Below are 53,113 nucleotides of genomic sequence, written 5' to 3'. Positions count from 1 at the left end.
TGAGGTAGGAACTAAACCCAGGACGCTTCACCACGCCAACGAAAACTCAAGACAAAAACAACACCAAATGTCCTATAGCCCGTAACTTTGCTGGCTATCTAGTTAGCTAAACATGCTAGGGGAGCCTTGGCGGGTTCTCGGGCATTAGCCCGGGTTTACGCCAAGGCTCCCCTTTAGTGTGCGTGATTTAGAGCCCAAAGCGCCCTCCGAGGAGAACATTACCCTCGGGCATGGCAATTCTTTTCCGATAGTTTGCCTGAAAGCTTGCTGCCTTTCTCAACCAAATCACCCTCCCGCGACGGAATCTCCCTCCGGGTTCGTCTTTTGGGGCGGGAAAATTATGCTTTTTCCCGGCGTTGGAGGGCACTTTTGTATAGGGAGGGTGCAGGTGATGAAAATAGGAGACGTTGATGGTTCGGATATCTCGCGCCTTAGATATGATGGAAAAAACTAGGTCAGGAGATAGGGTAATGGGCGAAGAACGTCAGGTATTTGCGGTGGTAGTAGCTTATAACCGCGCTAAACTGCTTCGCGAATGTCTGGACGCAATCGCTACGCAGACCAGACCAGTTCAGCGGGTAATCGTGGTTGATAACGCCTCAACCGATGACTCTTCACGTCTTGCCCAGCAGCACCCGGTAGTGGACCGTGTAATCGAGCTTTCAGAAAATACCGGTGGCGCGGGCGGATTTTGCGCCGGGATCGCACACGCTCTGGCTTATAAAGAGCTGGAAAATCACGATTTTATTTGGATTATGGATGACGACACCATTCCTACACCAGATGCGTTAGCGCAGCTGCTCGAGGCCGGTCAGCGTTATCCTGGTTCCCCAGCGCTGCTGGCGTCACAGGCACAGTGGATCGACGGTAGCGAGCATCCCATGAATGCCCATCGGGAAAGGCCGCTAATATCACCCGACCGCAAACAAATCGCCCGACGTCTAGGACTGCGTCAAGTGCGCGCTGCCTCCTTCGTATCAATACTGGTAGAGGTGGCACAGGTGCGCAAGATTGGACTGCCGATTGCGGATTACTTTATCTGGAACGACGACCTGGAATATACCGCCCGGTTACTGAAAAACCGGATTGGATTGTACGTACCTGCCTCGGTGGTGGTGCACAAAACCCGCGCGGCCGCCTCCGCTACTGATGATCCTGGGGATCGCTTTTATTACGAGACTCGCAATAAAATTTGGTTCCTATTGCGTTCACGAGGACTGCTCACCATGGATCGGATCCTTTACGGAGGTTCCATGTTGGTGCGCTGGTTTAGAATGTGGCAGGTCAGTGAGCACAAGAAAAAAATGTTGCGCCTGGGAGTAAAAGGGGTGGCCGACGGGGTGCTATCTGGTCCGCGTCCTAATGAAGAGATATTTTCCGCAGACCCGGAAACCGCGAAACTAGTTGCGGCATGTGAAAATGCTGCCCGGGTGAAAGTGGATAAGCGACATGGCTAAAGTGCTTTTTGCGGGTTCATCCGGGGGACATTTAGCCCAGCTATATACTCTTAAACCCTGGTGGGAGCAGCAGCAAACCCTATGGGTCACTTTTAAAACTCCCGATGCCACCTCGCTGCTAGCCGATCAAAAGGTCGTGTGGGCAGAGCATTCGCCTGACCGCAACTTACGTGACGTATTCCGTTCGCTGCATTTAGCTTGGAAGCTTTTACGTTCGGCTCGCCCCGAATTAGTGGTGTCTGCAGGTGCCTCTTTGGGGACGGTTTTCATTGCCCTAGCGCGTCTAATGAAGATTCCCACTATCTATATTGAGGTTTTCGATCGGATAGAGATCCCCTCTCTATCAGGTAGAATCTGTTACCGCCTGGCAGATCGCTTCGCAGTGCAATAGCCTGAACAGCTGAAACTTTATCCGCGTGCCACGGTGATCGGACCGCTACTATGAGTGAAACCACCAGTATGAGCGAAAACAGTAAGCGCGAACTGCAGGCCGACTACCTGTTCATGGTGGGCACCCACCATATGTCTTTTGACCGTTTAATCCAGATGGCGGATCGTTTTGCTCGCGAAAATCCGGACGCTTCGGTTCTGGTGCAATATGGAACTTCTCGACCTCCGAAGGAAGCGACCGGGCGCGAGAATCTCAGCCACCAAGAAATGGCTGCCCTCGCCGGGAAACTTAAAGGTGTGGTTTTACCAGGCGGACCTTCCCTAATGATGGAATGGCTACGGCGCGGTTTCCAGCCGGTGATCGTTCCACGCGACCCAGAACTGGGCGAACACATCGACGTTCATCAAATCCGGTTCTCTAACTTCATGCACGATCGCTCCCTAATCGTCCTTGCCAACGATTATGAGCAGGTCAAAGCAGCTCTTACAGATCCTCAACTGGTATCTGCAGCCCAATTAGACAAGATTGACAGTGCCGGTGCAGTTAGAGCCTTCGCAAAATTGGCTTCGTCGCTGCTGGCAGATTAATTTATAGGGGTTAACACGGTGGAGTTCAAATTTAACGTGTAACGCGGAGCGTTAATGACGTTTCGCGTTATTGGGGGGTAGGTTGAAGAGCGCTGTCTCTATCTCCGGTTTTCGTTCGGCCTCGGTTCATTCCGCTACCTCGAGTGCAGAATCTGCAAGCGGTATCGGGCCGTTGAACTATTAGGTTCACCCACAGTTCCCGTGCCTGCACGCATCGAGAAAGACCAGGTGGTGAACTCGAATGACTCGCCTGGTCCAACGTGTGTGCGCTCGGCGCGTGGTTTAACTCTTATAAGACTTGCCGGTCACAGCCTCAGCGTTTCGCTCGTGCAGCCCGCAGGCCGTTCAAGATCACGATGACTTCGGCGACTTCGTGAACCAACACGACGGCGGCCAGGCCCAGCACACCGCTGATCGCCAGTGGCATCAACACGATAATGATAGCCAGAGACAGCACGATGTTTTGGTTGATGATCCTGCTGCCTCGGCGGGCGTGCTGCAGCGCCTGCGGGATCAGCCGGAGGTCGTGGCCAGTGAAGGCGACGTCAGCGGACTCGATCGCGGCGTCAGAGCCGGTTGCTCCCATCGCAATGCCCACCGTTGCGCCCGCCAGTGCCGGCGCGTCGTTGATGCCGTCGCCGATCATCGCCGTCGGCGTCTTGGAGGAGAGTTCGGCTACGATGCTTGCCTTGTCCTCCGGGCGCAGCTCGGCGCGCACGTCGTCGATTCCGGCGATTTCAGCCAGCGCCCGGGCGGTACGAGTGTTGTCGCCGGTGAGCATGCTCACTTCCACATCGTTGGCGCGCAGGGTCTGCACGGCTTCGGGCACCTCGGGCCGCAGCTCGTCGCGGACGCCGATCGCTCCGGCGAGGGTGTCATCGACGGTGACCAGGACGCAGGTCTGGCCTTCGGATTCCATGCGCTCAACGTCTCCCTTCAGTGGCCCGGCGTCGATCCACCGGGGGCTGCCGACCAGCAGGCGTCGGCCTTCGACGGTGCCGCCGATGCCATGTCCGGCTTCCTCGCTGATGTCCAGGGCGGCGGGTGCTTCGGGCTCCGCTGCCGCGATCGCCGCGGCGAGGGGGTGCGTCGATTGCTGCTCAACTGCCGCAGCGAAAGCAAGCACCTGAGCCCGATCGAATCCCTCTGCCGGGACCACTCCGTTAACCTCGGGCTGGTTGCGGGTAAGGGTTCCGGTCTTGTCCACCGCTAGGTGACGGATGCCGCCGAGTCGCTCGAACGCCGCGCCGGACTTGATGACCACGCCGAACTGGCTGGCCGCGCCGATCGCGGCCACGACCGTCAGCGGCACGGAGATTGCCAGCGCGCACGGCGACGCTGCGACCAGGACCACCAGCGCACGGGTGATCCAAGTCTCTGGGTCACCCAGCAGCGAGCCGATCACGCCGACCAGCACCGCCAGGATCATCACCCCGGGCACTAGGGGTTGGGCAATTCGGTCGGCGATCCGGGCGCGGTCACCCTTCTCCGCCTGCGCCTGCTCGACGAGGTCGACGAGTGTGGTCAGCGAGTTGTCCGTTCCAGCTGCGGTCGTCTCTACTTCCAGCACACCGGCGGAGTTGATCGCACCCGCGGGCGCCTCGTCGCCGGGTGCAACCTCCTCCGGAATGGATTCTCCGGTGATCGCTGAGGTGTCAAGGCTGGAACGTCCAGACCGAATGATGCCGTCCGTGGCGATCCGCTCTCCGGGGCGCACGAGCATCAGTTCGCCAGCCACGAGGTCCTTCGCTGCGACCTTGACCGACGTGCCGTCGCGCAGCACCGTCGCGGTCTGAGGTACCAACTTCAACAGTGCCCGCAGTCCGCCCTGTGCCCGGTCCATTGCCTTGTCTTCCAGCGCCTCGGCGATCGAGTACAGGAACGCTAGCGCCGCGGCCTCTCCGACGTAACCGAGGATTACCGCGCCGACCGCGCTGATCGTCATCAGCAAACCAATGCCGAGCTTGCGCTTCGTGACAAGGTTTCGGATCGCGCCGGGCGCGAACGTATACGCCCCTAGCAGCAGGCCGACCCAGAACAGTACTGTCGCGGGTGTCTCTATCCCGGACCAGTCCAGCGCCAGGCCTATGCCGAGGGCTACGCCGGAGAAGATCGGCAGTAGCAACTCGGGGTCCTTCCACCATGGCCGATCGAGTTCTTCGATCTCTTTGGCGGGTTCGTGTGCGCATCCACACGCCGAGCTCATGCGTCCGCTCCCTTCTCGCCGCAGCCGGGCACCGAGCATTCAGGGTCGATGCACGGGGCGTTTTCGTCGACAGCCAACGTCGCGTTCACCAGCGCGTTGAGCGCTGCCGCGAGGTGCGGATCGGCGATTTCGTAGCGTGTCTTGCGGCCCTCCGGCTCGGCGACGACGATGCCGCAGTCGCGCAGGCAGGTCAGGTGGTTCGAGACGTTCGAGCGGGTCAGGTCCAGGTCGCGCGAAAGCACGGCCGGGTAGCTCGGGCCGTCGAGTAGTGTCATCAGGATTCTGGAGCGCGTCGGATCCGCCATGGCCCGGCCGAGCCGGTTCATGACGTCGAGGCGTGAAGCAATGGTCAGCATGTGCTTAACAATACATCGTGTGCTGAACTATTCAAAATGCGCTGAACTGACAGTTACGCGAAGGTCCTGCGACCTGCAAGAATTAGTCGATGGGATAGCAGATGACTGATCCTTTGTGGTTCGGCTGCCGCCCAACGCGGGAGCGACGTGGGCGGCGAGGTTCTCGAGAAAGTAACTTTGCAACTACATACCGTGGAGTTTATGTTCAACGTGTAGATCCGCCTGGGGCCGTAGCTCCTGCATATAACGACTGGCGTTATTAACGCGGAGCGTTATGCGCTTGGCTTGTGATCATTTCTTTCGCTGACCGGGATACCGAGGCGCTCTACCTGCGACAGCCGGTAAGGTGGCTCGATTTCCGGTTGAACCGGCAAGCGCTGCAAAAACTGCGCTTACTCGATTCGGTGGTGGATCTCAACGAATTGAAGATTCCGCCCGGAAATCGGCTCGAGGCCCTCAAGGGGGACCGGGCTGGCCAGTTCAGCATAAGAATCAACAATCAGTGGCAAATCTGCTTCGTTTGGACTTTCATGGGTCCGAGTGAACTGGAGATCGTCGATTATCACTAGGAGGGGTGAATGATGGGGAAGAAGATTTCGCCGATCTCGCCCGGTGAAGTCCTCTTGGAAGAGTTCATTGGGCCGATGGGGATCACACAGAACAAGCTAGCCGTGGAGATCGGGGTTCCTCCGCGCCGGATCAACGAGATTGTTCACGGCAAGCGGCGCATTACTGCCGATACGGCCTTGCGCCTGGGACGGTATTTCGGAATGAGTGCACAGTTCTGGATCAATCTGCAGTCGCATTACGATTTGGAGATCGAGATGGATGCGCTCGCGGACGAGTTGGATAAGATCACGCCCATCACCCGCGGGACATAACGACCATGTCTGTATGGCTGCCGAGGGACTAACGGGAAAGAACTGGAAAGTACTGGAACAATTACTGCAACAAATGTTCCAGTTGGAGGAGTGCAAGCGCGGGGTGAGTCGCCGCCGTCGTCACGAGCTCCTCTAACGTGGTGTGTCAGCCTCGGTTTGGCGGACGGCCCAGGCTTTACTGCTCCTTTGGCATCCAGAAGCTCGTCACGTTTTTCTTCGTCTCAAGCTGGTACTCGATGAACATGCCGCGCAGCTCGTAGTCGAATGGTTCGGCCCAGGGTTGGCGGGCGAACATCTTGCCGAAGTCCATGGCGCGGGCTTTCACCTCGTCTTCGAAGTGGATCATGGTGTGGCGCTCCGGGGCCATGGCCATGTGCTTGGTGGGCGCGGGCAGGCTCGCAGCCCGTCAAACGTCAGGACTCTGAGCCCAAAAAGGGCCAAAATGCGAACGAAAAGCTACAGGGTCCTGATCTTTGTCGGCGCTTCCCGCGCTAGTTCGGGTCTGACGCCGCCAAACCGCCGCCCGTGGAGTGCCAGAAGAGTCGGTTCTAGCAGGGGCCCACCCATGGGGTGTTAACTGGTGACCATGAGTAGTGTTCCTTGGCTCGCCACGCGTGATCAGCCCCTTCCCGAAGACGTCGCCCGGATTCTCGCCACCGTCCCCGAATGGTTCGGGATAGAGGCGGCCAATGCCGAGTACATCGCGGCGGCTCGCTCGAAGGAGACTTGGTCCGTCCGCGACTTAGCGGGGCGGGTCGTGGGCATCACGCTCGTCGATCGTCATTTCCCCCATGTCGCGGAGATCCACCTCTTGGTCGTCGACCGGGAGGTGCATGGTACCGGCGTTGGGACGGCGATGCTGGCGGCCATCGAGGCCGACGCGATTGGCTGTGGCGTCCGCCTCCTCGAGGTCAAAACGCTCGGTGCTTCCCACGCCGATGCCGGCTACGCCCGAACGCGCCACTTCTACGAGAAGTTCGGCTTCCTTGCGCTCGAGGAGACGGATCTGTGGGGCGAGGACTCGCCTTGTCTGATCATGGTCAAGCCGCTCTAGGCCACGCCGCGTGGCTTGTTCCGGGTCCCGACCGACAGAACTGGTGAATATACCGGCTACCGATTGCTGTAGGTGCTAGGCCGTCTTCAGGTTCACGAGTTGTGACGGGCGTAGCCGGTACCGGGCAGAGATTTCGCCGGCGGCGCGAATTATCGGCGCCAGGCGCGGCGAGCCCTAACCGAACGCCCTTAACTGCGAAGAGCTGTATATGTGCAGATGAGGACCGATCCGACCCGCGACTCACGCCCGCGCGTCCGCGTCGCCGGTCCTGTCGCGACCCCGGCAAGGCGACAATGCCGCCGGCGATCAGCGGCAAGCGAAATCCGGGCGGATGCAACCGTGGGGGCGGGTGTGGTTGTATGAGACCACCCGCCGATGGAGGAAAGATGAAGAAGATTGCACTCGCATGCGCCCTGGTGCTCGGCCTGGCCGCGTGCGGAAACAGCGAGCCGGAGACCGTGGAGACCGAATCGGCGAGCCCGAAGGTGGAGCAGAGCACCGAGGCCACGTCGGAGCCGACCGAGGAGGAAACGGAGACCGAGGAGCCCACGGCGGCCGCCACCCCTGAGGTTGATTCGCAGGGCAATCCGAAGGCCTCGAAGGAGGAGTTCGAGCAGCTGCTGCTCGCGGGCGCGACCGCCGCGCTTGAGGAGCAGGGTGGCGCGGATGACCCCGAGGTGCAGGCGCAGATCGAGGAGTCGGTGCAGTGCGTGGCCGACTACGCGTATGACAAGCTGTCGGCCGATGCTCTCAACGCGATCATCAACGACCCGCAGGCAACCCCGGACGAAGCGGACCTCGAGATCTTGCTCGCAGGTGCGGCCAAGTGCCGGCCGGTCGGCTGAGTTTTCGCCGCCAGCTAATGCGCCTACTGGTACCCACCAGCCACTACGTAGACTCGCCAGACGTGTCTACCTTTGGAGTTCGCCATGAAGTTCCTCGATGATCCTGTCTTGGACGCGATCGCCCACCGCCGCTCTGTGTCGAAGGTTGGGCCGAACACGCCGTCGGACGAGGAGATCGCCACGTTGCTCGCGGCGGTCACGCACGTGGCCGACCACAAGGCGTTGCGCCCGTGGCGGCTCATCCTCCTGCGCGGGGAGGACCGACTGACGCTGGCCCGCGCGCTTGACGCGGCGCAGGGGATCGAGCGCGAGCCGGGCGAGGTCAACCCCAAGCCGTTCCGCGCCGAACTGCTCATCGCGCTGGTGGCCAGCCCGGTCGAGCATGAAAAGGTGCCCACCTGGGAGCAGCACGCCACGGCGGCCGGGGTCGGCCACCTGCTTGAGCTCGCACTGTGGCAGGCAGGCTGGGGTGTCATGTGGCGCACGGGCACGTTCGCGAACGCGCAACAGGTGCGCGAGGCGCACGGTCTGGCCGATAGCGAGCTGCTCATGGGCTGGCTGTACGTGGGCGACATCGATTCCGCGCACCGCCAGCGCCTCGGCGAATCCAACCGCCCGCCCCTCGACCCGATCCGGTTCATCGGGCGCATGCCCCGCGAGGGCCGGTTTACCTCATGATTGAATTCGACTCCGTCACCAAAACCTACGGCGATACCCGAGCGGTGAACGACGTCAGCTTCACCGTTCCCGCCCGCTCGACCACGGTGCTGGTCGGCTCCTCGGGATCGGGCAAGACCACGCTGTTGGGCATGGTCAACCGCATGATCGAGCCCACCGCCGGCCGCATCCTCATCGACGGCGAAGACGTGGCCGGCGTCAATCCCGTCAAGCTTCGCCGCTCGATTGGCTACGTCATGCAGTCCGGCGGCCTGCTCCCGCATCGCACGATCCTTGACAACATATGCGTAGTCCCGCTCTTGAACGGCACGACCAAGGCCGACGCGCGGCGTCGTGGGATGGAGCTCATGGAGATTATGGGCCTGGACGCGAGCCTGGCCCGGCGCTACCCGGCCCAGCTCTCGGGCGGGCAGCGCCAGCGCGTGGGCGTGGCCCGCGCCCTCGCTTCTGACCCGAGCGTCCTCCTCATGGACGAGCCCTTCAGCGCGGTCGACCCGATCGTGCGGCGCGAGCTGCAGGGGGAGGTGCGCCGGTTGCAACGCGAGCTGGGCAAGACGATCCTGTTCGTCACGCACGACATCGACGAGGCGCTCGCGCTTGCCGACGACGTCGTCATCCTTCACGGCGGCTCCATCGCCCAGCGTGGGGCGCCCGCCGAGCTGCTCACTAACCCCGCATCCGACTTCGTGGCCTCCTTCATCGGCATCACCGACGGCTCGCGGCGGCTGTGTCTCGACGACGACGGGCGGCTGGTCCGCGACGGCACCGGGCGCCTGCTAGGGACCCTGGAATGAGCTGGATTTCGGCCAATCTTTCGTGGATCGGGCACCTGACGCTCGTCCACCTGTGGCTGGCGGTGGCCGCGCTCGCGCTCAGCCTGGTGATTTCGGTGCCGGTGGGCTGGGCGGCGAACCGGTGGCGCCTGGGCCGGGAGGCGATCGTCGCCCTCATCGGCATCCTGTATGCGATCCCGTCCCTGCCCATGTTCATCATCATCCCCGTCATCACGGGCGCGCCGATTCGCTCCTCGCTCACGGTGGTGATCGTGCTCAGCGTGTATGCGGTGGCGTTGCTCGTGCGCACGGTGGCGGACGCCTTCGCCGCCGTCCCCGCTGACACGATGCGCGCCTGCACCGCGATGGGCTATTCGACCTGGCAGCGGTTCTGGGCGGTCGAGCTCCCGCTCGCCGGACCGGTGATCGTGGCAGGGCTGCGCGTCGTTGTCGTGAACACGGTCAGCCTGGTGACGGTGGGCGCGGTGGTGGGCAGCCAGAGTCTGGGCACGCTCTTCACCGACGGTTTCCAGCGCGGGATCATCCCCGAGGTGTTGACGGGCCTGGTGCTGACCGTAGCACTGGCGCTCGCGCTCGACGCGGCGACCGTGCTCGGCGGGCGCGTGATCTTCCCGTGGACCAGGATTCGTGCGAAGGAGGTGGCGCGTGGATCTGCTATTTGATTCGCTGGCCTGGCTCGCCGACCCCGCCTCCTGGGCCGGGCCGTCCGGTATCCTGCACCGCCTCGGCCAGCATGTGGGCCTGGCGGCCGTCGTCGTGCTGATTGCAGCCGCGCTCGCCCTTCCCGCGGGCGTCGCCATTGGGCACACGCGTCGCGGGCAAAACGTCGTGGCCGCGATCGCCGGCTCCGCGCGCGCCATCCCCACCCTCGGCTTGCTCACGTTGCTCGGGCTCATGCTGGGCATCGGGCTGGCCGCGCCCACGATCGTGCTCGTGGTCCTCGCTATCCCGCCGTTGCTCGCTGGCGCGTATTCGGGGGTTGCGAACGTCGACCCGATGACAGTGCGGGCAGCTCACGCGCTCGGTATGTCGGGCTGGCAGGTGGTGCGCGACGTCGAACTTCCGCTCGCCGCACCGATCATCATGGGTGGTGTCCGCTCGGCGATCGTCCAGGTGGTCGCCACCGCCACGCTCGCCGCCTACGTCGCCGACGCCGGCCTCGGCCGCTTCATCTTCTCCGGGCTGGCCACCCGCCGCTACGAGGAGGTGCTGGGCGCCGCGATCGTAGTCATCGTGCTCGCGCTCATCCTCGACCTCGGGGTGGGATTCGCCGTCAAGCGCGCCGAGCGTAGGGTCGGGATCGCCTAGGACCAGGGAGGAATACTGATGTACCATCGTAAGGACGCCGGCCGCGCCGGGACGGCAGGAAGCCGCGCGTGGGGACGGAGGGGCGCAGGCGTTGTCGCGCTAGCGCTCACCCTCGCCGGGTGTGGGGGAGCCGAGGCACTTGGGGGAGGAGACGGGCCGGGGGACGCGATCGTCATCGGGTCGGCCGACTATTATTCGAACGCGATCATCGCCGAGGTCTACGCCCAGGCGCTCGAAAATGCCGGTTTCACCGTGGCCCGCGAGTTCAAGATCGGGGCGCGGGAGGTGTACCTGGGCGAGGTCGAGAGCGGGAGCATTGACCTGTTCCCCGAGTACTCCGGCCCGTTGCTGCAGTACTGGAACCCCAACAACACGGTGACCGACGCCGAGGGGATCTACGCCGAGCTCACCGAGCGCGTGCCACATGGCCTGCAGATCCTGGACCAGGCTGGCGCCACCGACCAGGATTCCTACGTGGTTTCGCGCACATTTTCCGAGAAGACCGGCATCACCTCGCTCGCCGATCTTGCGAGCTACGATGGGCCGCTCACGGTCGGCTCCAACTCCGAGTTCGAGAACCGGCCCAACGGGCCGAAGGGGCTAAAGAAGCATTACGGGGTCGACGTCGGCTTCACCCCCATAGAAGACAAGGGCGGCCCGCTCACCGTCAAGGCCCTGCTCGACGGGCAGATCGAGCTCGCCAACGTCTTCTCCGCGAGCCCCGCGATCCAGATCAACGACCTCGTGGTACTGAGCGACCCGCAAGGCATGTTCCTCGCCTCGCACGTCGTGCCTCTCGCCTCCACCCGGCTCGACCCCGACGCCGCCCGCGTCATCAACGCCATCCAGGCCCGCCTCACGCCCGAGGCCCTCATCGACATGAATGTCCGCTCCGTGGAAGGCGAAGAGATGGCATCGGTCATCGCACGTGACTGGTTGTCTCAAAACGGTTGGGAATCCACAGATTGATTGCGTCCGATCCGCACCTGAGGTAGAAACGAGGCGCAGGTATCCACGCTAGAACCTGTGAATGGAGTTTGATATGACGCAACAAGACACAGCCTCGCTCGACACGAAGGGCCTCGGGATTGAGGTCGTCGGCATCGAAATTGTGAAGGAATCCGAGCGCACCGCCAAACCGCACAACCTCTTCATGCCGTGGTTCGCCTCCAACGTCTCCGTGTTTGGCATGTCATACGGCGCGTGGATCTTCGACTTCGGGATCTCCTTTTGGCAGGCCACCGCGATCACCACCATTGGAGTCATCCTCTCCTTCATCTTCTGCGGCATCATCGCCATCGGCGGCAAGCGAGGATCCGTGCCCACCATGGTCATGTCCCGCTCCGCCTTCGGGGTGAAGGGCGCGAAGGCCCCCGGCGTCGTGTCATGGCTGACCTCCATCGGCTGGGAGACCATGCTCGCGATCACCGCCGTGCTCGCCACCTCCACCATCTTCACCCGGCTCGGCTGGGCCGAAGAAGGTTCGGTGGGCGTGCGGGTGGGGGCGTCCGTCGTCGTCGCCGTCCTCATTGTGCTTGGCGCCGTGGCCGGATACCACATCATCATGAAGGTCCAGTCCGTGCTCACCTGGCTCACCGGGCTGACCACGATGGTCTACATTTTCCTCGTCATCCCGCACATCGACTTTGGCGCCGTCATGCAGATCCCCAGCGGCTCGCCGGCGCAAATGATCGGCGCGATGACCATGGTCATGACCGGCACCGGGCTGGGCTGGATCAACATTGCCGCTGACTGGTCGCGCTACCAGTCGCGCGACGCCAGCGGCGGCAAGATCATCTTCTGGAACACCTTCGGGGCCTCGCTCGGCCCAGTCGTGCTCATCACCTTCGGTCTGCTCTTCGCCGGGTCCAACCCCGAGGCTGCCGTCAACGTCAGCAACGACCCGATCGGCGCGCTCGCCAGCGTGTTGCCCACCTGGTTCCTCATCCCGTTCCTTATCACCGCGATCCTCACCCTGCTCTCCGGCGCGATCAACGGCATCTACTCCTCCGGCCTGACCCTGCTCACGCTCGGCATCCACATCCCCAGGCCGCTCGCCGCTCTCATCGACGGCGTCATCCTCACCCTCGGCACCGTGTTCGTGGTGTTCTTCTCACCCAACTTCATCGGGCCCTTCCAGTCCTTCCTCATTACCCTGGGCGTGCCGCTCGCCGCTTGGGCCGGCATCATGATGGCCGACATCATCCTGCGCAAGCGTGACTACGATGAAGCTGCCCTCTTCGACCCCGCCGGCCGTTACGGCGCCTACAACTGGGCCTCGCTCGGCCTCATGGTGGTGGCGTGCGTGATCGGCTGGGGGCTCGTGGTCAACGGGTTCGCCGAGGATGCAGCTTGGAACAACTGGCAGGGCTACCTGCTCGGCCTGGTCGGCGGCCGGGATTCGGTGTGGGCGTACGGCAACATCGGCGTGATCGCCTCCCTCCTGCTCGGGTTCTTCGGCTACCTCGGCCTTAGCCGGGGCAAGGTCCGCACCCAAGAGGGGTAAGGCCCGGTTCGGCACATGCGAAAGGGGGCGGCTGCCCGATCGGACAGCTGCCCCCTTGTGCCAGCCGGGATGAGTTCCGGCGTCGACGTCTTAGTTCTGGCGGGCGAGGAGATCGCGGATCTCTTCGAGAAGCACGGCCTCGTCGGTCTTGACCGGGGTCTCCTCGGCCGGTGCCTCGGGTGCCTTCAGCTTGTTGATCGGCACGATGACGAAGAAGTAGATCGCGGCGGCCACGATGAGGAAGTTCACCGTGGCGGTGATGAGGGTGCCGGGGAGGATGGTGGCACCGTTGATTTTGATGGTCCAGATGTGGTCAAAGTTCGGCTTGCCGAAGATCGCGGCGATGAGCGGCATGAGGATCTGCTCGTTGAGAGCGGTGACGATGGCGGAGAAAGCGCCAGCGATGATGACGCCGACTGCGAGGTCGAGCACGTTACCGCGCGAGATGAAATCCTTGAAGCCCTTAAGCATGATGTTCCTTCTAACGTGTGTGAGAAGGGGGCCAGCATATGCAAAGGGTGCACTGCAGGCACCCTTGCTGTCGTGACCATCGTAACTATAACCACCACGGCATTGGAATGTTTTACAGTTCTGTCAGTGAATTCACATGGGAATAATTCCAATAACTGTGGCGGGTCGGTCTGCCGGTGTTGCCGCCTCCGGATGCCCGGCTTTCGCGCCGGAGCCCGTGCGTTGGCGACGCTTCTGTGACATCGGCGACGGCAAGTTGCTCGCGCGTCTGTCAGAAAGGCGTCGCGGATGAGTGGACGCCTGCGGGGATGGCGTAACCTAGTCCCATGATTCATCCCATTCACGTTTATGGTTCCCCCGTGCTCCACAAGGCCTCCGAACCGGTCACCGTGTTCGACGACGACCTCGCCCAGCTCGTGGAGGACATGTACGAAACCACCGTCAAGGCCCCGGGGGTGGGGCTCGCCGCCCCGCAGATCGGCCTGGACAAGGCGATGTTCGTGTGGGTCTACGACGAGCACGACGGCCCCGCTCGCGGCGTGGCAATCAATCCCACGCTGCTCATCGAGCCGATCGACACCGTCGAGCCCGACAAGTACGCCGACTCCGAAGGGTGCCTATCCTTCCCCGGCTACTCCTTCCCGATCCGGCGCTCGCCGTACGCGCTCCTTCGGGCGCAGAACGAGAAGGGGGAGTGGTACGAGCTCGAGGCGCGCGGCTGGTTCGCCCGCATCCTCCAGCACGAGTACGACCACCTGCAGGGCCGCATCTACGTAGACCGCCTCCAGGGTAAGCTCGCCAAACGCGTGCAGCAGGTGATGAAGGCGGAGAAGTGGAACGTGCCGGGCGTCGAGTGGATGCCGGGCCCGGGTTCACCCTACGAGCCCGAGGAGTAGTCCCGGACCCGGGCGTTCACGGGACGATTTCGGCCGCTTCTTCACATGTACGAAGATGCGGCCGAAATCGTCCCGCGTAGGGTCGCGGGTGGCGGGTGCCAAGGGCTACCGGCGACCGAAGCCAAGGTCATGTCCGGACCTACGGCCTCCGCCAGCGGCCTAGTTGAGAATCTTGATCTGGTACGGGTAGTGGTAGGACTGGTTGTTCGACGCCGCGATTGTGGCCCGGATGTGGTGCCACAGGGTGAGCAGGAAGCTGGCGATCACGAGGATGACGCCCACGGGCAGGAGCAGGAGCGTGATGATGAGGATCCAGCCGACGATCGACATCACCCACATGCCGAGGTTGAAGTTGAAGGACTGGGCGGCCGCGCGGCGCACGTACGGCCGGTCGCTCTTGAGGAACCAGATGACAATCGGGCCAATGAAGGAGACCCAACCGGCGGAGACCACCCACGCGATGATGGCCGACAGGTGGGCGATCATCGCCCAGGAGCGGTCGGTGGGATCGACCGGGGATTCGGAGTAGTCCGGGTTGGAGTACTGATAGGGCTCGTATTCTGTCATGCCTCCATTCTTCTACATGTGCGGCCGCGCGCATAGTGCCAGGGCCCGCAATATCGCCGCGGGCCAACTTCCCGGTCATGTGCGCGTCACCCTGGTTTAGGCTGGAACCGTGACTTTTTCGTACGATGAACGACGCCGACTCGCCGACCTCCTCATCAAGCAGGGCCCGAACGCCCCCACGCTGTGCGAGGGGTGGACCACCCGCGATTTGGCGGCTCACCTGTGGGTTCGTGAGAACCGCCCGGATGCGGCGGCAGGCATGTTCGTCTCGGCCGCGCAGGGCCACCTGGATGCGGTCACGGCCCAGGTGCTCGCCCGCCCGTATGAGGAGCTGGTGGAGGCGTGGGCGGAGAGCCCGGGCCGGTTCAGCCCTGTGCGTATCGTGGATCGGTGGATGAATCTGGCGGAGCATTTCGTGCATCACGAGGACGTGCGCCGCGGCCAGTGGATGGTGGACGGCACGCTGGTTCCCGCGCGGAAGATGAGTGAGCACGAGCAGGCGACGCTGACGAAGGCGGCGATGATTGCGGGGCGGATGATGCTCCGCGGCGCCTCTCGTCCGGTGCAGCTGCGGATCCCGGGCCGCCTCACGCTTGACGTCCACCCGAGGTCGGCCTCTGGCGGTGTGGTGACCGTGACGGGCGAACCCGGCGAGGTGCTGCTGTGGGTGTACGGGCGCGACGCCGCCCACGTCACCCTTTCCCCGGAGGGCGTGGAGCCGCGCGCGGCCGCGCTGTAGGGCGCACGATCCGGGAGGAGTAAGGGGGATGGCATGAAGAAGTTGATCGTGGCGCTGGTGGTTTTCGTGCTCGCCGGCCTGGTCACGGTCGCGATCGGGCGCCACGGTGATTCTTCTCCGACGACGCCGACTGCCACCCCTCCAGCGCCCCAGCCGGTGGCGGTGGCCCAGCCGCTCGAGCGCGTGGTCTTGAATCCCGAGTCGCTGGCCGCGTCGATCGAGGCATCCCAGGCCGGGTTTGCCTCGGCACAGGTGGCGATCGTGACGGCGGAGGACTCATGGGCGGCCGCCTCCTATGCCGCGGCGCTCGGCGTCCCCGCCCTGACGCTTGGCGGCGGTGAGCCCACCGAGCCCGTGCTCGGCGAGCTCGACCGCCTGGGCGTCCAGGTGGTGCTCACGGACGGCGTCGTGGACAGCGCAACGTGGGGCGAGCGCACGCAACTGCCGCTTGGGCCCGGCGCGAAGGCGGCGGCGGACGCGCTCGGCATCCGGCTCACGTACGTGGGCGACCTCACGGGCGGCGAGAGCGTGGAGGAGGCACTCACCACCCTCGGCACCGTCATTTATGACGAGGATCCGGGAGCGGCGTCGGACCTGCCGCTCGACGTCGAGGCGGCCACCCGCGCCCCCGGCTCGGTGGTGCTGACCGACGGGGTGAACCTGGCGGCGGTCGGCACGTCGGTGGCGGCGGGAGGCAAGGCGCTCCTGTCGGAGGGCGACCCGCGCGGGACCGCCAAGACTGTCCAGGCGCTGGGCAAGGCCAAGGGCGTGGTGGCCAGCTTCGCCGCCGCAAACCCGGATCTGGACTGGCAGATCGCAGCCGCCTCGACCGGTGCGCAGCTCCCCGGCGGCGGGCAGTTGATCTTCGGCGGCAAGCGCTACGTGGCACTCTACGGTTCCCCGTACACCACCACCCTGGGGGTGCTCGGCGAGCAGAGCGTGGAGGAGACGGTGGCCCGCGCGGAGGAAACCGCGGCACCCTACCGCGCCCTCACCGACGACCAGGTGATCGGCGCGCTCGAAGTCATCGTGACCGTGGCCTCGGGCGGCCCGGGCGACGACGGCAACTACTCCAACGAATGGGACCCCGAGGGCTTCAAGCCGCTCATCGAGGCGGCGCAGGCCGCCGGCCAGTACGTGGTGCTCGACTTCCAGCCGGGCCGTGCCGACTTTCTCAGCCAGGTCCAGGCCTACGAGGAGTTACTGACCTACCCGAACGTGGGCGTGGCACTCGACCCGGAGTGGCGCCTTGCGCCCGACGAGCTGCCCCTCACTCGGATCGGGCACGTGGACATGGCCGAGGTCAACGCGGTGGCCACCTACCTGGCGGACTTCGTGCGCGAGAACGCCCTGCCGCAAAAGCTCCTGATCCTGCACCAGTTCCAGGTGCAGATGCTGCGCAATATCGACCAGCTCGACCAGTCCCGCGCCGAGCTGGCCTACCTCATCCACGTGGACGGGCAAGGCGCGCAGGAGGCCAAGGCCGCCACGTGGACAACCCTCCTCGACAATGCGCCGAACGTCACCCACTGGGGCTGGAAGAACTTCTACGACGAGGACGCGCCCATGCTCACCCCCGAGCAGACCTACCAGGTCGAGCCGCGGCCAGACTTCGTTTCCTACCAATAACAGCGCGCCCCGTCACAACTCGTGAATGAGAGAGCTGCCAGGTCCCTATGGCAATCGGTAGCCGGTATTTTCACGACTTCTGTCGGGCTGGCGCCGGACAGGTAGCCACACCTGGGCATGCGGCGGGGTCCTACGCCTGCGTAGGGTATGGTGAAGCAGTTTGCCGAACGAAAGGTCACCATGTCCACGCTTTCCCGCACTGCCGACGAAACCGCCGCCTACCTGGCCGAGCAGATGTACCACAAGGCCACAGCCCCGGCGCGGAAGTCGTTCGCGCTCGCGGTCATGGCCGGCTTCCTCATCGGCCTCGGCTTCGTCTTCTACACGACCACCCAGATGGGTGCCGTCCATGCCGAGTGGTACGGGCTGACGAAGCTGGTGGGCGGGGTGTCGTTCTCGGTGGGCCTCATCCTGGTGATCCTCACGGGTGCGGACTTGTTCACCTCCACCACAATGACTCTCATCCCGCTCACCGAGCACCGGATCAGGGCGGGGCAGTGGGCTAAGCACTGGGGGATCGTGTACCTGGGCAACTTCACGGGCGCCCTGGTGCTGGCCGCCCTCATTGTGGCCTCGGGCACCTACATGCAGGGCGAGGGTGCGTGGGGCGCGGTGGCGATGAGTGCCGCAATGGGTAAGCTTTCCCACTCGTGGGGCCAGGCCTTCGTGCTCGGCATCCTGTGCAACATGCTCGTGTGCCTGGCGATCTGGGCCTCGTACACGGGCAAGACCACGGCTGACAAGATCCTGGCCGCCTTCGCTCCGATCACGCTGTTCGTGGCCACGGGTTTCGAGCACTCGGTGGCGAACATGTTCCTCATCCCGATGGCGATCGCCACCAGCCGCATGGTCGGCCCGGAGTTTTGGACGTCAGAAGGGCCGGTGGCGCTCGGCCTGGACCCGAGCGCCACCGGCACCCTCACCGTTCAGTCATTCCTCCTCGATAACCTCATCCCCGTCACGCTCGGTAACATCGTGGGCGGCGGGCTGATGATTGGAATGTTCTTCTGGTGGACGCACGCGAAGGCGGGGGCTACTTCCGCATCGCGTCGATGATGGCATTCAGCGTGGCCGAGGGCCGCATCGCGGCCTCAACCTGCGCCTTGTCCGGGTGGTAGTAGCCCTCGATCCCGGAGTGCTGACCCTGCGAGGCGAGCAGCTCGGCCTCGATTGTCTCCGCGTTTTCGGCCAGCTGGCGGGCGAAGGGCGCGAAGGTGGCGGCGACGTCGTCGTCGGCCTTGGCGAGCTCGTCAGCCCAGTAGATGGCGAGCCAGGCGTGCGAGGAGCGTGTGTCCGGCGTGCCGGTCTTGTACTGCGGCGAGCGGCCCTCATTGAGCAGGGTTTCGGTGGCGCGGTCGAGCGCGTCGGCGAGCACGGCGGCCCGCGGGTTGTTGGCGAAGCGGGAGAGCTGGCGTAGCGACTCGGCCAGGGCCAGGAACTCGCCGAGCGAATCCCAGCGCAGGTGCATCTCGTTGATGAGCTGCTCCACGTGCTTCGGCGCCGAACCGCCCGCGCCTGTCTCGAACAGGCCACCGCCGGCCATGAGCGGCACCACCGACAGCATCTTGGCCGACGTGCCAAGCTCCATGATGGGGAAGAGGTCGGTGAGGTAGTCGCGTAGCACGTTGCCGGTCACCGAAATCGTGTCCTCGCCCTTGCGGATGCGCTCGAGCGTGAAGCGCGTGGCCTCGATGGGCGACAGGACGCGGATGTCGAGCCCGGTGGTGTCCTCCTCGAGCAGGTAGGCATCCACCTTGGCGCGGATCGTGCGGTCGTGGGCGCGCTCCGGGTCGAGCCAGAACACGGCCGGCATCCCAGACAGGCGGGCACGACGCACGGCGAGCGAGACCCAGTCGCGGATCGGAGCGTCCTTCGTCTGGCACGAGCGGTAGATGTCGCCCGCGCCCACCTCAACGCGCAGGAGCACCTCACCATCCTTGCGCACCTCCACGTGGCCCGCCTCGGCGATCTCGAACGTCTTGTCGTGCGAGCCGTACTCCTCGGCCTTCTGCGCCATGAGGCCCACGTTTGGCACGGTGCCCATGGTGGCCGGGTCGAAAGCGCCGTTGGCCTTGCAGTCCTCGATCACAGCCTCGTAGACCCCGGCGTAGCTGGAGTCAGGGATGACGGCCAGGGTGTCGGCCGTGTTGCCATCCTTGTCCCACGCCTTGCCGCCGTTGCGGATCATGGCCGGCATCGAGGCGTCTACGATCACGTCGGAGGGGACGTGGAGGTTGGTAATGCCACGGTCGGAGTTAACCATGGACAGGCCCGGGCCCTCGGCCATCTCGCGTTCGAAGGAGGCGCGGATCTCGGAGCCGTTCTTCAGCGCGTCGAGCCCGGCAAGCACCGAACCGAGGCCGTCGTTCGGCGACAGGCCGGCGTCGGCAAGCGCCTTTCCGTAGGCGGCGAAGGTCTGGGGGAAGAAGGCGGCGACGGCGTGGCCGAAGATGATTGGGTCGGAGACCTTCATCATGGTGGCCTTCATGTGCAAGGAGTACAGCACGCCGGTGTCCTTCGCCTCGGCCACGGTCCCGGCCAAGAACTCCTGGAGCGCCGCGGCGTCCATCTTCGTGGCGTCAAAAACCTCGCCGTCCGTCACGGGCACCTCGCGCAGCACGCGCTCCCCGCCCGCGCCCACGAACACGATCTGCACGGCGCCGTCGCCGGAAATGACCGTGCTGACCTCGTTGGCGCGGAAGTCGCCGGCGTCCATCGTGGCCACCCGCGTGCGGGAGTCGGCCGACCATGGCTTCATCGAGTGCGGGTGGGCCTTGGCGAAGTTCTTCACGGCCTGGGGTGCGCGGCGGTCGGAGTTGCCCTCGCGCAACACGGGGTTGACGGCCGAGCCCTTGACGGCGTCGTAACGGGCGCGGATCTCGCGCTCCTCATCGGTGGCGGGGGGCTCGGGGTAGTCGGGCAGCGCGTAGCCCTCGGCCTGCAGCTCGGCGATCGCGGCCTTGAGCTGGGGGATCGAGGCGGAGATGTTGGGCAGTTTGATGATGTTGGCCTCGGGGGTCTTGGCCAGCTCACCGAGCTCGGCGAGCGCGTCGGACTGGCGCTGGCCCGCGGGCAGGAAGTCGGACAGGGCGGCGATGATGCGGCCGGCCAGGGAGATATCGCGCAGCTCGACGTCGATGCCGGCCTGCGCCGTGAAGCCTTCGATGATGGGCAGCAGGGAGGCGGTGGCGAGCATGGGAGCTTCGTCGGTGTGAGTGTAAATGATCCGTGCCATGAGGTCTCCTTTGCGGGCAAGAATTTCTCTCGATCTCAAGATTATCCGATTCTTGCGCTCCGTGTGAGGCACTACGCAATCTCGTGCCGTCCTCCTGCAACCGAGTGTGATCTTGGGCTAGATGTGCCCTTTTCGCGAGGAAAGCTTTTCGGAATCTACGCCTCGGTTGGTACGGTGAAATCATCAATCAACCGAGGGAGCACGATGATACAAGGGAGCGCAGTCAAGCACTGGGCGATGTCCCACGGCGTCGTGGAATTCCCGTCCGGACGCCGGGTTCGCGGCCGCTCGTGGCGCAAGGCCACCGAGGAGCCGGCTGACCTGTGCGTCATTCTCACCACCGGCGTCGGCTCGCGCTTCGGCCACCCCGGCGTGGTGACGTCGGCAACCGAAACCATTCTCATCGACTGGCCGGACCTCCGCCTGCCGCGCCGCCCCGCCCAGGCGCACGAGGTGCTGCGTGAGGCGTGGGAGCGCGCGGAAAACGAGAAGGTGGAGATCGTGTGCGCTGGAGGTGTGGGCCGCACGGGCACCGCGCTCGCCATCATGGGCGTGCTCGATGGCATGGACCCGCACGCCGCGATCGATTTCGTCAAGACTAACTACGATCCCCACGCGGTGGAGACGCCCGCCCAGCGCGCCTTCGTCAACGACATGGGTGCCGAAAGCAACTAGTCGATGGATGTTCAACCACCCGGGCTCTCCCTCGGGGAAGAGCGGGCCGTGCAATGGCTTCGAACCTTGCCGATCCGACCTGACCGTGTGGAGTCCTACGGGGAGGCGCCGAACCAGGTCATCGAGTGGTATGGCGATCCGGCAGGCCGGCCCGTCTGCCTCGTCCACGGCGCCCTGTTCCACCACGCCCTTGCCGCCACCCGCCCGGCCGCCCGCGCGCTCGCCCGCGCCGGCTACTGTGTGGGCCTGGTCGACTATCGCCGCGTGGACGCCCGCCCCGAACTCGCCGCGGCCGACTACACCACGCTCGGCATGCATCCGGTGCTCGGCCAGGCGATCTGGGTGGGTCACGACGTCGGTGGCACCTTTGCGATGAACGTGGCACTCGCGCCGGAAACGGCCGTGTGCTCCGCCGTCCTCCTCGCCCCGATCCTCGACCTGGCGCGCGATGTGCACGAAGCCGATGACGGCGGCACCACGGCTCGCTGGATCGGCGGACTGCCAGAGGAGGTCCCGGATCGCTACGCCGTCTACGACCCGCTCTTTACCTATTACCAGGTGGGCCCGGCGCGCTTCCGCGCCCGCGAACTCTCGGTGGACATCATTCACGGGGTCGACGACGCGCTGGTGCCGGTGGACCGCTCGCGCGAGTTGCGCGCCGAGCCATTCAACCTGGCCGTGGTGGAGGGAGCCGACCACCTGGACCTCATCCGCCCCGACCGCGACGCCTGGGTCTTCCTCCTCGGCGCGCTCGCCGCCCAGGAGCGCTAGGTAGCCCGCGTTCTTCATTCCGTGGCGGAAAAACTCGGGGCGGTGGCCTGCCACCACGTACAATGGCGGCATGTCTACGTTGATCCAGGATTATGCAGCTTTCATTAGTGCGTCCCCGAGCTCGTTCCACGCCGCGGCTGAGATCGCCCGGCGCCTGGGGGAGGCCGGGTATGCCCGCCAGGATGAACAGGCGGCGTGGGTGGGGGAGCGCAAGGGCTTCCTCGTGCGCGGCGGGGCCGTCATCGCGTGGTGCGTGGGAAAGGTCGGCCCGGATTCGGGCTTCCGGATCGTCGGTTCCCACACCGACTCCCCGAGTTTCAAGGTCAAGCCTGCCCCCTCCAGCCAGGCCCACGGGTTTGGGCAGGTCAACGTGGAGGTCTACGGCGGCGGGCTGCTCAACTCCTGGCTGAATCGGGACCTGGGCCTGGCCGGCGTTGTGACCGAACTGGACGGCACCGTGCACCTGGTGCGCACGCCCGCCATCATGACCATCCCGCAGCTGGCCCCGCACCTGGACCGCTCGGTCAACGATAACCTCAAGCTCTCCCGCCAGGTCGATTACAAGCCAATCTGGGCAATCGGGGAGGCGGAGCTGCTGCCCTACATCTGCGAGCTGGCCGGGGTGGACCCAGAGCGCGCCGCGGCCTTTGACCTCTTCGCCTACGACGTGCAGGAGCCCGCGGTCTACGGCGGGCCGAGCGGGGATGCCTTCTTCTCCGCTGGCCGCCAGGACAACCTTTCCTCGGTCTTCACCTCGCTCTCGGCCTTCCTCGATCCCGGCGTGCAGGCCGCGGTGGCGGAGGGCGAGGACGTGGCGATCTTCGTGGCCTTCGACCACGAGGAGGTCGGCTCGTCCACCTACACCGGCGCGGCCGGGCCCTTCCTCGAAAATACGCTCCGCCGCATTGCCGCCAGCCTCGAGCTCGACGCCGTGGGGGACGAGCGTTTTGCCCGGATGATCGCCAACTCCACGTGCATCTCCGCCGACGCCGGCCACTCCATCAGCCCGAACAAGGCGGGCCTGCACGACCCGGACCACCACCCCGTGCTCGGGGGCGGCCCGCTGCTCAAGGTCAACGCCAACCAACGCTACGCAACCGAGGCCGAGGGCACCGCGCTGTGGCTACGCGCGGCCGCCGCCGAAGGGGTGGCCACCCAGCAGTTCGTCTCCAACAACGACGTGCCCTGCGGCTCCACGATCGGCCCGCTCACCGCCACCCGGTTGGGAGTGCTCACGGTGGACGTGGGCGTGCCGCTGCTGTCGATGCATTCGGCGCGCGAGATCTCCTCGCCGGCCGACATCGAGGCCATGACCGCGATTTTGCGAGGATACTTCGCCGGTGCTTAAGAAACCGAACTACAACGCCGCCCACGCCCTCGACCGCGCGGCCCGCGCCCACCCCCAGCGCACCTCCATCGTTTACGGGAGTGCGGAGATAACGGTGGTCGAGGCTGCCGTCCGCACCCGCCAGCTCGCGCAAATGCTCGCCGCCGCCGGTGTCTCCGAGGGTGACCGGGTCATGCTCATCTCCCGCAACTCGCCCTACCACCTGCTCCTGCATGTGGCGTGCGCGCGGCTGGGCGCCATCTTCGTGCCCGTCTCCGCGCGCCTCACCCGCGCCGACCACCAGGCAATCGTGGACTTTTGCGGCCCGCGTGTGGTGGTGCTCGAAGCGGCGCTCGCGGACCTGGGCATCTTCACGTCCACCGGCACGCTGCTCCACCTGGTGGTCGACGATGACGCCGCCTCCGTCTCCACCGCCATCTCCAACGGCTTCATCGGGATCGGCGCGGCGATGGAGGCCCAGAACGGCAAGTTCATCACCACTATCAAGGACGGCTCCACGGCGCTGAACTCCCGCCAGTACCCGGAGGGGCCGGCCGCGATGCTCTTTACCTCGGCCTCGGCGGGCATGCCCAAGGCGGTGGAACTCACCCATGAACAGCTGTGGTGGGCCAGTCGCAACTTCCGCGAGGGCTTCGAGTACTCCAACCTGGACTCGGTGCTGACTGTCGCGCCGATGACCCACATCGGCGGCTTCAATGGCACCACCCTCGATCTGTTCTCGCACGGCGGGAAGGTGGTGCTGGTGCGCGACTTCAACCCCGGCGTCGTGCTCGACCTGCTCGAAGAACACCAGGTGACGATGATGTTCGGCGTGCCGACCATCTACGCCGCCCTCCTCGACCACCCGAGCTTCCCCGTGCGCGACCTCAGCCACTGGCGCCTGCCACTCATCGGCGGGGGCATGGTGCCGCCGGCGTTACTGGCCCGCCTCATGGACGCCGGCCTCAAACCGCTTAACGTGTGGGGGATGACCGAGATGGGAGCCTCCGGCGCGTACCTGCCGGCCGAACACCTGGCCGAACGGCCCGGCTCTATCGGGCGGCCCTTCGCGCACGTGGAGGCCCGCATTGTCGACGCCGACGGCAACGACACGACCGAGGGCGAGCTGGTGGTCCGGGGCCCGAGCGTCGTGAACGGCTACTGGCACGACCCGCTTCAAACCGCGCAGTCCTTCCGGTCCGGCTGGCTCCACACCGGAGACCTGGTGCGCCTCGACGAGGACGGCTTCATGTCGGTGACCGGGCGCCTGCACAACGTCATCAACTCCGGCGGAGTCAACATTCAGGCCGAGGAGATCCAGGCGGTGCTGGCCCAGATGGAGGGCATCTCCGACTGTGCGGTCGTGGGCACGCCGGACGAGAAGTGGGGAGAGACGGTGTCGGCCGCGGTGGTCATGCAGGCCGGGCATGCGGCCCCCACCCTCGAGGACGTCCAGCGCCATGTTGGCTCGCGCCTGGCACGCTTCAAGGTGCCGCGCAAGCTCATCGTGGTGGACGCGCTACCGATCAACGGCAACGGCAAGGCCGACCGCAACGCCCTCGTGGCGATGTTCTGACCCGGCGGTTGCGCGGCCGCGCGGTCAGCCGTGGCGGGCGACGACGGCGGCCGCCTCCTGGCGGGCAAACAGCGGCTTGTCGTCCGCGCCGGCGATCGCGCGCAGGTTCTCGGGGATCTCCCAACCCTTGTGCTTCATCGCCCGCGACCACAACGAGCCCGAACGGTAAGAGGAGCGCACGAGCGGACCGGCCATGATCCCGGCAAAGCCCATCTCGTAGCCGATCTTCGACAGCTCCACGAACTCCGCGGGCTTAACCCAGCGGTCGATCGGGTGGTGCAACTTGGAGGGGCGCAGGTATTGGGTGATGGTGAGGATGTCGCAGCCGGCCTCGCGCAGGTCGGCCATGGTCGCCAGCACCTCGTCGTGGGTCTCGCCCATGCCGAGGATGAGGTTCGACTTCGTGATCAGCTCGTTCTCCGAGGCGAACGTGATCAGGTCGAGCGAGCGCTCGTAGTGGAAAGCCGGGCGGATCTTCTTAAAGATGCGCGGCACGGTCTCCAGGTTGTGGGCTAGCACCTCGGGGCGCGAATCGAAGACCCGCTGGAGGGCCGGGGCGCCGCCGCGCATGTCGTCGATCAGGAGCTCCACGCCCGTGTTCGGGCACAGCTCGTGGATCTTGCGGCACGTCTCCGCGTACAGCCAGGAGGCGCCGTCCTCCAGGTCATCGCGGGTGACGCCCGTGATCGTGGCGTAGTTGAGCTGCATCTCGCGCACGCTCTCCGCCACGCGGCGCGGCTCGTCGACGTCGTACTCGGTGGGCCTGCCCGTCTTAATAAAGCAGAAGTCGCAGCGGCGGGTGCAGATGTCACCGCCGATGAGGAAGGAGGCCTCGCGGTCCTCCCAACACTCGTAGATGTTGGGGCAGTTGGCCTCCTTGCACACCGTGTGTAGGCCGGCGCCGTCCACGCGGTTGCGCATGTCGGTGTATTCCTTGCCCACGGTGGCGGTGGTCTTGATCCACTCCGGTTTCGATTCGATCGGTGTCTCGGCGTTGCGCTCTTCGATGCGCAGCAACTTGCGCCCCTCGGGATTTCGCTGGTCGATGCTGAGGCTCACGTGTTCTCCTTTAAACGTACGTCGTCATTGTAAGCCGGGCCGCCTAGTGGCGGGGATGCCAGGCCGAGCCGGTATCCGCGTGCGGGGTGGGGTGGAAGTCGCCCATCTGGGTGATGATCGCCTCCGTGTCCGCGACCTCCAGCTCCTCCGACGGGCGCAGCGCAAACTGCTGGTAGGCCCGCGCGAGGTGAGGCAAGAGGGTGACTGCGGCGTCGTCGAGTGTGGTGGGATGTCCCAGCTCGGCAAGCGAGGTGACCCCGGCGTCGGCAAGGCCGCAGGGGATGACCCGCGTGAAGTCCTCCAGGTTGGTGGTGACGTTGAGGGCGAGGCCGTGCATCGTGGCGTCGTCAGCGAACTTGATGCCGATCGCGCACACCTTCCGATCGATCGCGCCGGGCGCGCAGATCCACACCCCGGACCGGCCCTCCACCTGGACCGAGTCGATGCCGTACTCGGCAAGCGCCCCCATGATCGCCCGCTCCGTGTTGCGCACGAACGCGACTACGTCCTTCGGCGGGCGGACCTTGACGATGGGGTAGACCACAAGCTGGCCCGGGCCGTGATAGGTGACCGATCCGCCCCGATCCATCCGGATCACCGGCACGGACGTGTCCGGGATGTCCTTGTCCTCCGTGCGCCGGCCGGCCGTGTAGGTGGGCTGGGCCTCCCACACAATAAAGGTATCCGGCATCCGCAAAGCCGCCACCTCGCCGTGAATATAGCGCTGGAGACGGTCAACGGTCATGTAATCGACTGGGCCGCGATGAAGTACGTTGACGATCTGCACGGATTCAGCCTAGTTTGGAAGTGGTCAGTTATCGACTCGAGGTCGGCTTTGCCACTCCGAGGGCATTCCCTAGCGTGATTTTGAACTGAATTTGAGGGGCGGGACACCTCTAAACGTGATTAGATCAATGCTTGGGTATAGACTCCCTGACCATAAGTGAAGAATTGACGCCCATCGTCCAAGCGAGGCGGAGGGCGTCACTTACGAGAAGGCCTCGCATGACTAAGTATCTGATCCGACGGTTGCTGAACTACGTAGTTCTACTGTTCGTAGCCGTCACTATCGCCTACTTCTTGGCGGGCACACAGTTGGATCCGCGCTCGATGCTCATCGAGAACGAACTGACCAAGATGGCCAACAGTTCGTACGCGGAGGTCGTGGCGGCAGTTGACACCCGCCTTAACGCGTGGAACATCAACCCGCTCGAGCCGATCTGGAGCCGCTACGTCGACTGGCTCGGAATGGTCTTCGGGCACTGGGACTGGGGCTTCTCCCCGCTGGGCGAATCGGTCAACGACCAGGTCGCCAACCGCATCCTGCTCTCCTTGCAACTGGTCTTCCTCGGCTTCTTCATTGGCATCGTCGGCGGCGTGGCGATCGGCGCATGGGCGGCCGTGCACCAGTACTCGGTGGGTGACCGCATCGTCACCATCATCGCCATGATCATCATCTCCACCCCCGCCATGGTTATCGCCATCGGCCTGCAGATGAGTGCCGTGTGGTTCAACAACACCTTCGATTCAACCTTCTTCCAATTCCTCGGGCCACAGTCAGCCGTGCCACCCGCGGAATTCTGGCCCAACCTGCAAGATCGCCTCACGCATCTGCTGCTGCCCACGATCGCGATCTCGCTGGGCGGCCTCGCCACTTATTCGCGCTACCAGCGCAACCTCATGCTTGACACCCTCGGTGCCGACTACGTGCGCACCGCCCGCGCCAAGGGCCTGCGCTTCGGCACCGCCGTGCGCCGCCACGCCCTGCGCACCTCCCTCATCCCGATTGCTACCTACTTCGCCTTTGGCATCACCGGCCTCGTGCTGGGCGCCGCCATCACCGAGCAGGTCTTCGGCTGGGAGGGCATGGGCATCTACGGTGTGAAGACCATCCAGGCGCAGGACATCAACGGAACCGCGGCCGTGGTCGCCTTCTCCGGTGTTGCCACACTCACCGGCGCTTTCCTGTCCGACGTCCTGATCGCAGCAGTCGATCCACGAGTGAGGGTGAACTAATGGAGCATCTCGATCACACCACTGAAGTAGTGTTGCCCGAACAGATTTCCCCGATGGCGGATGCCGCACAGCTCGGCGCCGTGCGCACCAAGCTCGCCCAGCAGAATGCCGAGCGCCTGGCTTCCACCAAGCGCTACTCGCGCCGGCAGATCGTCCTGCGCCGCTTCTGGCGTAACAAGACGGCCGTCGTCGGCATCATCGGCCTCGTCATCGTCTTGCTCGTGGCCATCATTGGCCCGCACCTGACGGAGTGGAGCTACCTCGAACGCGACCGCGGGCACTACCTCGAGGGCCCGAGCGCGGAGCACCTCTTCGGTACCGACCGCCGCGGGCGCGACATGTTCGCGATGACGCTCGAGGGCCTGCGCAAGTCGATCATCATCGGCTTCGCCGTGGCGCTCATCCAGACCGGATGGGCGGCCCTCTTCGGATCGGCCGCCGCTTACTTCGGCGGCTGGGTGGACAAGGCCGCCACCTGGTTCATTGACCTCATGCTGGTCATCCCGTCCTTCCTCATGATCGCCATCATCTCCAACCGCTTCGGCGCGGAGAACAAGGGCGTGTTCATCTTCATCCTGTTGCTGGCAGGATTCGGCTGGATGCTGACGGCGCGCGTGGTGCGGTCGCTGACGATGTCGGTGAAGAACCTTGACTACGTCCACGCCGCGAAGTTCATGTCCGTGCCCTCCGGCACGATCATCGTGCGCCACATCCTGCCTAACATCTCCTCGCTACTCATCATCGACTTCACGCTCGGCGTGGCCACCGCAGTGCTGTCCGAGACCTCCCTGTCCTACTTCGGCTTCGGCATCAAGGACCCGCAGGTCTCCCTCGGCTCGCTCATCGGCGCCGGCCAGGCGTCGGCGATCACACACCCGTGGCTGTTCCTGCCGCCGGCCGTGGCGCTCGTCGTGATGCTGGCATCGGTGAACTTCATCGGTGACGGTCTGCGCGACGCGCTCGACCCGTCGTCGAAGTCCGGGGGTGGTAAGGCGTGACATCTACGAAAGAGACCAACGTGAGTGAAACTACCGACGATCGTTCGTTGCCCACCCCCACGCCCGGCGTGCCGGTGGTGGAGGTGTCGGGCCTCAACGTCCGCTTCCCTTCCGAGGATGGCGTGGTGCACGCCGTGCGCGGAGTCAACCTCACCGTGAACTCGGGCGAGGTGCTCGGCATCGTGGGCGAATCTGGATCGGGTAAGTCCGTGACCTCCATGTCGATCATGGGTCTGCTCGATCCGGCGGCGGACGTGGAGGGATCGGTCAAGATCCACGGCACCGAGATCCTGGGCAAGTCCGATTCCTACCTGTCGAAGATCCGCGGCAAGAACATCGCCATGGTCTTCCAGGACCCGCTTTCGGCCCTGACCCCGGTCTACACGATCGGCGATCAGATCATCGAGGCACTCCAGTCGCATGACAAGAAGATCTCGGAGAAGGACGCCCAGGCCCGCGCGGTAGAGCTGCTGAGCATCGTGGGCATCCCGAACCCCGAGATCCGGGTCAAGTCCTTCCCGCATGAGTTCTCCGGCGGAATGCGCCAGCGTGCCATGATCGCCATGGCGATCGCCAACAAACCGGACCTCATCATCGCCGACGAACCGACCACGGCACTCGACGTGACCATCCAGGCCCAGATCCTCGACGTTCTGCGCCGCGCCCAGAAGGAGACGGGCGCCGCGGTCATCATGATCACCCACGACCTGGGCGTGGTAGCCGGCATCGCCGACAAGGTGGCGGTCATGTACGCCGGGCGCATCGTGGAGCGTGGCGCGGTGGACGAGATCTTCTACCACTCCGCCATGCCCTACACGATCGGCCTGCTCGGCTCCCTGCCGCGGCTCGATTCGAAGAAGGACAGCCAGCTCGCCGTCGTCGAAGGCAACCCGCCGTCGATGCTGTACGAACAGACCGGCTGCCCTTTTGCCGCCCGCTGCCCGGTGGCCGTGGAAGCCTGCCTGGACGGGGAACCCACGCTCGAGCCGGTCAAGTCTGACACCCCGGACATCCCGCACGACGTGGCCTGCATCCGCCGCGAGGAGATCCGCGACGAATCGAAGCGCTACTCGGATATTTACCCCAAGCCCGCCCCCGTCATTCCGCCGTTCGATGGAACGCCGCGCAACGAGCGCGAAGAGGTGCTGCGCCTGGAGGACATGAAGAAGCACTTCCCGCTCATGAAGGGCTCGGTGTTCCGCCGGCGCGTGGGCACGGTCCACGCGGTGGACGGCATTTCCCTCGACATCCGTGCGGGGGAGACCCTGGGCCTCGTGGGCGAGTCCGGCTCGGGTAAGACGACCACCCTCATGGAGGTCCTCAACCTGGTCAAGCCGATCGAGGGCAAGATCGTGGTGCTCGGGGAGAACACGGCGGACATGACGCGCGCGGACCGCAAGCGCGTGCGCAATGACCTCCAAGTGGTCTTCCAGGACCCGATGGCCTCCCTTGACCCGCGCATGCCGGTCTTCGACATCATTGCTGAACCGCTGAAGTATGCCGGCTGGAATAAGGCCGACATCGAGCCGCGGGTGAAGGAACTGATGGACATGGTGGGCCTCGAGCCCGCGCACGTCAACCGCTACCCGCGCAACTTCTCCGGCGGCCAGCGCCAGCGCATCGGCATCGCCCGCGCGCTTGCGGTCCAGCCCAAGCTGCTGGTGCTGGATGAGCCCGTCTCGGCACTCGACGTGTCGATCCAGGCCGGCGTCATCAACCTGCTGGACGAACTGCGCGCCAAGCTCAACCTGTCCTACCTGTTCGTGGCTCACGACCTGTCGGTCATCCGCCATATCGCCGACCGCGTGGCCGTCATGTATTTGGGCAAGCTCGTGGAGGTTGGCGATGTCGACGCCGTCTTCGAGGCGCCGCGTCATCCCTACACCCAGGCCCTGCTCTCCGCGATCCCGATTCCGGATCCGGCAAAGGAGCGCAGTCGCCACCGCATCCTGCTCAAGGGCGACCTGCCGTCGCCGGCGAACCCGCCCAAGGGGTGCCGCTTCGTCACCCGTTGTCCAGTCTTTGAGACGCTGATGGAGGGGGAGAAGCAGGTCTGCCAGGGGGCTCACCCCGAGTTCTCCACCATGGGTGCAGATCACGACGTGGCGTGCTACTACCCGCGCCAGCTCAATGTTTTCTAACCGTTCCAGGTAGGGGTGGGCCCGCGATCGTCGATCGCGGGCCCACCCTTTTGACCGGCGGCAATAGACATTTCTTGACCGAAAAGTAGATAACGCTTCGGTAACGGATGGGGAGAGGTTTTCACGATGTCGAGATTATGGACTAATCTGGCTCCATGAACTTTCGCACGTCCGGCGAAAGGCGAGTCCTGAAGGAGGACATTTTATGCGAATGAAGAAGGCAGGCATTGCACTGGTTGCCGCTGGCGCGCTCACGCTGAGCGCCTGCTCGTCTGGTGGTTCGAACGGCGGCTCGGGTGGCGACCCGGGCAAGGGTAGCGACGAGAAGGTGCTGCCGGCGTCGGACTACAACAAGGTTGATCCGGCCGAGCTCGCCGACGGCGGTACGCTCCGCCTCGCGATCTCTGACGCCTACCCGGAGCAGTTCAACCCAAGCCACGTTGACGGCAATACCGTTGACGTCTCCTCCACCATCTCCTCGTTCATCGCCCCGGTGAACTGGATTTTCGACGAGAACGGTGGCTTCGACGTCAACCCGGCCTACCTCGAGTCCTATGACGCGAACCTTAAGGGCGACGGCGAGAACGCCATGGTCATCACCCTGAACCTCAACCCGGATTCCAAGTGGAATGACGGCACGCCCATCACCGCCGCCGACTACGAGGCGCTGTGGAAGGCCTGCTCGGGCCAGGTCGAGGGCATCAGCTGCCCGTCCTCTGATGGCTGGACCCAGATCAAGTCGATCGAGGCTGGCGACTCCCCGCAGCAAGTCATCGCCAAGTACTCGGAAGAGTACCCGGACTGGTCGGCGAACTTCTCCACGGTTCAGCCCGCGGCTGGTATCTCCGATCCGGAGACCTTCAACACTGGCTGGGTTGACCCGGTCGAGGCGAACAAGTTCTTCGCCGGCCCGTTCCGCGTGGCGAACTCGAACGCCGCCCAGAAGGTCCTTACCCTTGAGCGCAACCCTGAGTGGTGGGGCTCGACTCCGAAGCTTGAGACTGTGACCTTCTCCTCGCTGAACCAGCAGGCCACGGCCTCCGGCTTCGCGAACGGTGAGATCGACGCGATCAACTTCATTGTTGACGCCGCCTCCTACGAGACGGCACAGAACCGCCCCGACGCTCAGATCACGATGTCGTCCTCGGTTCAGTGGCGTCACTTCACCTTCAACTCCCGCGCGGGTGCGCTCCAGGACAAGGCGGTTCGCCAGGCGATCCAGCTCGGCATTGACACCAAGGACATTGCCGCTTCCGACCTGTCTGGCCTGCCCTCGCAGGATTATGATCTGAACCTGGGCAACCACTTCTTCATGCCGAACCAGGCTGGCTACCAGGACAACTCGGTCGGCTTCGACCCGGAGGCGGCCACCGCCCTCCTCGAGGACGCCGGTTACACCATGAATGAAACCTCGGGCTACTACGAGAAGGACGGCCAGGAGCTTGGCTTCCGTTACCTGCGCATTCCGGGTAACGCCGCGAATGAGAACGAGGGCGCCATGCTCATGGAGATGATGAAGGACATCGGCATCAAGGTGACCTACCAGGATGTTGAGGGGCAGAACTTCTTCAAGCACGTCATTGGTGGCGAGTACGATGCGACCTCCTTCGCGTGGAACGGCACCCCGTACCCGATGGCGAACGTCGGCCAGATCTACGGCAACCCGTTCGATGATGAGGGCAACCTCGTGAACTCGAACTTCGCCGGCCTCAAGGTTGACAAGGTTGACGAGCTGATCCCGCAGATCGCTGCTGAGACCGACGTCGACAAGCGCCGCGAGCTCACCAACGAAGCCGATAAGGTGATCTGGGACGAAGTCATGGTTCTCCCGCTGTACTACCGCGCGAACATCACGGCAATCCCCTCGAACCTGGCGAACTACGGTTCGACCACGTTCGAGACCCTGCTGACCGAGAACATCGGCTACACCAAGTAATCTCTCGGCTATAGCACACGAACACGGAGGGCCGTCCCGGAAGGGGCGGCCCTCCCGCATATTGTCACGTGAGACTGCGTTTGACACTTGACCGATGACGGTGTGGAATTGCGAAAGCTATGGCAAAACACGTTTCTTCTCAGCGCGCCTCCCGCGCAATTAATCAGCGCCGGTTCGAGGTTGGGCCGCAGCCGAAGCGCTGGCCGGCCTCCTTCGAGATGTCCGCGGTTCCGGAGATGGACCCGGGCCGCCTGCTTCGTTCTACCCTTCGCGCGAACTGGCAGGTGTTGGCGCTTGCCACGCTCCTGTCGATGGCGGCGTACGGCGGCGGGGTGTTCATCTCCTGGGCGCTGGGGCGGGCGTTGGACTCCGGCATCGAGCGCGGCCTGACCACGTCCCTACTCCCAGGGGTCGCCCTCATTTTTGCCGCGATGGCGGTCCGGATGATCGGCGCGGCTGCCGAGCCCGTGCTCATGGTGACAGAGTTGCGCGCGCATGTGGGCTGGTCGTTGAAGATGGTGGAGCGGATCGCGGGCGTGCGCGGAGGAGGGCGCGCAGCGATCCCGTCGGGGGAGATGGTCACGGCCGTCACCACCGACGCCCAGAAGCTTGGCGCTTTTTCCTACATGGTTGCCGACGTGACGGCTGCAATCTTCTCCTTTGTGCTGACCGCCGCCCTCATGCTCCGCATTAGCGTGCCACTAGGGCTTGTGGTGGTGATCGGGGTGCCGGTGGCGATCGGGATCATGCTGGTGTTCATCAACCCGCTCCAGCGCCGCCTTGACGCCCAGCGCGAGGAGAGGGGCAAGCTCACCACCCTGGCCTCGGATGCCGTGGTCGGCCTGCGTGTGCTGCGCGGCGTGGGCGGGGAGGATATTTACATCGGGCGTTACACGCGCCAGTCGGAGAAGGTGCGCGAGACGGGGATTCGTGCCGCCGCCCTGCAGTCCTTCCTCAACGCGTTGTCGGCCGCGGTGCCGTACGGCTTCACCGTCCTCATCGTGGGCGGCGGCCTGTGGGAGGTCTATTCGGGCGCGATGACGCACGGCCAGCTCGTATCCTTCTACGGGTATTCGATGTTCATGGGCGCCCCGATCTGGATGGTGCTCGGCTTCCTGCAAACGTACACCGACGCCCGCGTCTGCGCCGGGCGGGTGGCGAAGGTGATGGCGATTGAGCCCCTCACGTCCGACGACGCCGCCCAGCCGGCCCGCGCCGGCGCAGACTGGTCGCGCGCCCACCTGCGGGACGAGGCGACGGGCGTGGAGATCAAGCCCGGCCTCAACACGGCGCTCGTGTGCTCCGCGCCCGAGGTCTCGGCCGAGCTCCTCGAGCGTCTGGCCCGCACCGACGACGCCGCCCCCGTCACCGCCCGCTGGGAGGGCGAGGATTCCATCCCGCTGACGGCCTTCCCGCTGGCCGAGGTCCGTAGCGCGATCGTGCTCTCGGACGCGATCGCCCAACTCTTTCAGGGCCGGCTGCGCTCGAACCTGGAGGCGAACAACGCTGCCTGGCCGCTTCCACGCGAGGTGGGCCGCCAGATGGCCGACACGGGCGACGGCTCGGGGGTTGCCCACCGCGACCACAAGGACAACCCGGTGGCGATCGGGGTGCGCGAGCTCATGCTCGCCATGATCACCGCCGACGCCGCCGAGATCGTTGACAGCCTGGAGGAGGGGCTGGACGGCTACGTGGCCGAGCGCGGCCGCTCGCTCTCGGGAGGCCAACGCCAGCGCGTGGCACTGGCTCGGGCGGTGCTCACTGAGGCGCCCATCCTCCTGCTCGTGGAGCCGACTTCCGCTGTCGACTCCCACACCGAGTCCCGCATCGCCCAGCGCTTGCGCGCCGCGCGGGAGGGCCGCACCACCGCCGTCGTCACCACCTCGCCCATCGTGCTCGGTGAGGCGGACGAGGTCATCTTCCTTGGTGCCGACGGCGCCGAGCTCGCCCGCGGCACGCACGCCGAGCTGCTGGACGATCCGCGCTACTTCGACGTCGTGCACCGGGAGGCCCGATGAAACTACCCATTGCAACAAACCGGACGGTCGGGGCGAAGATGCTCGAACTCTTCGCCGCCTACAAGGACGAATTTCTGCTGGTCATCGCCACGCAGATCGTGGTGGCCGTGGCCGCCGTCATCACTCCATGGATCATCGGGCGCTCCTTCGACGCGCTCGCGGGCGGGGCACAGGCAGCGGTGATCCGCACGTATGTGGTAGCGATCGCGATCTCAATGCTGGCCAACGTGGTCGCCACATGGTTCGCCGACTTCCGTAGCCGCGTGCTGGGGCAGAAGGTGTTCCACGAGTTGCGCGTGCGGCTGGTGGAGGCCGTCATGCACTTGCCGCTGTCCACGGTCGAGGCGGCGGGCACGGGCGACCTGCTGGGGCGCACCACCGCCGACGTCAACCGGGTGGAGTTCATCATTCGCCAAGGGGTATCGCGCATCATGGTGCTGTCCTTCCAGGTGGTCGTCACGGTGGTGGCGGCGTTCCTGGTGGAGTGGCGGGTCGGCTTTGTGGTGCTCCTGAGTTTTGTTCCGATGTACTTCGTGGTAGGCAAGTATTTGCGCCGTACGATCGCCGTGTACCTGGCGGCCTCCGCGCTCAACGCCGAGGTCTCGGGTGACATCACGGAAACCGTGGAGCAGTCCGCCACGGTCGATTCGCTGGCGATGAGTGAGGTGCGCATCCGCCGCACCTCCGTGCTCCTGCGCGAGTACTGGGACAACGAGCGCTACTCGGGGCTCATGCGCTCCTACCTGGTCATCTCCTTGCTTGCGGTGCTTTACGCCCCGATGGTCATCTCGATCCTGTGGGGGGCCTGGCTGGTGGGCCTGGGGTATGTGACGGTGGGTGCGGTCATCGCCGTCACACTGTATGCCCAGCAGCTGCGTGTGCCGCTGGATGAGCTCGCCTGGTGGTTCGACGAGCTACAGTTCGCCGCCGTCGCGCTCGCCCGTATCTTCGGCGTGGCCGAGGTTGAGGCGGACAGGGTTGCCGGCGACGCCGTCCCGGCCAGTTCCGCGGTCAGTGTGGAGGGCGTCTCGTTCAGCTATCGCGACGGCCGGCCCGTGTTGCGCGACGTCAGCCTCGAGGTTGCCCCGGGTGAACGGCTGGCGATCGTCGGCCCGTCGGGCGCGGGCAAGTCGACCCTCGGCCGCCTCATCGCCGCGGTCAACCCGCCGGGGTGTGGCTCGATCCGCGTGGGCGGGGGGGAGGTCACGGCGCTGCCCGAGGCGCTCTTGCATCAGACCATCGCGCTCGTCACCCAGGAAAATCACGTGTTCGTGGGCACGATCGCCGACAACCTGCGCTTTGCCAAGGAGGATGCCACCGACGCCGAGCTGCTCGCGGCGCTCGCCACCGTTGACGCCACGTGGGTGGAGCGCTTGGAGAAGGGCCTTCAGACCCGCGTGGGTTCGGGGGAGAAGGAGCTGGCGCCGTCGCAGGCCCAGCAGCTGGCCCTGGCGCGCATTGTGCTACTCGACCCTGACGTGCTCATCCTCGACGAGGCGACCTCGCTGCTCGACCCTACGGTGGCGCGCTCGGCCGAACAGTCGCTGCTGCGCCTGCTCGAGGGCCGCACGGTGATCTCGATCGCCCACCGCCTTTACACGGCCTACGACGCCGACCGCGTGGCTGTCATGATCGACGGCGAGGTAGCCGAGCTCGGCTCGCACGACGAGCTGGTGGCTAGGGGCGGGGAGTACGCCTCACTGTGGGAAGCCTGGCAGCAGGACTAGCGGGTGCCCGCGATTGCCAGACCCGCTCCGGCGAGCGCCACGCCGAGCACGATGACCGGCAGGGGCTGGAACTTCGTCACCGTCTGATCGGGCCAGTATTGCGCGGGCTTGAGGCTGGCGCGTAGCTGGGCGTTGCGGGTGATGTTGCCGTGGCGGATCATGATGAGGTCCGCGGCGAAGCCGGTGGAGACGGTGCGGGAGAGTGTGCCGGAGTCCTCCCACACAATGTCCGGATCCTCGTAGGCCTTCTTGCGGTCGCGCCAGGAGTTGTTGAACAGGCCCACGTTCGAGGGCACGCCCCACACGCTGATCTTGCGGTCAGCCCGGTTGTAGAGGTAGAGGCCCCAGCGGTTTTCGGCGAGCGCCAGGTCGGACCAGGGGATCAGGTGTTCGCGGATAATGTTGACCACGCGCAGGCCGCCGGGCCCCACCTCGAGGCGTGGGTTGTGGAAGACCACCCAGCCAAAGGCGGCGAGTACGGCGGCGATCGGCACGGCCCACAGCAGCTCGGCCACCCCGCCGTGGACCGCCGAGCCTACCAGGGAGATGGCGGCGAGGGCGTAGAGGAGGTAGGCGTAGATGCGGGTCTTACCGCGCAGGATCACAGTCATGCCGGTATTCTCTCACGCTCCGCTGGGCGCTGCCGGGCGGGCCCGTGTACTTTCGCTCGCATTTGGCCGGCCGCTCTACGCCGGTGCGGCGGGCCGGGTTTAGGATGAGACGTTGGCTTTCTACCTGAAGGATTCCTATGACCCTCACCGTTCGCAACGATCTGCGCAACGTCGCGATCGTGGCCCATGTCGACCACGGCAAGACCACCCTGGTGGACGCCATGCTCTGGCAGGGTGGCGTCTTTGACCCGCATGCCACGGTGGAGTCCACCGGCGAACGCGTGATGGACTCGGGCGACATCGAGCGCGAGAAGGGCATCACGATCCTGGCTAAGAACACGGCCATCTCCTACGTGGGCCCGTCCGCGGCCGAGTTCGGCGCGCCCGAGGGGCTGACCATCAACGTCATCGACACCCCCGGGCACGCGGACTTCTCCGGCGAGGTCGAGCGCGGGCTGTCGATGGTGGACGGCGTGGTGCTCCTCGTCGATTCGTCCGAGGGCCCGCTGCCGCAGACCCGCTTCGTGCTGCGCAAGGCGCTCGAGGCCGGCCTGCCCGTCATCCCGGTCATCAACAAGGTCGACCGCCCCGACGCCCGCATATCCGAGGTGGTCCAGGAAACCCAGGAGCTGCTGCTCAACCTCGCCGCCGACGTCGAAAGTGAGGGCACTGCACTCGACCTCGAGGCGATCCTGGAGATCCCCGTGGTTTACGCCGCCGCGAAGGCCGGCCGCGCGTCGCTGACCCAGCCCGACGACGGCGCCCTGCCGGACTCGCCCAACCTCGAGCCGCTCTTCCGCGCCATTTTGCAGCACGTGCCCGCGCCCACGTATGACCCGGCGGCCCCGCTCGTTGCGCAGGTGACCAACCTGGACGCCTCGCCGTTCCTCGGCCGTTTGGCGCTCGTGCGCGTGTTTTCCGGCGAGCTGAAGAAGGGCGCCTGGGTGGGCTTGGCCGACGGCCCGGATTCGCCGATCGAGCGCGTCCACATCACTGAGCTCCTGCGCACGAAGGGCCTCGAGCGCCAGCCGGCCCCGAGCGCCGGCCCGGGTGACATCGTGGCCATCGCGGGGATTGCCAGCATCACGATCGGTGAGACGCTGGTGGACATGGAGGACCCGCGCCCGCGCCCGCCGATCCACATTGATGATCCGGCGATTTCCATGACGATCGGCACGAACACCTCCCCGCTGGCCGGCCGCGTGGCTGGCCACAAGCTGACGGCCCGCCAGATCCGCGACCGCCTCACCCAGGAGCTCGTGGGCAACGTGTCGATCCGCGTGCTACCCACCGACCGCCCTGACACGTGGGAGGTCCAGGACCGCGGCGAGCTGGCGTTGGCCGTGCTCGTGGAGACGATGCGCCGCGAGGGCTTCGAACTGACCGTGGGCAAGCCGCAGGTGGTGCGCAAGGTGATCGACGGCGTCGTGAACGAGCCGTGGGAGCGCGCGCAGGTGGACGTGCCCGAGGAGTACCTGGGCGCGGTCACCCAGCTCATGGCGCTGCGCAAGGGCCACCTGGAGACGATGGCGAACCGCGGCTCGGGGTGGGTGCGCATGGAGTTCATCGTGCCGGCACGCGGGCTTATCGGCTTCCGCACGCAGTTTCTCACGCTCACGCGCGGCACGGGTATCTACACCTCGATCTCGGAGGGCTACAAGCCGTGGGCGGGGGAGATCGTCTCGCGCCAGACCGGCTCGCTCGTGTCGGACCGTCAGGGCCAGGTGACAGCGTTCTCCCTGCAGCGCCTCGAGGACCGCGGCACGTTCTTCGTGGACCCGGGCGACGAGGTCTACGAGGGCCAGGTAGTGGGCGAGAACCCGCGTAACGAGGACATGGATGTGAACGTGGTGCGCGCAAAGGAGATGACGAACATGCGCTCTTCCACCGCCGACGTCTTCGAAACGCTCCAGGCCCGGCGCTACCTCACGCTCGAGGAGGCGATCGAGTTCGCCGCCGCCGACGAGTGCATCGAGGTCACGCCCGAGACGGCGCGCATCCGCAAGGTCGAGCTGTCCGCGACGCTGCGCGGGCGGGAGGCCGGGCGGAAGAAGGCCGCGGCGAAGGCGGGCAAGTGAAGAGCGTCGTCGGCGCGGTGGTCGGCTTCGTCACGGGGATGCTGACCGTGGTGGTGTCGGCCGGACCCTTGGATATGCCGTGGGTGGGCGTTGGGCTGGCCGCGGGGATCGTGGCCGCCGGCGCGTGGTTCATGTGGGAGTGGGGCTCGTTTGGGGCCTGGGTGGCCTACGTCATCGGCACATTCGCCGCGACGGGGTGGCTGGTCTACTTCCCGCCCGCCGATGACACGCTCGCCGTGGTCGGCGCCGGCGTTTCGTCCACCTGGGTCCTCGTCGCGGCCGTATCGGCGGTCTTTCCTGTGCCGCTCGTGATCCGTTACGGGGCGCGCCGTGGCCTGGGGGACGAGGGCGCCGACGACGTCGACGACGCCGATGCGGGCCTGTAGCGGCCGCGCGGGTGACGTTGGCGGCCTTTTCAGCAACACCCGGAGGGGTCTTAGTAAGATCGGTGTGAACAAGGGAGAAAACGTGGCTGATAACCAGGACGACAACCTCGTCGACGCGTGGCGCAGGCGCCTCGGCGATGAGTCCACCGACGAGGCGAACGGCGCCGACTCGGCGGGCGCGACCGCGGCAGAGACCCCGGCCGGTGAGCCGGCAGGCGAGCAGGCGGGCGCCGAGCAGGAGACCCAGGCGATGGAGGCCGCGCAGCGGCCAACCGAGGCGATGGGCGCGGCAGATCCGGCCCAGACTCAGGCGATGGGCGCTACAGAGGCCGGGCAGTTTGCGGCCACTGAGCAGTTTGCGCAGACCGAGCACTTCGCCGGCCCCGCGGGCGCGGAAGAAACCGCTCGCTTTGACACCAACCCGGCTCCGGCCTTCGTGCCGGCGGGTGAACCGGCGAGCGTGCCTGCGGAAAGTGAGGGGGAGGCCGTGAAGAAGAAGCGGCGCAAGTGGCCCTGGGTGGCGGCGGCCGTGGTGTTGCTTGGTGGCGCCTATACGGGCGCGGCCTACGCCTATCAAGACAAGATCCCGTCCAACACGTCGATCTCGGGCGTGCAGGTGGGCGGCATGAATGAGGCCCAGGCACGCGAAACCCTCGCCTCCGGCCTCCAGGACGTCCTCGCCACGCCACGCCAGGTGGGCGTGGCGGGCGATGACAAGTCCGACGCGGTCAATCCCGGCAACATCGCCCTCGAGATCGACTACGACAAGACGTTCCATGGGCTCACCGGCTTCTCGCTCGACCCGCGCCGGCTCTGGGCTCACATCTCCGGCGCCGCGAACGTCGACGCCGTCCTCACGGCCGACCAGGCCTCCCTCGATTCCGAGGTGGCACGCCTGGGCGAGGTATTCAAGCAGGACCCGGCCAACGCCGAGCTGGCGATCGTGGACGCGGCCACCCAGGTGACCGACGCGAAGGAGGGCCGCTCGCTGGACACCAGCGCGGCGGGGGAGACGATCCTGGGCAACTGGCTGGCGGGTGACGCTCCGATCGAGCTGCCCACCACCACGGTGGACCCCGAGGTCTCCACGCAGGACATGCAGGACTTCGCCACCTCCTCGGTGGACCCGTTGCTGAGCGACAAGATTTCGATCACGGTCAAGGATTCGCTGGTCGAACTTCAGCCGGCCCAGACAGCCGACCTGATGAGTGTCACGACGGCGGAGGGTAAGGCGTCGCTCGTCGTCGATAAGGACAAGCTCAACGCCGTGATCCAAGAGGCCGTGGGCGACGTGCTCGGGACGCCGAAGGACGCCACGATCGCGATCATGGATGGCGCGCCGAAGATCACCCCGTCGGAGAGCGGGGAGTCGGTGGATGCGGAGCAGATCGCCACGGCGCTGCTCGCGCTGCCACAGGGAACGGACCGGACGGTCGTCGCCGAGGTCACGGTCCAGGAGCCGAAGTTCACCACCGAGGCGGCTGAGAAGATGGGGATCAAGGAAGTCGTCTCCGAAATCTCCACGCCGCTCACCAACGACTCGGTGCGCACCACCAACCTGGTGGTCGGCACGCGTATGGTCAACAACACGCTCGTCAAGCCCGGCGAGGAGTTCAATCTTGAGGAAGCGCTCGGCCCGATCGACGAGGCCCACGGCTTCGTCTCCTCCGGCGTGGTCTCCAACGGCTTTAACTCCACGGCGCTGGGCGGCGGCCTGTCCCAGCTGTCCACCAACACCTTCAACATCGGCTACCGGGCCGGCATGGTGGACGTGGCCCACAAGCCGCACTCGAAGTACTTCAGCCGCTACCCGATGGGCCTGGAGTCCACCCTGTGGAGCGGGCAGATCGAGATGATCTGGAAGAACAACACCCCCTACGGCGCACTGGTGGAGGCCTGGGTGGCGGACGGCCGGGTCTACACGCGCCTGTGGTCCACCCACTACTGGGACGTGGAGGTGTGGCAGGGCCAGCCGTACAACTACGTTCAGCCTGAGACGAAGACGAACCCGGCCAGGGACTGCGAGGCCTCGCCGGCGGGCGGTCCCGGATTTACGGTGACGGTGGGCCGCGTGGTCAAGCTCAACGGCGAGGTCCACGAGGATTCCCAGTACACGTGGACCTACCAGCCGGTACACGCAGTCAAGTGCGGGTGAGTCCGTCTTTCGTACTAGGATTGAGAGCAGTAAGAGGAAGAGAAAGAGGATAGCGTGACGTACATTATCGCTTTGCCCTGCGTGGACGTGAAGGATCGCGCCTGCGTCGACGAATGCCCTGTGGACTGCATCTACGAGGGCGAGCGCATGCTCTACATTCACCCTGACGAGTGCGTGGATTGTGGCGCCTGCGAGCCGGTGTGCCCGGTGGAGGCCATCTACTATGAGGACGACACCCCGGAGGAGTGGTCCGATTATTACAAGGCGAACGTCGAGTTCTTTGATGATCTCGGCTCGCCGGGCGGCGCCTCGAAGATGGGCCCGATCAAGAAGGACCACCCGCTGATCGCCAACCTGCCGCAGGGCATCAACGATTAGCTGTGGTTTTTTTCGCTGATAGCCTGCCCGATTTCCCGTGGGACACGCTTGTCCCCACGCGGAATCGGGCAGCGCAGTATCCGGGGCCGGTGTGTGACCTGACAATCGGCACCCCGGTGGATGACACGCCTGCGCTGGTACAGGCGGCGCTCGCTGAAGCGAGCAACGCCCACGGCTACCCCACGGTGCTCGGAACCGCCGAGCTGCGGGAGGCGATCGGGACGTGGATGGCCCGGCGTGGCATCACCTCCGACGTGGGGGTCCTGCCCACGATCGGCTCGAAGGAGATGGTGGGCCTGTTGCCCTCCCTCCTGGGCCTGGGGGCGGGCGCGCGCGTGGGCTTCCCGGACGTCGCTTACCCCACCTACGACGTCGGGGCGCGGCTTGCGGGGGCAGCCACCGTTCTCATTGACACCGATGCCGACCCGTCCACGTGGCCGGCCGTGGATCTGCTGTGGCTGAACTCGCCGGGAAATCCCAATGGGCACGTGCTCTCCCGGGAACAGTTGCGGGCGATCGTGGCCTGGGCGCGCGAGCGCGGCGCTATCGTGGCCAGTGACGAGTGCTACGCCGAGCTGTGCTGGGACGTGGCCGAGGCGCCCTCCATACTCGACGACTCCGTGTGCGGCGGCGACCCGCGCGGCCTTCTCATGGTTTACTCCCTGTCGAAGCAGTCGAACATGGCCGGCTACCGCGCCGCCTGGATGGCGGGAGATCCGGCCATCATCGCCCCGATCGTGGAGCTGCGTAAGCACCTGGGCTTCATGATGCCCGCCCCCGTCCAGCATGCGATGGCCGTGGCCCTCGGGGACGGCGAACACGTGAGTGCCCAGCGCGAGGTGTACGGGCGGCGTCGTGAAACGCTGCTCGCGGCGCTCGACGCGGCGGGCCTGGTCAACGACCCGGCGTCGGTGGCGGGACTGTACCTGTGGGCGCGAGCCGAGGGGGCGACGTCGTGGGACATCGTGGACGCCTGCGCCCAGCTGGGGATCGTGGTGGCGCCCGGAACGTTCTACGGCGAGGCCGGGGACGGGTGGGTGCGCATGTCGCTCACCGCCACCGATTTCGCAATTAACGAAGCCGCCAAGCGCTTGGAAAGGATTTCTGACCTGCTGAAACGGTCCTAGTGCATTTATCTTGACTTTAAGGGATCACTTTTTCTCCGCAATCGGGTAGTGTGATGAATGTTAACTGCCCGGCAACGTGGTCGGGAAGGATCGCGAAGGAGACTCGATGTCTAACAATGCGCAATTGACGATCGATGGAACGACTCTTGAACTCGAACGCGTCACCGCCACCGAAGGCAATGACGGCTTTAGGATCGGCCAGATGCTCAGCCAGAGCGGCACCACCACCCTCGACCCAGGATTCACCAACACCGCCTCGTGCGAATCGGAGATCACGTACATTGACGGCGGGCAGGGCATCCTGCGCTACCGCGGCTACCCCATCGAGCAGCTGGCCGAGCGTGCCTCCTTCCTCGAGACTGCCTACCTGCTCATCTATGGCGAGCTGCCGGACGCGGCGTCGCTGGCGGCCTTCACGCGCCGCATCAAGAAGCACACCCTCCTGCACGAGGACTTCCGTAGCTTCTTCACGGCGTTCCCGTCGTCAGGCCACCCGATGTCGATCCTGCAGGCCGGCATTGCGGGCCTGGGCACCTACTATGAGAACACGCTCGATCCGAACGACGCCGAACAGCGCGACCTGGCCTCCATCCTCCTGCTGGCGAAGGTGCCCACGATGATCGCGTTTATCTCCAAGCGTGCCACCGGCCTGCCGCTCATCTACCCGGACGCCTCGAAGTCCTACACGGAGGACTTCCTGCGCATGACCTTCGGGCTGCCCTACCAGACGCACGACGTGGATCCCACGATCGTCAACGCGCTGGACAAACTGTTTATCCTGCACGCGGACCACGAGCAGAACTGCTCGACGTCCACCGTGCGGCTGGTCGGCTCTTCGCGCGCCTCGATCTACGCCTCGGTGGCGGCGGGCGTGGGCGCCCTGTCCGGCCCGCTCCACGGCGGCGCGAACGAAGCGGTGCTGCGCATGCTGGACGACATCCGCGAGGCCGGTATCCCGATCAAGGAATTCGTGCAGCAGGTCAAGGACAAGACGAACGACGTCAAGCTCATGGGTTTTGGCCACCGCGTCTACAAGAGCTACGACCCGCGCGCCAAGATTGTCAAGGGCCTGGCCGACGACATCCTCGGCCGCCTCAAGGGCGACACGGAGCTGTTCGACATGGCGATGGAGCTCGAGCAGGCCGCGCTTGAGGACGACTACTTCGTGGAGCGCAACCTCTACCCGAACGTCGACTTCTACACGGGCCTGCTGTACAAGGCGATGGGCTTCCCCACGAAGATGTTTACCCCGCTGTTCGCCCTCGGCCGCCTGCCCGGCTGGATCGCGCAGTACCGCGAGCTCGTGCTCGACCCGGCCCAGAAGATCGGCCGCCCGCGCCAGGTGTACGTGGGTGAGGCCGAGCGGGATTGGGTGAAGATGTCCGATCGCACCAAGCAGGACCGGGCCTTCGACGAGAACCTGGACTACGTGGTCTAGCTTGCCGGCGGCCGGGCCAGGCCTCCTGCGGGCGGGGCACCGGCCAGCGGCGGTCGCGCCACCTGAGGCGTCCCTGCCGCCAGCCGGCCAGGCCGCCCGCGCAAATGCTGCACTAATCCGCAAGATGCTGCACTAAATAACCGTAAAGTAGTGCAGCATCTTGCGGTTTTGTATAGCACCTGTGGGCGGCGCGCGGGTGCCGGCGGCGGGCGACAGCGGCCGGCGGCTAGGCGGGGATGTGGGCCAGCAGCTCGGGCAGGGCGCGCCGGAAGGGCGGCAGGAGGTCTAGAGCCTCGAGTTCGCTCGCCTTCACCCAACGTAGGTCTGCGGATTCGGGGTTGATAACGACGTCCGCGCCCGGGTCTGCCATCTTGGCCACGAACGTGGTGTAGCTCCAGTCGGGGTGGGCCAGCACGTGGCTGCCGGTGGGCGGCTCGAGCTCGCCGATCCCGGTCTCCTCGAAGAACTCCCGTAGAGCGCCTTCCCATGGGCTTTCACCGACGTCGATCGCGCCGCCCGGTACGCCCCACGTGCCGCCGTGGTGTGACCAGCCCGCGCGCAGCTGCACGAGCACTTCCACCGCGCCGGCATGCTCGCTGGTTTCCGGGTGGGCGCGGGCATCGCGGCGTGGGTCGGGGCGGGCGGGGGTGTCAAGCCGGGCGTCGGCGTCGGGGCATGCCACGGCGTCGTCGGCAAAAACAGCACCGGCAGAAACGGCCCCGGCGGAACCGTTAGCGGAAGCAACGGCATTGGCACTGGGCGTGGGCCGCCACGCCAGGATCCCGGCGGCGCCGAGTAGCCCCCAGTGGCGCTGCCCGCAGCGGCACTCGATGAAGCCGTCCCCGCCGCGGGTCATGGCCAGAAGTCCGTGATCGCGTGCCCCAGCTCGGCGAGCAGTTCGCGCAGGAGCGGCAGGGAGATGCCGACCACCCCGTGGTGGTCGCCCTCGATGCGTTCGATGAAGGGGCCGCCGTAGCCGTCGATGGTGAAGGAACCGGCCACCACGAGCGGCTCGCCGGTGGCGACGTAGGCCTCGATCTCGGCGTCGGTGAGGTGGGCGATGTGGACGGTGGCGGTGGATGTCCCCACGGCTACGCGCCCGGTGGCCACGTCGATGACGCAGTGGCCGGTGTGGAGGTCGCCGGCGTTGCCCCGCATGGCGCGCAGTCGCTGGAGGGCCACCTCGGGCGTGTGCGGCTTGCCCACCACCTGCCCGCCCATCTCGAGCATCGAGTCGCAACCGACGATCACCGTGGGTGGCTCGCCGTCCAGGAAGTCCAGCTCGGCGGCGATCTTCTTCGCCTTGGCCTCGGCCAGCAGCTGGACCTGCTCGGCCGCGCTGATCGGCCCGCGGGCCTTCGCTGTGGTGAGCAGCCCGTCCTCGTCCACGTCCGCCACGGCGATGCGCGGCGGGATGTGGGCGGCGAGCAGTGTGGCCTTGCGGGAGGGGGAAGCGGAGGCGAGGAGGAGGGTCTTCATCATTCCGCCAGGCCGTCGCGCAGGATGTCCAGGCCCACTGAGCCCATGGAGAGCGCCCGCATGTGCCAGTCCTTGACCGAGAAAGCCTCGCCGCGGGCGGCGGCCCGGGCCTCGGCGTCGGCGCGCAGCTGCTTCCAGATGCGGTGGCCCACCTTGTACGACGGCGCCTGTCCGGCCCAGCCCAAGTAGCGGTCGAGCTCGAACGCGAGGAAGGCGCGGTCCATTGCCACGTTGTCCTGGAGGAACTGCCAGGCTACCTCGCGCGTCCAGACAGGCGAGATGTGCCCGTATCCCTTCGGGGAGGGCTTGCCCAGGTGGAAGCCGATGTCGAGCGCCACGCGGGTGGCACGCAGTCGCTCCGAATCGAGCACGCCCATGTAGTCGGCCGGGTCGTCATGGTAGCCGAGCTCCGCCATGAGGCCCTCGGCATACAGCGCCCAGCCCTCGCCGTGCCCGGAGTTCCAGCACAGGTGGCGGCGCCAGTCGTTGAGCGAGTCCTTGACGTAGGTGGCCATGCCAATCTGGAGATGGTGGCCCGGCACGCCCTCGTGGTAGACCGTGGTCTTCTCCTGCCACGTGTGGAACACTTCGGTGCCCGCCGGCACCGACCACCACATGCGCCCGCCGCGCGCGAAGTCGTCCGAGGGGCCGGTGTAGTAGATGGCGCCCGTGCCCGAGGGGGCGATCATGCATTCGAGCTTGCGCAGCGGGTCAGGGATGTCGAAGTGGGTGCCGTGCAGGTCGTCCAGCGCGCGGTCGGAGGTCTCCTGCATCCACGCCTTGAGCGCGGCGGTGCCGTGGACCTGGCGGGCCGGGTCGGCGTTCAGTCGCTCGAGTGCCTCGGGGATCGTGACGCCCTTGCCGTACAGGTCTGCCACGATCGCCTCCTGCTCGGCGACGATGCGGGCCAGCTCCTCAAGGCCCCACTCATAGGTCTCGTCCAGATCCAGGGTGGCGCCGGTCGAGCTGCGCAGGCGCGGGGCGTAGCGCTCGCGGCCGAAGGCCTCGCTGGCCGCTCCGTGGGGCAGGATCTCCTCGCGCAGGAAAGTGGCCAGTTCGCCATACGCGCGGCGCGCCGAGTCGGCGGCGTCTTTCACGACGCCGGCCAGGTCTGGGTGCGCCGCACCGCCGCGGGCCGCGAGCTCCGCCAGCGGGGAGGAAGCGCCGGCCTTGTGCTCTGCCTGGGAGATCGCCAGCTCGATCTGCTTGGCGGCAGTGGGCGGGCCGGACTGGGCGCGGCGCAGCAGGGTCTCCTGCCAGCCACGCAGGGCCGAGGAGGTGTTCGCCAGGCGCTGGGCGATCAGCTCCCAGTCCGCGGCGCTCTCCTGCGGCATGTTGTCGTAGATCTCCTGGACCGACTGCAAGGGGGAAGCGATCACGTTGATGTCGCCCACCTCCCCGCGCTCGAAGAAGTCGATCTCCTGCTCCAGCTCGGCGGTGAGGGCAGCCTTGGTGACGCGGTCGACGGAGTCGGCAGGCTCAAGCGCCGACAGCTGGCGGAGGGTGGCAACGTTGAGCTCGTTGAGGTCGGCCAGGCCCTCGGGGGAGTAGTCGGAAAAGGCGCCGTCGTCGTCGCGCCCAAGGCCGAGCGCGGTGACGAGCTCGGGGGTGCGGTCGAGGACCTCGGAGACGTAGCGGTTGCACAGGATGTCGATATCTGAGGTGGGTCGAGAAGTCATGCCTCTACAGTAGTCGGTTGACGTGAGACAGGGCACGTTAAAGAGGGTACGATTGTGCAGGTTGAGGAAGCTGCCAAAGTTGTTGGCAAAGGAGTCGAAGATTGCTAGGCTGGTTCGTGTGACCCATAACACAGAGTTTGCGGGGTCCTCTGACGAGCATCCAACCACAGTCGAGACGCACGTGCGTCGGCTCCTTGACGGGCCCGCAAAGTATCAGCTGCGCGAGGCGGCGGAATTGGCCAACATGGACACCGATTCTGCACGCCGCTTCTGGCGCGCCATGGGTTTCCCCTACATTCAAGACCCAGAATCGCGGCTGTTTACCGAGTACGACGTCGACGTCATGCGCGCCCACCAGGACATGGTGGACCTCGGCCGCACCGATGAGGACACGCAAAACTCCCTGGTCCGCGCCCAAAGCCACCTGGCCGACCGCCTGGTGCTGTGGCAGTATGAGGCGCTCGTGGAGGAGGCCGAGGCCCGCCACGGGCTCGACGAACTCTCGGCCCGCTACTGGGTGCTCGACCACATAGGCGACTACGAAGAATTCCTCATTTACCAAATGAAGTACGCCTGGCGGCGCCACCTGGCCTCCTTCCTGCGCCGCACCGAGGTGGAGCTGGAAAACTTGCGCGCCGGCAATGACGTGATCTTGCTGCCGCGCGCGCTCGGTTTCGTGGACCTCGTGGCCTTCACCGACCGCTCCGGCCAGCTCTCCCCGCACCAGCTGGTGGACTTCATCCAAACCTTCGAGTTCACCTGCCGCGACGTCATCTCCGGCCTCGGCGCCCGCGTAGTGAAGATGGTGGGAGACGCCGTCCTCTATATTGCGGACGACCTGGCCACCGGCGCCGAGGCGGTGGCCGGCATCCGCGAGGCGTTGCGTGCCACCCCATCGATGCCAGAGGTGCGGGCCTCGCTCGTGTGGGGCCGGGTGGTCTCGCGCTTCGGTGACGTGTTCGGGCCGAGCGTCAACCTCGCCTCGCGGCTGTGCGCGATCGCGCCGGAGGGGTCGATCGTCGTGGACCGGGACACGGCCGAGGCCCTGCGCGCCCTCGACGCCCACAAGTACGTGCTCGAGGAGAACATCGGATCGGAGCTGCGCGGGATCGGATACATCGAATCGGCGCGGCTCACTGTGATGCCTGATGAGGAGTAGAACTTGCATCGTTCCACTTTTGCCTTGGCGATTTCTTTACTAGGCTAAATCCCAACGGCGTTCCTTTCACGATTGGACGGAAAATTGACAAAGATTTTGCTAGTCGAAGATGACGCAGCGATTTCGGCGCCTCTGGTGCGTGCTTTTTCTCGCGAGGGATATGACATCGAGGCGGTAGAGACGGGGCGGGACGCCCTGGAGAAGATGGACGGCCACATTGACTTGGTGGTCCTCGATCTTGGTCTGCCGGACATGGACGGCCTCGATGTGGCGCGCACGGCGCGCGCTCGGTCCAAGACCTTCCCGATTCTTATCCTTACCGCCCGTTCTGAAGAGGTGGACATGGTGGTCGGCCTTGACGCGGGCGCGGACGATTACGTGACGAAGCCCTTCCGCCTGGCCGAACTGCTGGCGCGCGTGCGCGCCCTGCTGCGCCGCTCAGTCACAGGCGAGGAGGGCAGTGATCTGCTCAAGGCCCAGGACGTGTCGATGGACGTGGACGCCCACCGTGCCTACGTCGGCTCGCGCGAACTGCAGCTGACGGGCAAGGAGTTCGAGCTGCTGCGCGTGCTGTTGCGCGACGCGGGCAATGTGGTCGAACGCGACAAGCTCATGCTGGACGTGTGGGGATCGGAGCCGGATTCGTCCACGAAGAAGCTTGACATGCATATCTCGTGGCTGCGCCGCAAGCTGGGCGACGACGTGAACGACACGAAGTACATCAGCACCGTGCGCGGGATGGGTTTCCGTTTCGAGGTCTAGGCGATGCGGCGGCGCGCAATTGCGATGACGACGGCGGCCGTGGCGGTCGCCGTCCTCATCTTGGGCCTGCCGGGGATAATGTTCGCGGTCTCGCTCGTTTGGCAGCAGGTGCACACCGAGCTGTCCGACCGGGCCACTGCCGTGTCCACGGTGGTGGAGCGCGTGGCGGCGGATGACCTGTACATTTCGGAGTCGTTGCTGACCCGGCTCGCCACGAACGGCAACCCCGATAACGCCCACATCGTGGTGAACTACCCCGACGGCACGAGGGTGGAGTCCGATACGAAGGAGCCGCCGTACTCACTCGAGCAGTCGGTGGTCAACGCCGCCGGCGTGCTCGTGACCGTGGAGGTGCCGCGCGCGGACATCCTGCAAAAGATCGGGCTCATGGTGGCCGGCGCGGTCGGGCTCATTTTCGTGGCTTTTGTGGCCGGGGTGACGCTGGCGATGAAGCAGTCGCGCAAGATATCGGCACCGCTCATCTACCTGGCGGCCGCCGCCGAGCAACTGGGCGCGGGGCGGGTACGCCCGCAGATCCGCCAGTCGGGGATCGAGGAGATCGACCTGATCAGCGACGAGATCGCCCGCAGCGCCGACCGCATGGCTGGCCGCCTCGCCAAGGAACGCCAGTTCGCCGCCGACGCCGCCCACCAGCTTCGCACCCCGCTCGCGGCCCTGTCGATGCGGATCGAGGAGATCGAATTCCTCACGGACGACGAGGAGATCATCGAAGAGGTCCACAAATCCCTCGAGCAGATCGACCGCCTCACCGGCGTGGTCAGCGAGCTCATGGCCACCTCCCAGTCCGAATCGGGCGGCACCACGGAGGCGATCGCGGTCTCGCGCGCGTTCAACCGGATCCGTGACGAGTGGACAAAGCCGTACCAGCGCGAGGGCCGCCAGCTTGTCTTGGACCAGGACTTCGACGGCGCCGTGCTCGCCACCCCCGGCTCGCTGTCCCAAATCCTTGCGACCCTCGTGGAGAACTCCCTCAAGTACGGCGCGGGCACGACGTCGGTCTCCGCGGCTTCTGCCGGAAAGTCGGTGATCTTCAAGGTGCGCGACGAGGGGCCGGGCGTGTCCGCCGAGGACGCCGAGGATGTCTTCGAGAAGGGCTATTCCACCGGCGGATCCACCGGCATCGGCCTGGCCGTGGCCAAAGAGCTCGCCGAGATCGACGGCGGCCGGCTCGAACTGACAAACAAGGCGCATGCCGAGTTCACCCTCACCCTGTCGGCCCTGCCCAAGTCGCTCGACCCGAACAAGGTGCTGCCCCACGGGGCGATTATGACCGTGGGCGCGCGCCGCGGCCGGCGTTAGGCCGCCAGTCGGCGTTAAGCCGGCGTTCGACGTCGTGAACCCGCGTCCCGAGCCCGGCTCGTGCCCGGGCCCGTACCCGAGCGGCCGTTTGCTTTCTCGGCACCAAAAGTGTTCTCGCGTCACTCAAATCCGCGATTTGAGTGTGCAGAAATAATTTTGCGTGACGAGAAACGGGTGGGGCCTGCGTCAGGCCGGCTCAGCGGGACTCGTCGGCCGCGGGGGCCTTGGTGAAGACGAGGTAGCGGTAGCACACGTAGCGGAAGGCCGTACCGAGCACCAGGCCTACCCCGTTGGCGGAGATGTTGTCGGCCAGCTGGGAGTCCAGGCCCAGGATGTAGCGCGAGAAGCCGAGGCACCCGAGCGCGATGAGCAGGCCGCCGATATTGATCGCGAGGAAGAGCACGAACTCCTGGCCCCGGCTCTTGTCGGACTTGTTGCGGAACGTCCACAACCTGTTGACCACCCAGGAGAAGATGATGGAGACGAAGACGGAGAGGGTTTTGGCCACCATGGGCGCGTCGCCGGGCAGGTGGACTACGCCGGAGTAGGCCAGGAAGTTGAATAGGCCGACGTCCACGACATACGATCCCAAGCCCACCGTGCAGAACTGGATAAACTCTACCAACCACCGCTTGAACGATTGCCCGCGCAGCAACTTGGTGGCGAGGTCGTGCATTTAGAAGCTCGCGAACGAATCGGGGGTGAGGGCGCCGTCGCGCAGGTCGGCCCAGAATTGCTCGGCCTCGTCGGCCAGCAACACGGTGGAGGATCCGCCCGGGCCGGGGTAGTTGAGCGAGGCGATCGGCGGGGCGCCCCTGAGGCCGTCGGGGCCGATCGTGTCGCGCAAGGCCAGGCCGGCGTAGGCGACGTCCATGAGAGAGGAATCGTCGTTGACCGTGAGCGTCTCGGCGACGGAGCCAACCAGGTGCCGCTGGCTCAGCGGGTTGAACAGGGTGGCAGGCGAGGTGGCCTTGTCGATAATCTTGGCCACCACCTGGCGCTGACGTTCGGTGCGGCCGATGTCGCCCAGCGGGTCGGAGTAGCGCATGCGGGAGAAGGCAAGGGCGGTGGTGCCGTCGGTTTCGTGGCAGCCCGCAGTCCACTCGAGGCCGGAGAACTCGTCGGAGACGTCGTAGTCGAGGCAGAGTTCCACGCCGCCAACCGCGTCGGTCAGGTCCTTGACGCCGTCCATGCCGATCTGGATGTAGTGGTCGATCGTCAGGCCGGTCAGCTCCTCCACGGTCTGCACCAGGTATTCGGCCCCGCCGTAGGAGAAGGCGCCGTTGAGCTTGCCGTAGGCGTCGGAGTCAGGGAAGTGAATATAGGTGTCGCGCGGGATGGACACGAGCGCCGCCGGGCCCGATTCGGGCTTGTGCAGCAGCATGATCGTATCCGCGCGGTGGCCTTCCGTGGGGTCGTTGACCGCCTCGCCGCGCTCGTCGGAGCCGACGATGAGGTACGTGGTGCCCGGCGTGTCCGGCGCGCCGGAGAGCGCGGCCGTGTGGGCGAGCTTGTCGTTGCCATAGGAGTACAGGTAATAGACCCAGGCAAACACCGCGATGATGAGGATGAGCACGATCGCCAGGATGCGCTTGCCCCACGAACGCTCCTTGCGCGGACGGGCGGGCCGCTCGGCGGGACCGGCGGCGTCCGGGCGCGTGTCGGGTCGCCCGGCGCCCGGACGGGGGTCGACGACG

General features: G+C 65.6%; 50 protein-coding genes. 36 read left to right on the top strand and 14 right to left on the bottom strand.

Going from position 1 to position 53,113, the window contains the following annotated elements:
• The first annotated feature begins 470 nt into the window (after positions 1-470).
• Genes HMPREF3167_RS09410 through HMPREF3167_RS05270 form a run of 3 tightly spaced genes read left to right on the top strand, consistent with a single transcriptional unit; the run spans position 471 to position 2,435 of the window.
• Positions 471-1,457 (top strand): glycosyltransferase family 2 protein, encoded by a 987-nt coding sequence (locus tag HMPREF3167_RS09410; protein ID WP_083281087.1) that lies wholly within the window; start codon positions 471-473, stop codon positions 1,455-1,457.
• The gene (locus HMPREF3167_RS09405) at positions 1,450-1,848 is read left to right on the top strand and encodes a glycosyltransferase family protein (protein ID WP_082661182.1); all 399 of its coding nucleotides are present in this window, start codon (positions 1,450-1,452) and stop codon (positions 1,846-1,848) included. The genes HMPREF3167_RS09410 and HMPREF3167_RS09405 overlap by 8 nt, the downstream gene beginning before the upstream one ends.
• A 50-nt stretch (positions 1,849-1,898) precedes the next feature.
• Positions 1,899-2,435: a hypothetical protein gene (locus HMPREF3167_RS05270; protein ID WP_148132171.1), complete on the top strand. Its 537-nt coding sequence runs from the start codon at positions 1,899-1,901 to the stop codon at positions 2,433-2,435.
• 313 nt (positions 2,436-2,748) lie between these two features.
• Here the strand turns inward: HMPREF3167_RS05270 and HMPREF3167_RS05265 are convergent, their stop codons facing one another.
• Both HMPREF3167_RS05265 and HMPREF3167_RS05260 read right to left on the bottom strand, forming a co-directional pair.
• A complete protein-coding gene (locus HMPREF3167_RS05265; protein WP_062613691.1) occupies positions 2,749-4,641 on the bottom strand; it encodes a heavy metal translocating P-type ATPase in 1,893 nt (630 codons plus the stop codon).
• Positions 4,638-4,997, bottom strand: a complete 360-nt coding sequence (locus HMPREF3167_RS05260) for a Cd(II)/Pb(II)-sensing metalloregulatory transcriptional regulator CmtR (protein ID WP_034662574.1) — start codon at positions 4,995-4,997, stop codon at positions 4,638-4,640. The genes HMPREF3167_RS05265 and HMPREF3167_RS05260 overlap by 4 nt, the downstream gene beginning before the upstream one ends.
• A 287-nt stretch (positions 4,998-5,284) precedes the next feature.
• Here HMPREF3167_RS05260 and HMPREF3167_RS05255 point away from each other — a divergent pair, with 287 nt between their 5' ends.
• Together HMPREF3167_RS05255 and HMPREF3167_RS05250 are read left to right on the top strand one after the other, a co-directional pair.
• Entirely contained in the window at positions 5,285-5,566 is a 282-nt protein-coding gene (locus HMPREF3167_RS05255) for a type II toxin-antitoxin system RelE/ParE family toxin (RefSeq protein ID WP_062613690.1), read from the top strand.
• Between the two features lie 12 nt (positions 5,567-5,578).
• A complete protein-coding gene (locus tag HMPREF3167_RS05250) occupies positions 5,579-5,878 on the top strand; it encodes a HigA family addiction module antitoxin (RefSeq protein ID WP_101923791.1) in 300 nt (99 codons plus the stop codon).
• Between the two features lie 175 nt (positions 5,879-6,053).
• Here the strand turns inward: HMPREF3167_RS05250 and HMPREF3167_RS05245 are convergent, their stop codons facing one another.
• Positions 6,054-6,251, bottom strand: coding sequence for a hypothetical protein (locus HMPREF3167_RS05245; RefSeq protein WP_179853707.1), 198 nt, complete (start codon positions 6,249-6,251; stop codon positions 6,054-6,056).
• Between the two features lie 213 nt (positions 6,252-6,464).
• Here HMPREF3167_RS05245 and HMPREF3167_RS05240 point away from each other — a divergent pair, with 213 nt between their 5' ends.
• From HMPREF3167_RS05240 to HMPREF3167_RS05205, 8 genes are all read left to right on the top strand, one after another.
• A complete protein-coding gene (locus HMPREF3167_RS05240; protein WP_070445887.1) occupies positions 6,465-6,932 on the top strand; it encodes a GNAT family N-acetyltransferase in 468 nt (155 codons plus the stop codon).
• Between the two features lie 386 nt (positions 6,933-7,318).
• Positions 7,319-7,777, top strand: a complete 459-nt coding sequence (locus tag HMPREF3167_RS05235) for a putative periplasmic lipoprotein (protein ID WP_062613688.1) — start codon at positions 7,319-7,321, stop codon at positions 7,775-7,777.
• Positions 7,778-7,861: 84 nt separating this feature from the next.
• The gene (locus HMPREF3167_RS05230) at positions 7,862-8,455 is read left to right on the top strand and encodes a nitroreductase family protein (protein WP_070445877.1); all 594 of its coding nucleotides are present in this window, start codon (positions 7,862-7,864) and stop codon (positions 8,453-8,455) included.
• Positions 8,452-9,249 (top strand): ABC transporter ATP-binding protein, encoded by a 798-nt coding sequence (locus HMPREF3167_RS05225; protein ID WP_062613686.1) that lies wholly within the window; start codon positions 8,452-8,454, stop codon positions 9,247-9,249. The genes HMPREF3167_RS05230 and HMPREF3167_RS05225 overlap by 4 nt, the downstream gene beginning before the upstream one ends.
• Positions 9,246-9,911, top strand: a complete 666-nt coding sequence (locus HMPREF3167_RS05220; protein WP_062613685.1) for an ABC transporter permease — start codon at positions 9,246-9,248, stop codon at positions 9,909-9,911. The genes HMPREF3167_RS05225 and HMPREF3167_RS05220 overlap by 4 nt, the downstream gene beginning before the upstream one ends.
• Complete coding sequence (locus tag HMPREF3167_RS05215) at positions 9,895-10,557, top strand: ABC transporter permease (RefSeq protein ID WP_068538785.1); 663 nt, start codon at positions 9,895-9,897, stop codon at positions 10,555-10,557. The genes HMPREF3167_RS05220 and HMPREF3167_RS05215 overlap by 17 nt, the downstream gene beginning before the upstream one ends.
• A gap of 18 nt (positions 10,558-10,575) precedes the next feature.
• Positions 10,576-11,526 (top strand): ABC transporter substrate-binding protein, encoded by a 951-nt coding sequence (locus HMPREF3167_RS05210; RefSeq protein ID WP_070445874.1) that lies wholly within the window; start codon positions 10,576-10,578, stop codon positions 11,524-11,526.
• Positions 11,527-11,599: 73 nt separating this feature from the next.
• Positions 11,600-13,063 (top strand): purine-cytosine permease family protein, encoded by a 1,464-nt coding sequence (locus HMPREF3167_RS05205; protein ID WP_062613707.1) that lies wholly within the window; start codon positions 11,600-11,602, stop codon positions 13,061-13,063.
• Positions 13,064-13,153: 90 nt separating this feature from the next.
• On the opposite strand, the gene mscL is transcribed toward HMPREF3167_RS05205, so the two are convergent.
• Positions 13,154-13,534 carry a large conductance mechanosensitive channel protein MscL gene (mscL, locus tag HMPREF3167_RS05200; protein WP_062613682.1) on the bottom strand — a complete coding sequence of 127 codons (381 nt, stop codon included), beginning with the start codon at positions 13,532-13,534 and terminating at the stop codon, positions 13,154-13,156.
• 326 nt (positions 13,535-13,860) lie between these two features.
• Here mscL and def point away from each other — a divergent pair, with 326 nt between their 5' ends.
• Positions 13,861-14,430, top strand: a complete 570-nt coding sequence (gene def / locus HMPREF3167_RS05195; RefSeq protein ID WP_068538787.1) for a peptide deformylase — start codon at positions 13,861-13,863, stop codon at positions 14,428-14,430.
• A 159-nt stretch (positions 14,431-14,589) separates the two neighbouring features.
• Here def and HMPREF3167_RS05190 read toward each other — a convergent pair whose 3' ends face one another.
• Complete coding sequence (locus tag HMPREF3167_RS05190; protein WP_062613680.1) at positions 14,590-14,997, bottom strand: DUF4870 domain-containing protein; 408 nt, start codon at positions 14,995-14,997, stop codon at positions 14,590-14,592.
• 109 nt (positions 14,998-15,106) lie between these two features.
• Between HMPREF3167_RS05190 and HMPREF3167_RS05185 the strand changes: the two genes are divergently transcribed.
• The 3 genes from HMPREF3167_RS05185 (at position 15,107) to focA (ending at position 18,421) form a co-directional block, all read left to right on the top strand.
• Positions 15,107-15,736, top strand: a complete 630-nt coding sequence (locus HMPREF3167_RS05185; protein WP_062613679.1) for a TIGR03085 family metal-binding protein — start codon at positions 15,107-15,109, stop codon at positions 15,734-15,736.
• 33 nt (positions 15,737-15,769) lie between these two features.
• Positions 15,770-17,365, top strand: a complete 1,596-nt coding sequence (locus tag HMPREF3167_RS05180) for a hypothetical protein (protein ID WP_070445871.1) — start codon at positions 15,770-15,772, stop codon at positions 17,363-17,365.
• A gap of 147 nt (positions 17,366-17,512) precedes the next feature.
• Positions 17,513-18,421 carry a formate transporter FocA gene (gene focA / locus HMPREF3167_RS05175; RefSeq protein WP_210382968.1) on the top strand — a complete coding sequence of 303 codons (909 nt, stop codon included), beginning with the start codon at positions 17,513-17,515 and terminating at the stop codon, positions 18,419-18,421.
• Here the strand turns inward: focA and HMPREF3167_RS05170 are convergent.
• Positions 18,399-20,600, bottom strand: a complete 2,202-nt coding sequence (locus HMPREF3167_RS05170) for an NADP-dependent isocitrate dehydrogenase (RefSeq protein WP_068538789.1) — start codon at positions 20,598-20,600, stop codon at positions 18,399-18,401. The genes focA and HMPREF3167_RS05170 overlap by 23 nt on opposite strands.
• Before the next feature lie 204 nt (positions 20,601-20,804).
• On the opposite strand from HMPREF3167_RS05170, the gene HMPREF3167_RS05165 reads away from it, so the two are divergent.
• From HMPREF3167_RS05165 to HMPREF3167_RS05150, 4 genes are all read left to right on the top strand, one after another.
• Positions 20,805-21,275, top strand: a complete 471-nt coding sequence (locus HMPREF3167_RS05165) for a protein-tyrosine phosphatase family protein (protein WP_210382925.1) — start codon at positions 20,805-20,807, stop codon at positions 21,273-21,275.
• Between the two features lie 48 nt (positions 21,276-21,323).
• Positions 21,324-22,046: an alpha/beta hydrolase family protein gene (locus HMPREF3167_RS05160; RefSeq protein WP_143602034.1), complete on the top strand. Its 723-nt coding sequence runs from the start codon at positions 21,324-21,326 to the stop codon at positions 22,044-22,046.
• 70 nt (positions 22,047-22,116) lie between these two features.
• Positions 22,117-23,394, top strand: a complete 1,278-nt coding sequence (locus HMPREF3167_RS05155; protein ID WP_062613674.1) for a M18 family aminopeptidase — start codon at positions 22,117-22,119, stop codon at positions 23,392-23,394.
• Positions 23,387-24,949, top strand: a complete 1,563-nt coding sequence (locus HMPREF3167_RS05150) for a class I adenylate-forming enzyme family protein (protein ID WP_062613673.1) — start codon at positions 23,387-23,389, stop codon at positions 24,947-24,949. Before HMPREF3167_RS05155 ends, HMPREF3167_RS05150 begins: the two co-directional genes overlap by 8 nt.
• A 24-nt stretch (positions 24,950-24,973) precedes the next feature.
• On the opposite strand, the gene lipA is transcribed toward HMPREF3167_RS05150, so the two are convergent.
• Together lipA and lipB are read right to left on the bottom strand one after the other, a co-directional pair.
• Positions 24,974-26,008, bottom strand: coding sequence for a lipoyl synthase (lipA, locus tag HMPREF3167_RS05145; RefSeq protein ID WP_068538793.1), 1,035 nt, complete (start codon positions 26,006-26,008; stop codon positions 24,974-24,976).
• A 43-nt stretch (positions 26,009-26,051) separates the two neighbouring features.
• The gene (lipB, locus tag HMPREF3167_RS05140) at positions 26,052-26,795 is read right to left on the bottom strand and encodes a lipoyl(octanoyl) transferase LipB (RefSeq protein ID WP_062613671.1); all 744 of its coding nucleotides are present in this window, start codon (positions 26,793-26,795) and stop codon (positions 26,052-26,054) included.
• A gap of 218 nt (positions 26,796-27,013) precedes the next feature.
• Between lipB and HMPREF3167_RS05135 the strand changes: the two genes are divergently transcribed.
• The 6 genes from HMPREF3167_RS05135 (at position 27,014) to HMPREF3167_RS05110 (ending at position 36,844) form a co-directional block, all read left to right on the top strand.
• The gene (locus HMPREF3167_RS05135; protein ID WP_062613670.1) at positions 27,014-28,024 is read left to right on the top strand and encodes an ABC transporter permease; all 1,011 of its coding nucleotides are present in this window, start codon (positions 27,014-27,016) and stop codon (positions 28,022-28,024) included.
• The gene (locus HMPREF3167_RS05130) at positions 28,024-29,022 is read left to right on the top strand and encodes an ABC transporter permease (RefSeq protein WP_082661181.1); all 999 of its coding nucleotides are present in this window, start codon (positions 28,024-28,026) and stop codon (positions 29,020-29,022) included. Before HMPREF3167_RS05135 ends, HMPREF3167_RS05130 begins: the two co-directional genes overlap by 1 nt.
• Positions 29,023-29,042: 20 nt before the next feature.
• Positions 29,043-31,163: a dipeptide ABC transporter ATP-binding protein gene (locus HMPREF3167_RS05125; RefSeq protein WP_101923747.1), complete on the top strand. Its 2,121-nt coding sequence runs from the start codon at positions 29,043-29,045 to the stop codon at positions 31,161-31,163.
• A 211-nt stretch (positions 31,164-31,374) separates the two neighbouring features.
• Positions 31,375-33,099 carry an ABC transporter family substrate-binding protein gene (locus HMPREF3167_RS05120; protein ID WP_062613668.1) on the top strand — a complete coding sequence of 575 codons (1,725 nt, stop codon included), beginning with the start codon at positions 31,375-31,377 and terminating at the stop codon, positions 33,097-33,099.
• Positions 33,100-33,218: 119 nt separating this feature from the next.
• Positions 33,219-35,117 (top strand): ABC transporter transmembrane domain-containing protein, encoded by a 1,899-nt coding sequence (locus tag HMPREF3167_RS09945; RefSeq protein WP_070445868.1) that lies wholly within the window; start codon positions 33,219-33,221, stop codon positions 35,115-35,117.
• Entirely contained in the window at positions 35,114-36,844 is a 1,731-nt protein-coding gene (locus HMPREF3167_RS05110) for an ABC transporter ATP-binding protein (RefSeq protein ID WP_070445865.1), read from the top strand. The genes HMPREF3167_RS09945 and HMPREF3167_RS05110 overlap by 4 nt, the downstream gene beginning before the upstream one ends.
• Here the strand turns inward: HMPREF3167_RS05110 and HMPREF3167_RS05105 are convergent.
• Entirely contained in the window at positions 36,841-37,455 is a 615-nt protein-coding gene (locus HMPREF3167_RS05105) for a PH domain-containing protein (RefSeq protein WP_068538795.1), read from the bottom strand. The two genes, HMPREF3167_RS05110 and HMPREF3167_RS05105, sit on opposite strands and share 4 nt — an antisense overlap.
• A 137-nt stretch (positions 37,456-37,592) precedes the next feature.
• Between HMPREF3167_RS05105 and typA the strand changes: the two genes are divergently transcribed.
• From typA to HMPREF3167_RS05075, 6 genes are all read left to right on the top strand, one after another.
• Positions 37,593-39,533 carry a translational GTPase TypA gene (typA, locus tag HMPREF3167_RS05100; RefSeq protein WP_070445862.1) on the top strand — a complete coding sequence of 647 codons (1,941 nt, stop codon included), beginning with the start codon at positions 37,593-37,595 and terminating at the stop codon, positions 39,531-39,533.
• Complete coding sequence (locus HMPREF3167_RS05095; protein WP_070445859.1) at positions 39,530-39,919, top strand: hypothetical protein; 390 nt, start codon at positions 39,530-39,532, stop codon at positions 39,917-39,919. The genes typA and HMPREF3167_RS05095 overlap by 4 nt, the downstream gene beginning before the upstream one ends.
• An 82-nt stretch (positions 39,920-40,001) precedes the next feature.
• Complete coding sequence (locus tag HMPREF3167_RS05090; protein ID WP_070445856.1) at positions 40,002-42,074, top strand: VanW family protein; 2,073 nt, start codon at positions 40,002-40,004, stop codon at positions 42,072-42,074.
• A gap of 54 nt (positions 42,075-42,128) precedes the next feature.
• On the top strand, positions 42,129-42,452 hold the full coding sequence (fdxA, locus tag HMPREF3167_RS05085) for a ferredoxin (RefSeq protein ID WP_062613661.1): 324 nt from the start codon (positions 42,129-42,131) through the stop codon (positions 42,450-42,452).
• 2 nt (positions 42,453-42,454) lie between these two features.
• Positions 42,455-43,579: a succinyldiaminopimelate transaminase gene (gene dapC, locus HMPREF3167_RS05080; RefSeq protein ID WP_070445853.1), complete on the top strand. Its 1,125-nt coding sequence runs from the start codon at positions 42,455-42,457 to the stop codon at positions 43,577-43,579.
• A gap of 106 nt (positions 43,580-43,685) precedes the next feature.
• A complete protein-coding gene (locus tag HMPREF3167_RS05075; protein WP_062613659.1) occupies positions 43,686-45,017 on the top strand; it encodes a citrate synthase in 1,332 nt (443 codons plus the stop codon).
• Positions 45,018-45,243: 226 nt separating this feature from the next.
• Here HMPREF3167_RS05075 and HMPREF3167_RS05070 read toward each other — a convergent pair whose 3' ends face one another.
• The 3 genes from HMPREF3167_RS05070 to HMPREF3167_RS05060 are packed head-to-tail and all read right to left on the bottom strand — an operon-like array spanning position 45,244 to position 48,175.
• Entirely contained in the window at positions 45,244-45,873 is a 630-nt protein-coding gene (locus HMPREF3167_RS05070) for an NUDIX domain-containing protein (protein ID WP_062613658.1), read from the bottom strand.
• A complete protein-coding gene (locus tag HMPREF3167_RS05065; protein WP_210382967.1) occupies positions 45,870-46,499 on the bottom strand; it encodes a Maf family protein in 630 nt (209 codons plus the stop codon). Before HMPREF3167_RS05065 ends, HMPREF3167_RS05070 begins: the two co-directional genes overlap by 4 nt.
• Entirely contained in the window at positions 46,496-48,175 is a 1,680-nt protein-coding gene (locus tag HMPREF3167_RS05060) for a DUF885 domain-containing protein (protein ID WP_070445847.1), read from the bottom strand. The genes HMPREF3167_RS05065 and HMPREF3167_RS05060 overlap by 4 nt, the downstream gene beginning before the upstream one ends.
• Positions 48,176-48,293: 118 nt before the next feature.
• On the opposite strand from HMPREF3167_RS05060, the gene HMPREF3167_RS05055 reads away from it, so the two are divergent.
• The 3 genes from HMPREF3167_RS05055 (at position 48,294) to HMPREF3167_RS05045 (ending at position 51,416) form a co-directional block, all read left to right on the top strand.
• Entirely contained in the window at positions 48,294-49,334 is a 1,041-nt protein-coding gene (locus HMPREF3167_RS05055) for an adenylate/guanylate cyclase domain-containing protein (protein WP_062613655.1), read from the top strand.
• Between the two features lie 84 nt (positions 49,335-49,418).
• Complete coding sequence (locus tag HMPREF3167_RS05050) at positions 49,419-50,096, top strand: response regulator transcription factor (RefSeq protein ID WP_062613654.1); 678 nt, start codon at positions 49,419-49,421, stop codon at positions 50,094-50,096.
• A 3-nt stretch (positions 50,097-50,099) separates the two neighbouring features.
• Positions 50,100-51,416, top strand: a complete 1,317-nt coding sequence (locus tag HMPREF3167_RS05045; protein ID WP_068538799.1) for a sensor histidine kinase — start codon at positions 50,100-50,102, stop codon at positions 51,414-51,416.
• A 196-nt stretch (positions 51,417-51,612) separates the two neighbouring features.
• Here the strand turns inward: HMPREF3167_RS05045 and HMPREF3167_RS05040 are convergent, their stop codons facing one another.
• On the bottom strand, positions 51,613-52,092 hold the full coding sequence (locus tag HMPREF3167_RS05040; protein WP_062613652.1) for a GtrA family protein: 480 nt from the start codon (positions 52,090-52,092) through the stop codon (positions 51,613-51,615).
• A partial coding sequence (locus HMPREF3167_RS05035; RefSeq protein WP_246825739.1) for an LCP family protein occupies positions 52,093-53,113 on the bottom strand: 1,021 nt, incomplete at its 5' end.

Source organism: Trueperella sp. HMSC08B05 (assembly GCF_001808405.1).
Classification (GTDB): domain Bacteria; phylum Actinomycetota; class Actinomycetes; order Actinomycetales; family Actinomycetaceae; genus Trueperella; species Trueperella bernardiae.
The sequence above is the reverse complement of the archived record's forward strand: the minus strand, read 5'-3'. Positions and strand labels throughout refer to the sequence as shown.

Coding starts and splice junctions, on each gene's coding strand:
- HMPREF3167_RS09410 (WP_083281087.1), top strand. CDS start 471: ATGGGCGAAGAACGTCAGGTATTTGCGGTGGTAGTAGCTTATAACCGC.
- HMPREF3167_RS09405 (WP_082661182.1), top strand. CDS start 1,450: ATGGCTAAAGTGCTTTTTGCGGGTTCATCCGGGGGACATTTAGCCCAG.
- HMPREF3167_RS05270 (WP_148132171.1), top strand. CDS start 1,899: ATGAGTGAAACCACCAGTATGAGCGAAAACAGTAAGCGCGAACTGCAG.
- HMPREF3167_RS05265 (WP_062613691.1), bottom strand. CDS start 4,641: ATGAGCTCGGCGTGTGGATGCGCACACGAACCCGCCAAAGAGATCGAA.
- HMPREF3167_RS05260 (WP_034662574.1), bottom strand. CDS start 4,997: ATGCTGACCATTGCTTCACGCCTCGACGTCATGAACCGGCTCGGCCGG.
- HMPREF3167_RS05250 (WP_101923791.1), top strand. CDS start 5,579: ATGGGGAAGAAGATTTCGCCGATCTCGCCCGGTGAAGTCCTCTTGGAA.
- HMPREF3167_RS05245 (WP_179853707.1), bottom strand. CDS start 6,251: ATGGCCATGGCCCCGGAGCGCCACACCATGATCCACTTCGAAGACGAG.
- HMPREF3167_RS05240 (WP_070445887.1), top strand. CDS start 6,465: ATGAGTAGTGTTCCTTGGCTCGCCACGCGTGATCAGCCCCTTCCCGAA.
- HMPREF3167_RS05235 (WP_062613688.1), top strand. CDS start 7,319: ATGAAGAAGATTGCACTCGCATGCGCCCTGGTGCTCGGCCTGGCCGCG.
- HMPREF3167_RS05230 (WP_070445877.1), top strand. CDS start 7,862: ATGAAGTTCCTCGATGATCCTGTCTTGGACGCGATCGCCCACCGCCGC.
- HMPREF3167_RS05225 (WP_062613686.1), top strand. CDS start 8,452: ATGATTGAATTCGACTCCGTCACCAAAACCTACGGCGATACCCGAGCG.
- HMPREF3167_RS05220 (WP_062613685.1), top strand. CDS start 9,246: ATGAGCTGGATTTCGGCCAATCTTTCGTGGATCGGGCACCTGACGCTC.
- HMPREF3167_RS05210 (WP_070445874.1), top strand. CDS start 10,576: ATGTACCATCGTAAGGACGCCGGCCGCGCCGGGACGGCAGGAAGCCGC.
- HMPREF3167_RS05205 (WP_062613707.1), top strand. CDS start 11,600: ATGACGCAACAAGACACAGCCTCGCTCGACACGAAGGGCCTCGGGATT.
- mscL (WP_062613682.1), bottom strand. CDS start 13,534: ATGCTTAAGGGCTTCAAGGATTTCATCTCGCGCGGTAACGTGCTCGAC.
- def (WP_068538787.1), top strand. CDS start 13,861: ATGATTCATCCCATTCACGTTTATGGTTCCCCCGTGCTCCACAAGGCC.
- HMPREF3167_RS05190 (WP_062613680.1), bottom strand. CDS start 14,997: ATGACAGAATACGAGCCCTATCAGTACTCCAACCCGGACTACTCCGAA.
- HMPREF3167_RS05180 (WP_070445871.1), top strand. CDS start 15,770: ATGAAGAAGTTGATCGTGGCGCTGGTGGTTTTCGTGCTCGCCGGCCTG.
- focA (WP_210382968.1), top strand. CDS start 17,513: ATGGTGAAGCAGTTTGCCGAACGAAAGGTCACCATGTCCACGCTTTCC.
- HMPREF3167_RS05170 (WP_068538789.1), bottom strand. CDS start 20,600: ATGGCACGGATCATTTACACTCACACCGACGAAGCTCCCATGCTCGCC.
- HMPREF3167_RS05165 (WP_210382925.1), top strand. CDS start 20,805: ATGATACAAGGGAGCGCAGTCAAGCACTGGGCGATGTCCCACGGCGTC.
- HMPREF3167_RS05155 (WP_062613674.1), top strand. CDS start 22,117: ATGTCTACGTTGATCCAGGATTATGCAGCTTTCATTAGTGCGTCCCCG.
- HMPREF3167_RS05135 (WP_062613670.1), top strand. CDS start 27,014: ATGACTAAGTATCTGATCCGACGGTTGCTGAACTACGTAGTTCTACTG.
- HMPREF3167_RS05130 (WP_082661181.1), top strand. CDS start 28,024: ATGGAGCATCTCGATCACACCACTGAAGTAGTGTTGCCCGAACAGATT.
- HMPREF3167_RS05120 (WP_062613668.1), top strand. CDS start 31,375: ATGAAGAAGGCAGGCATTGCACTGGTTGCCGCTGGCGCGCTCACGCTG.
- HMPREF3167_RS09945 (WP_070445868.1), top strand. CDS start 33,219: ATGGCAAAACACGTTTCTTCTCAGCGCGCCTCCCGCGCAATTAATCAG.
- HMPREF3167_RS05110 (WP_070445865.1), top strand. CDS start 35,114: ATGAAACTACCCATTGCAACAAACCGGACGGTCGGGGCGAAGATGCTC.
- HMPREF3167_RS05105 (WP_068538795.1), bottom strand. CDS start 37,455: ATGACTGTGATCCTGCGCGGTAAGACCCGCATCTACGCCTACCTCCTC.
- typA (WP_070445862.1), top strand. CDS start 37,593: ATGACCCTCACCGTTCGCAACGATCTGCGCAACGTCGCGATCGTGGCC.
- HMPREF3167_RS05075 (WP_062613659.1), top strand. CDS start 43,686: ATGTCTAACAATGCGCAATTGACGATCGATGGAACGACTCTTGAACTC.
- HMPREF3167_RS05070 (WP_062613658.1), bottom strand. CDS start 45,873: ATGACCCGCGGCGGGGACGGCTTCATCGAGTGCCGCTGCGGGCAGCGC.
- HMPREF3167_RS05065 (WP_210382967.1), bottom strand. CDS start 46,499: ATGATGAAGACCCTCCTCCTCGCCTCCGCTTCCCCCTCCCGCAAGGCC.
- HMPREF3167_RS05060 (WP_070445847.1), bottom strand. CDS start 48,175: ATGACTTCTCGACCCACCTCAGATATCGACATCCTGTGCAACCGCTAC.
- HMPREF3167_RS05045 (WP_068538799.1), top strand. CDS start 50,100: ATGCGGCGGCGCGCAATTGCGATGACGACGGCGGCCGTGGCGGTCGCC.
- HMPREF3167_RS05040 (WP_062613652.1), bottom strand. CDS start 52,092: ATGCACGACCTCGCCACCAAGTTGCTGCGCGGGCAATCGTTCAAGCGG.